Here is a 53650-nt window from a genome sequence, read left to right as displayed (position 1 = left end):
TGATGCCGAAAAGTGTGAGCGGTTTTCGGACGACATCATGCTCTAACTCTTTAATTTAGAACAGGATTCGGCTTTTAGGCCGGCCGGGCCTAAAATCATCCTGTTCCAGGCGTCATCTTTCAACAGCAGTCTCAGGCCCTTTGCAGCTTCCAGGTCCTGATCTCAAACGGCATGATCTCGGCAGGTCCTTTCCGCTCCATCGGCTCTTCGAGAATGTTGAGCGGCTGCGAGGCCGACCATCCGGACGGCAGCGCAAGGGAGAGGCGGCCGCGCCGGCCGGCAGGTTCATAGAGGCGCAGGATCAGGCCATCCCCCTCTTCCGCCGGCTTCAGGCCAGAGAAGGCAACGGGAGTGCCGTCGACAGCGAGCGGCGCGAAAGTGCCGGCTGACAGGTCTTGAGCTTCCGCTGTGACGAGCGGCTGGTTGAGATCGATTGCCTCGTCGAGAACGCCGCCCTCATGCCATGCGCCGTCATGCGGCATCAGCGCATAGGTGAAGCTCTGCTCGCCTTCGTCGGCCAGCGGATCCGGATAGATCGGTCCGCGCACCAGGCTCATGCCGATCACATTGCCGCGGGCGCTATGACCGTATTTGGCGTTGTTGAGCAGCGCCACGCCGAAGCCCGGCTCGCTGATATCGACGAAACGATGGGCAACGGCCTCGAACATTGCCTGTTCCCAGGAGGTGTTGGTGTGTGTCGCCCGCTCGACGATGCCGAAGGCGCATTCGAATGTTGCTTTGCGGGCCTTTACATCGACCGGGTTGAGGGTGCGCAGCAGGGTGCGGCGGTCATGCCAGTCGATCGTCGTTTCAATGTCGAGCCGCTTGGCATTGGCGCTGAGCACATAGGTCTGGGTGACGCTCGAATTGCGGTAGCGGTGAACGACACGGATCGCCGCGCGGTGCGGGCCGCTTTCGACGAGCGAGATGCTTTCGGGCGCTTCGAGACGGACGGCCTTTTCGGCATAATCGGCATCGATATCCCAGGCGTCCCAATTGCGCGGCTTGTCGGCCGGATAGACCCAGAGCTGGTTTGCCGAGCCGTCGACCGCTTCGCGGCCGCTCGCCTTATGAACGAGGCTCGCAACCGCACCGTCCCTGCCGATGACGACCGCGAGATGATCGTTTTCGAGGCGATCGGAACCTGCCTTCAGCCCGCCCGCCGGCTTCAGCACCTGCCGGTCGAAGACCGCAACGGACAGAGGGGCGACGATATCGGCGGCCGAGACGACAGTGCCGTCGGCAAGCGTGGCGCTCAGCGGCCGCGGCGCAAGCGACGGATTGACGACGACAAGCGCATCGCCGACGCTACCTTTCGGCAGATGGGCCGACAGTGCCTGCAAGGCCTTGGCCTGTTCGGCCTTGGCATGGTCGATGACACCGCCGAGCTCCTGCTCGGCATCCTGATAGACCTCGCGGATGCTCGAGCCCGGCAGAATGTCGTGGAACTCGTTCTTCAGCACCACCCGCCAATCCGCTTCAAGGCTTTTGGGCCTGTCGGCGCCCAGCAAATGCGCGAGCGAAGCCAGGGTCTCGGCGGTGATCAGCGCGCGTTCGGCGTGGCGGTGCATGCGCTTGACGCCGCTTTGCGACGTCAGCGTGGCGCGGTGCAATTCGAGATAGATTTCGCCGTCCCAGACGGGAAGATTCTTTTCCCGTGCCGTGCCGTGCGCCTGCTCGTAGAAGCCCTTGACCGTGCCCCAGCGCGCCTGCGGGATGGCGGGGAAATCGCGCAGCTGCACTTCGCGCTCCACCATTTCGGGCGTGACGCCGCCGCCGCCGTCGCCATAGCCGACGGCGAGAAGCGAGGAGTGATGCTGCACCTTGCCGCGGAAATTCTTCCAGGTCGGCACGTAGCAATCGGCCTGCACGAAGCCGTTGTAGCCCTGCATCGGATTGTCGAAGGTGTGGGTCAGCACCTGGCTGCCGTCGAGGCCCTTCCACCAGAAAAGATCGGAGGGAATATGGTTGGTCTCGCTCCAATTGACCTTGATGGTGAAGAAGCTGTCCATGCCGCCCTGCCTCAGGATCTGCGGCAGCGCGCCTGAGAAACCGAAGCAATCCGGCAGCCAGCACACCGTATGACGGAAGCCGAAAGTCTTTTCGAAATAGCGCTGGCCGTAAAGAACCTGGCGGACGAGGCTTTCGCCGGTCGGCATGTTAGTGTCGGGCTCCACCCACATGCCGCCGACGGTTTCCCATTTTCCTTCCGCGACCTTCTGCTTGATGCGCTCGAGAAGTTCCGGATCCTCCTCTTCCATCTGCGCGTAATAATGGGCGGTCGACTGGTTGAAGCGGAAATCGTCGGAGCGCTCCATCAGCGACAGCGCCGTGTTGAACGTGCGCCGCATCTTCCGCCGCGTCTCGCGATAGGGCCAGAGCCAGGCGAGGTCGATATGCGCATGGCCGGTCAGCAGCAATTCGCCATTCGGCGGATAGCGCTTCTGCAATTCCTTCAGCCGCGTCGTCAGGGCCTCGAAGGCGGACGCCGCCGAAGCACTCTGCTCGTCGGTGAGACCCGCCGGGTTCGCCTCAAGCTCCGGCAATTCCCAGATCTTCTGCTGCATCACGGCATCGGCGGTGCGGGAGACGTAAGCGGCGGTATCCGACGGCCAGTCGAGGCTGCGCAAGGCGTGCTCGGCGGCATCGACCAGATGCGGCACGACTTCATGATCACCAAGCACCTCGATCGCCTCAGAAACCTGCTTCAACAGAAGATGCAGGCGATGGGCCGGACCGTCGAGCCAGATGAAGCGGGCCTTGTTCAGTCTCGGCGCGCGGTTCGGTTCGCCGAAGGGAAAACGCGCGACGCTTTCCGTCGCGATCGAAAAGCGGCGGCCCTTGAGCGGAAATTCCTGATGATAGGGATCGAGCCCGAATGTCTCGCTCTGGCCATCCGGATAGCTCAGCGTGATCAGGCTCTCGCCGCCGAGATCGAGCTGCAGGCGGATATCCTCGAGCGGCCAGCCCGCCGGCGCCTCGGCGCTTGCAGCGAAATGCACGACGCCCTGGCGATGCGGCCAATCCTGCTGATGGCCGATCGGCTCGCCCTCGAAGGTCCAGCCGTCGATCGGGCTACTCTGCCGATCCCGCCAATGCGCCAACTCGGCGATGCGGACTTTGAGGCGATCGAGGCGTTGGGCAATGGTCAGAGGCATGGTCTATCCCTGTTGAAAAAATCGGCGGCGAACGATCCGGAGTCATGGCTTTGGGAGATGAAGATGGTGCGACAGAGATCGCGATATGCCGGCCCCTCCTCCCAGCGGGTCCTGCCGGAGCTTAGATTAAGTAACTTTGATTTGCCGTCAAGTGCGAAAGGGATGTCGCCCGCCGGAGAGGCATACGTGACTTTGTCAGACAAGTGCCTCCGTCGCTAAATCCGTGGTGACGTCAGAGGCTCGATGGACATGTCAGTTCCCGCATTAGAATGCGCACGGAGACGGGGTTGGCAGGCTCGGCGAACGACATCTGCAGGTAGGCGCGTGCGCCGGTTGCCCGCACGTCTATGAGAAACCGCCGGCCGCCGTCGCGTGGCCGCAAGCGGGACCCGTCCAGAAAGCGCAGCAGACCCCACGGCCCGGGCGTGCTTTTTTTCTCAACCGCGCTACCGCTATCGAAGGAGATTTCGAAGCCGCGTGATGGCAGATCGCCCGGCCAGCTAAAGGTCACTGCCCCGCCTGATGTGGTAACCGGCGCGTGTGCGCCGCCGATCGAGATGGTAGCCGCACCGCGTTGTGCAAGTGCCTCCAGCGATACAGGGAGATGCGGCGAGGTTCCCTGACGAAAGAGCGCGTCGCCGATCGCGGAAGCTTTCTGAAAGAACGTTGCACTCTCGGGCGCATAACCAGAAAGCCGTGCTCCCGGTTTCCAGCGCCACGGCGTCGTTGATATATCCATCAAAGGCGCCAGTTGCGTCCGGAAATAGGTCTCCACGAGACCCTTGGGCGCGAAAATGCGCGCGACTTCAGCCATATCCGCGTCCGACCCGTCAAAGAACGGATAACGGCCCGCGACAGCAGCCTGGCAAGCCATAGCGATCTCGCCCCAAGCCCCTAGCGGCTTTGCTGTCGGGACAGGATCTTCGGCCTTTTCTACCGCCTTTGGAGATGCCGTCTGCGAGATCACGTCTTCGACCATTTGTACGACGAGGAGCGGCGCTTGCTGCAGGGCGACAACAGAATTGGCACGCTCCTGCGCATCCATCAGCGACTTTTTACCGATTTCGGAATTTCCGTCGAGAAGAGCAAGCGCGACATTCAGCGACACAAAGAGGCGCGAGATTTCCGACATGCGACCCTGCTCCACGAATTGGATGGCAGGTCCGAGTGTCGCGGCAATTCGAAGCTGGTTCGCATGGCTGCGGCTGCGGTCGGTGCCCCCCGCCTGACGCCATGCCTCACGGATCAGGGCCGAGAGCGGTGAGTTGGTGGCGCTTAGCACACCGCTGACAATAACCGCGCTCGGTTGGTCGGTGAATGGCCGAACACGAAGATCGCCGAGGTATTGAGACCACGTCTCCAGCGTGCGCTTCTGAAGGAGGTCCATGACTGCATCAGCGCTTGTCTCGGCTCCGGCGTGTAAGAGGATGGCAGTTTCGGCTTTCGCCTTCCCGATCGCCTCTTCTGCAGCACCAGAGCGCGCGTGGGCCCATCCTGCCTCAGTGTAAAGACCGGGCACGGCCTGCTCGATGGGCAGTCCGGACCTGCGGATCAATATCCTGTCGAGACCAGGTGCTGCCTGCCCGAGAGACCAGGCAGGCAGGCCCGCAGTTTTCTCGGCCCGGGCGAGTTCCAGCATGGCGCGCTCGTTTGCAAAACCCTCTGAAGCAAACTGTCTTGCTTGAGCAATTGCTTCGGGATCCGGCTCTTCAAGATCTGTTGGAGGTCCGGACATGGCAGCGACATGCATTGCCATGCCGGCAAGTCCGGGAAATGTCTGGGCTCGATCTTCGATCCAGCCCGCCAGGAACCGCGGTTGCCAGTCCGATGTGCCCTTCAAGATAGACCAGGCGCGTAAGGAATCGTAAAGTGCGGTCGCCTCCCCTTCCGTGGCGAGAGCAACACCAAGGGCTTCAGCAAGCGGGCCGCTGGCCAGGGCGTCGACGGCTTGGCCATAGCGCCGGCGTGCGGCCTCTGCTGGATCGAAAATCCCTAAACGATGAATGAGACCAAGGGGTGAACGCTGCGCATCCTGCTCAACAAGTCGAACTCCTGCAAGGAATGCATCGAGTTGGGCTGCGCGCGCCGCCGGTGTTGCCATGCGTCCGGCTTCTACGACACGTGCGACATCGGGCAGTTGCGACAAAAGCCGCTCACCAAACCGCCATTCCGCCCATCCTGCCCAAACCGCCAGAATTGCCAGGAAAAGTCCGATCACAAGAGCAGCAAGACCGCGATCCGCGAGGGTTTTATGCCGTGTGCCCGATAGAAGGGCCGCCTGGACAGCGTCGCTACAGTGACCGAGGAAGCGGGCGAGATCCCGGCTCGCCGGCCCTGCCTTCGCTGCCGCCCGCGCGCGTTCGGCGAGGCTGCCGGCCGCCATAACGCCCCCAATTGGAAGAGCAGCGGCCAGCGCGCGCTCCCACTTTCGGATTGACAATGCCGGATTGTTGCGCGCTCGCGCATCAACCAAAGCAACAAGGGCATCGCGCGCATCCAGGAGCCAGTCCTGGGGGACCTTCCTGCGCCGTGCTTCCGTTTCGAACGCGGCGACGAGGGTCCGTGCCATTGCCGCAAGCTCGCGTGGATCCGGGTTCTTTTCGCTTTCGGCCCGTTTTGCAAGATCCAGCAGCGGCTGCGCCAGGGCGGCGAGCACATCTCCCTGCATAGCGGCTGGACCCGGCGGTTCGAAAACGCTCTTCACAGCTTGCCCTCGGCCGCCCATTTTCGCAGCAGCGCCTCGCCTACCTCGAAATGCATAGAATCTTCGCGGCTATAGCCCGCACCCCAATACCAGCCAGCCTCGTTGAAGAACTCCGCGAGCACCACAAGCCCGAATTGCGTGCTGTTATCGCCCATGTTGTCGAGGTTCTTCTTGAGCGTCAGGTCTACGGCCGCCCCCCACGCATGTGAGGACACCGACTTCGCCGACCCACGTACATACCTTGCACAGAGCGCGCCCGCGGTTCCGATTGCGGCATAGATGTCGGGCTCTTCTTTTTTTAGGCGCGCCATGATCTGCTGAAGCGAATCGAGCGCTGGCCTGATCATGGTCAGACGAATACCGCCGACGTCGCGGGTTTCGAGTGCATGCAACAATTTGGGATTGGTGACCGGTGCACAGGTGGTTGAATAGGTGCTTCTCGGTTCGCCCAATATCTGTCGCAACACGGCCGGGGTCGGGCGTATGACATTCTCGTTGAAACGCTTCTTAGCCAGTTGCATCGGTTCAGTCAGATTTCCTTCTTCCTCACGCGGTGCCATACCGCCGAACTGGTCCGTGAAGAGGGGGGAAGGTTCTGTCTGTTGGATGGCTTGCGGATTGATGACAGGGGCTGTCTGAGCAGGCTCGGGAGGTGGAGCTTTTTCCAACTCCATCACCCTGCCGCCGACATCCGCCATCTGTCCTTTGAGGGTGTTCAATTCAGAGCGCAGCCCCCGAATTTCACTGTCCTGCTGGGCAAGTTGCTGTGTGAGCCGATCTATCTTGCCCGCATTCGGATCACGCTCCGTATCTTGCAAGAGGTTTCCGACAAACGCAAAGATGACGGCTGCGAGAATGATGCTCATGCCGATGACGATGGCCGCGATGGCATTCATTGGCCTCAAGATATCGCAGCTCCATCAATCTGGACGACAATCACTGAGACGTTGTCCGGGGCACCGTTACCGAGAGCAGCATCGATCAATCGCTGACAGGTCGCCGCCGGGGTTGAACCGGCATTCGTAAGGGCAGCGATCTCGGCGTCCGCCACACAGTCGGTTAGCCCGTCAGAGCAAAGAATGAGGACATCACCCGGGCAAAACGAAACTTCGGTGGTTTCGACGACAAGATGATCGGACGCTCCAATAGCGCGTGTTACAACATGCGCTTGCGGGTGCTGCCAGGCCGCAGCGGGAGAAAGGCGCCCATCGTCGAGAAGCTCCTGCACGACCGAATGATCACGCGTCAGCTGTTGTAATTCTCGATCCCGCCAGCGGTAGGCCCGGCTATCGCCCGCCCATGCAAGCGAAATAGTGCCGCCGTGCAGAAGCGCAGCCACCACGGTTGCACCCATCTGTGCCACGTCGGCCGAGGTTGCCCATCGCCGAATGGCGGAATTGGCGGCCTCGAGCGCGCCCACCAGATCGGCGCTCGAAATTGGCGCATGGGGAAGCAGGGCTAGATGCTCGATCACCAGGCCTGCCGCGACGTCGCCGTGGCCATAACCGCCCATTCCGTCGGCAACGGCCCAAAGCAAGCCTGTGGGATCTATGAGTATCGCGTCCTCGTTGCGGTTGCGAACATGACCGGTGTGGCTCAGCCCGGCCCCTTTCGGCCTGCCCGGCCAGCTCGGGACCCGCGTCGATGGGCTATCGGGATACTCCGGGGTCATGACCGGAAGAACCTCATCATTCGCTCCGCCGTGAGGACCGCCACGGAAGCGGTTGCACCCACGAACATCCTATAGTAATTTTTTGGCCAGGCGAAACATTTTTGCCGAGAGGAACCTAAAATGAAGCGCCTGCTGACTTTGAAGCTGCTGGTGTCTCTCGCTTTATTCTTCACGTTACAAAGTGAATTGCGTGCACAGGAACTGAACGAGACGGCGCTCAAGGAACGTTTCCAGAGGCAAATGGAATTGTTCAAAGCCGCCAAGCTGGGGCCGTCCCGCGGCCTCGTGCTGACCAATTCCGGGCCTGCGCCGGAGGCAACGCCAGTGCCGATCGCCACGCCCGAGACCACGCCGGCCAAGATCGGCTCCACTCAAGCGAGCAGCAATCCGGACGCTTCGGCAAATCCGGCTAAAGAGGAGACTGTCGAGGCCAGTCCGACTTCCGGACAGGGGCCGGCGGCGACTTCACCAACAACTGCAGCAGCGACGATAACAACACCGCAGACATACTGGAAGCTACCTGACGATGATCAGGTTAACTACCGCGTGCAGTTTGCTTTCGATTCCTCTGCCATCGCACCCGAGCAAAAGCCGATGCTGCAGAAGCTCTGCAGTGTGGTGAAAGAAATGGATATCAAGCTCATTCGCATTGTCGGTCACACCGATGCCTCCGGCGGAGCGAGGTACAATCAGAATCTCTCGACGCTGCGTGCAAGGGAAGTGGCGCGCTTCTTCACAGAGGATTGTCATATTCCTCGTGAACGGCTCGAGGCTGTTGGCGTTGGCGAGCAGTTTCCGCTCGATCCACAAACGCCGAAAGCTGACGAGAACCGACGTGTCGAATTCCAGGCAGTCAGCTAAAGACGCACAGCTGCCGCAAATGCCATCTGAGCGCTATTCAAAGGCGTAGTTGAAGCCTTCCGCAGATGCCCCGACCGTCGCCTTCGTCAAGCGTTTACCATCCAGCGCCCAGTTCAATATGCCGGTGCTGAGGGCCGGCAGAAGCGTGTTGGTCAAGATCGCATCGATCATGCGACCACCCGACTCCACTTCGGTGCAGCGCGCCTTGATCAAGTCGATAACGCCCTCACCTATGACCAGTTCGGCGTTATGGCTCTTCCGCAGTCGCTCTGCGATCTTCGCAAAATTTGCCTGAGTGATTGCTTCGATCATCGAATCCGAGAGGGGATAATAGGGCACGACGATGACGCGCCCGAGGAAGGCGGCCGGGAACACCTGCAGCAACGGTGTCCGCAACGCAGCTTCGAGTTCTTCGGCTGGCGTTCGGGAGAGCCCGTTGCCGGTCAGCTTCATGATGACATCCGAACCGACATTGGAGGTCAGCAATATAAGTGTATTTCTAAAATCAATCCGTCGACCCTCGCTGTCGTCCATCATTCCCTTGTCGAAGACCTGAAAGAAAATCTCGTGGACATCGGGATGCGCTTTTTCGACCTCATCGAGCAGAATGACGGAATAGGGCCTGCGGCGAACGGCCTCGGTCAGAATTCCTCCCTTGCCATAGCCGACATAGCCTGGGGGTGCTCCCTTCAGGGTCGAAACCGTATGGGCTTCCTGAAATTCCGACATGTTGATGGAGATCAGGTTCTGTTCGCCGCCGTACAACGCCTCGGCAAGGGCAAGCGCCGTTTCCGTCTTGCCGACACCGGACGGTCCACAAAGCAGGAAAACGCCGACCGGCTTTTCCGGCGACCCTAGTCCTGCGCGGCTGGTCCTTACGCGGCGTGCGATCGCTTCCATGGCAAGGTCCTGGCCGACAACGCGTTCGCCCAGAATTCCGGCGAGCTTGAGCGCCCTTTCAGTCTGGCCCGCGAGCATTCGCCCGACGGGAATACCTGTCCAGTCCTGAACCACCGAGGCGACCGCGTTGCGGTCTACCGACAGGAGCATCAATGGCGTTTCGCCCTGCATTTCGGCGAGTTCCTGCGTCATCGCCCTTAGGCGCACAAGGTCGGCATTTCCGTCGGGGGCTTCCTTTTCGCCTTCCGGGGTCGCTGAGGAATTTTCGTCGGGGACCGTCGGATTGGGCGCGGTAGCGCCCGGTTGCGACAACGCCGCATCCAGGGGAACTCCCTCGCTGCGCAGCCTGGCCCGCAGGTCGAGAACATCAGACACCAGCAACCGTTCCTTTTCCCAGCGGGCTTGCGCCTCGGCTAGGGCCGTCTCCACCGCGCCAAGGGCGTTGTCGACTCTAGCTTGACGCTCTGCAACCTCAATGCCGATGGACCTTTCGCGGCCGATGATCCCCTGCTCGATCTCGAGAGCCTGTTTGCGTCGCAGAAGATCTTCAACCTCGGCCGGCGTTGCGTGCTGTGATACGGCCACGCGCGCGCAAGCGGTATCAAGCAAACTGACTGCCTTGTCGGGCAACTGACGGGCCGGAATGTAACGATGTGAAAGGCCGACCGCCGTTTCGATCGCCTCGTCGAGGATCTGAACCCGATGGTGTTTCTCGAGGATGCCCGCCACGCCGCGCAGCATGAGAACGGCGCTTTCTTCGCTGGGTTCCTCAATCTTGACCACTTGGAAGCGCCGGGTCAGCGCCGGGTCTTTCTCGATGTGCTGTTTGTACTCCGCCCATGTCGTTGCGGCGATCGTGCGAAGTTCGCCGCGCGCCAATGCCGGCTTCAAAAGATTTGCGGCGTCTCCCGTTCCAGCAGCCCCGCCCGCTCCGATCAGCGTATGTGCTTCGTCGATGAAGAGGATGATCGGCGTCTCCGATGCCTGAACCTCGTCGATGACCGTCTTGAGGCGTTTTTCGAACTCGCCTTTGACGCTCGCTCCGGCCTGCATCAAGCCAACATCCAGCATGTGGAGCGCCACCCCTCTGAGTGGCGGCGGCACGTCCTCTGCCGCAAGGCGAAGCGCAAAGCCTTCAACGACCGCGGTCTTGCCGACCCCGGCCTCGCCCGTCAGGATCGGGTTGTTCTGCCGTCGGCGCATGAGAATATCGACGATCTGGCGAATTTCCGGGTCGCGACCCACAACCGGATCGATCTTGCCTTCTCGAGCCCGCCTGGTCAGATCAGTCGCATATTTGGCCAATGCGGAATCGCCGCCAGCCGGTCGTTCCTTTCGCGGCGCTTGTCCAGCTTCGCGCCTGCCTTTATTTTCAAGCGATTGCGAGAGTACGTCGTCCAGGCGAGCAAGGACGGAATCGGCGTCGATCCGGTCGAACTCACCGCTGATCTTCAACAGCAAGCCATCAAGCACCGGTACCTTTCTACAGGCCAGAAGGACGTAAGCGCCGCGCACCTCTTCTGAGCCGAACTGAAGACTTCCGAGACTCCAGGCCTCCTGGACAGCGTGAAATATGTGGTCTGAAAACTCTTCAATGGACGTCGCGCCATAGGGCAGCTTGTCGATCGACCGCGCCATGTCGGCTGCAAGACGCCCGAGGTCCACGCCAGCGTCGGCAAGGATCAGTTGGAAATCCGCGCGGTCGACGAGCGCCAGCTGCTCGATCCAATGCACGAGTTCGACATAGGGATTGCCCCGAAGCTTGGCGGCGTCGGCTGCCGCCTTGAATGCACGCAGACATATCGGATCGAGCTTGCCGATAAGTTCTTTGCGTTTGAAGCTGTGAGAAGACACGTTCTGCTGCATGCCGGTCGGCTCCTGCCAGGTGCTCTCGAATGAACGAGCCTAGTCTTCAATCTCAATGGCAAACTGCCATATTATAGTGTTCTTGACAAATATTCGAACCGCATGTCTTTGATGAATAGTGACCGCGTGGTTTGGAGTTAGCAGATGATTGACCCATTGCCCGGTGACATCTTTCGCAAGAACCAGGTCCTCAACAATACCTACGAGATCGAGGGTGTGCTCGGCCGCGGCGGAACGGGCGAAGTCTACCGCGCCAGCAACAAGATCACCGGCCGTGTCGTGGCGCTCAAGGCACTCAAGCGGGAGCTGTCCGCCGATGCCGGCTATCTGGAATTGATGAAGCGGGAAGAGGAGATGCGCGGCATCTCGCATGACGCGGTCGTGCGTTATACCGACTGCAGCCAGACAGCCGAGGGTTACGTCTATCTGGTCATGGATTACGTCGCAGGTACGCCACTCAACGACTATCTCGAGCGCGGCGGGATTTCTTCCAGAGACCTGCTGGTCGTGGCCCAAAGAGTGGCGGAGGGCCTGGTTGCGACACACGAACGCAAGATCGTCCATCGCGATCTGTCGCCCGACAACATCATCTTGCGCAGCGGCCGGCCGGAGGAAGCCGTCATCATCGACTTCGGCATTGCCAAGGACAGCAAGACGGGCGCACGCACAATCGTCGGCAAAGAGTTTGCCGGAAAATATGAATATGCAGCGCCCGAACAATTGCACGGGCAGGCCGAGCCGCGATCAGACCTTTACGCCCTCGGCGCATCCTTGCTTGCGACCTTTCGGGGAAAAATTCCCAACGTCGGAACGAGTCCCGGGGAGGTTGTCCGCTACAAGGAGCGCCGGCTGGACACAACGGGCGTTCCGGAGCCGCTCAAGGCGTTGATCGACGATCTCACCCAACCCGACCCATCGCGACGCCCGCCAACGGCTGCGGCCGTCGTCAAGCAGGTGGGGGAGATGTTGCGGACCGATCGCAGCGGCCAGAAGGGCGGTGGGAGCGGCGCCAGTCCAGGCAGGCGGCACTGGCCGGCGATCTTAGCCATTGCTGTCGTCGCGGCTATCGCGGGACTTTGGTTTGCCGGCTTTGGCGACAGCCTGTTTGTGAAAAGCCTCCCGATCCAGGCACCCTATAAACTCAGCGCCGGGCTCGACGGGCAACACCAGGCGACCTTGTCCGGCTTTGCTCCCGATGCCGACCAGCAACAGGCGATATTGGCGGGTTTTACGCGCACAGCCGGGCAGCCAGCACCCACGGATGCGCTTGCACTTGCGAAAGGGGAACCTTCCGAGCGCTGGGCACAGGACATCGACGGTTTTTTCGCCGCCGCCGACGGGCTCGACGAGTGGAAGCTCGATGTCTCGGACCGCACCGTCCGCCTGACCGGCCTTGCACCCGACAAGACAGCACGTGACACTGTCGTCAACCGGTTCAGCGAGGCGAGCAAGGCCGCCGGCTATCAAGCTGTCGTGCGGATTGCCGCAGGACCGAGAAGCCTGACGACCGACCAGCTGAGATCGACCATCGCACCGTTGGAGACCTGCGGTCCGCTTGTCGTTCAGCCACCGGAAGGGGGAAACTTTCCTCTTGGCTCGACGGTCGCCATTCGAGGAAACGTTGCGGAGAGCGGCGATATCGAAGCGCTCCGGCAAGCGCTGGCACCGCGGCTAGGTGATCGCGATCTGCGATTTGATACGACAGTGCTCAACAATCAGTTGTGTGTCGTCCAGTCATTGTTGCCCGAGGTGCCGCAAGGGCCGATAACGATCGTGCTCGGTTATGGTGACAAGTCCGAACCGAACATGTCCGGCATCTACTCGGTCGGCGACAATCCGGTCATCGATGTGCTGGCTCCGGCCACGATCACGGAGGGTTATCTCTGGGTCGCGATCGCCGATGTCACCGGCAATCTGTTCAACGTTCTTCCCAACATCAAGCGGCCGGACAACGCGCTTTCCGGTCTCGGGACGGTGTCCAATGGCATGCGTACCATCCGTGTCGCCTACTCCACCGCAGATGGAGCGACCGATCCCGCAAAGCTTTCCTTCGCGGTCGACAATACATTCGGCAGAAGCCTGATAATCGCGATGCAGACCGACCGCCCTCTATTCTCTCAGCTACGCCCCACGACCGAATCCACGAAGTCCTTTGCCGAGGATTTACATACGGTTATTGCCGGCGGGAAGGTTTCGATCCTATCGACGACGACCCGATTGATCGACACTCGGAATTAATGCCGCTCATCGATAAGTGGCATTAGTACAGAGCGAAAATTTATGCTAAAACAGGATCGCGAGAAGAATATTCGGTAAAGCGGGGGATCTGTTGTTCGACTCTGCGCTCTGGTTGAATCCGATAAACGGTGACAACCCGTCCGGCGAAAGCCTACGGAACGACGGACGATTCCACGAGCTCGAACGCCTCGTACAGCCCCAGATCGAAATCAGCCGCGACGAACGCAACAACCCCGTCGCACGAACGGAAGTGCCGGTCGACTGGTCAACCGTGCTTCGCAAGTCAGAGGAGCTGCGGACGCACGGGCGCGATCTCAGGCTGCTCGTGATTGTAACGCGTGCCCTTGCAAATGAGCGGGGACTGGCCGGCCTCGCCGAGGGGTTGAGGCTGATCGGCCAAACCTTCGACATGCACTGGCAGACAATGCATCCGGAGCTTCGCGACGGCCTGCCTCCACGCGAAGCCGCTCTTCGTCGCATCAACGCACTGATCCAGCTTCAAAATGACAAGGATGGCCTGCTCGGCGATCTGCGCAAAATGACGTTCTTTACGGCTCGTGGCGCTGGCCCGGTGACAGGACGCGATCTGGAGCAGGGGGCGATCGACAGCCGCACCGTCCTGAACGAAGCGGCGCCGGGTTTGAGTGCGGCCGAAAAGGCCTCGCTCGTCAGCGAACATGAGCAATTGGTCAATCGCGTGCGGTTCGGGTGCGCGGCATTTGGCGAACAGGCCGCTGATGACGCCGCGGCGCTGGCCGCCGATGCACGGGCTGCCGTCGCAGCACTGGAGGCGGCCGAACAGTCGCTCAACCTGCAGATCGGCGGCGACTTGCGCGTTACCCTGCCGGATCTGAGCCGGTTTCTGCAGCGCGTGGCGGCGACCCTGGAGCGTACCAAGCTTAATGCGCAACAGGAGAGTCAGAAAGAGGACACTGCCGGCGACGAACCTGCGTCGGCTGCCACCAGCGCTGCGGCAGACCAGGCACCGAACCAACCGGCAACAGTCTTCCCCTCCCGCCTGAGCTCGCGAGACGAAGTCACGCGCTGCATCGACCTCATCATCGCTTTTTACGACCGTACGGAGCCATCAAGCCCCATTCCCCATCTGGCCCGCAGGATCAAGCGAATGGTGCCAATGGATTTTCTCGAGCTCATGGAGGACCTTGCTCCTTCCGGGCTGAAAGAATTCCGGCTTCTGGCCGGCGTTTCGGAAAGCAAGAAACCTGCCCCTGGGACAAAAGGTGACCACCAATGAGCGAAACTAAGGCGAAGGTAATCGAACGCAACAGGGCGCCTCGCGTCCAGATCGCCTATGAAGTGGAAACATATGGCAGCCCGACCACGATCGAACTGCCTTTCGTGATGGGGGTGATGGCAGATCTTGCCGGTGCGTCCCAAACGCCAGAGGCACTCAAATCCGTGCGGGACCGGACCTTTGTCGAAACCGACGCTAACCGGTTCGGGCGCTTCATGGAGGCACTGAGCCCGCGGGTCAAGGCGCGGATCAAGAACACGCTTCCCCAACCGCCCGGCGAAGAGCGTGACGAGGAACTTGCCGTCGACCTGACCTTTACGAGCATGGGTGACTTCGCTCCGGACCGGATCGCCGAACAGGTTCCGCAGCTCGCCGAACTGTTGAAGATGCGCCGCCAGCTTGAGGAATTGCTGGGCTTCATGGATGGCCGCGTCGACGCCGAAAAGCGTATCGCCCAGCTTTTGAACAACGAGCCCCTTTTGGCAAAAATCGCCGACCAGGCGATTGATGATGGCAGCAAGTCGGAGGGCTGAACATGGCCGAGCAGGAAAGAACCGCCGCTGTCGACGTCAAGGAAGCCGAAGGCGTCGATCTTCAGGAATTCAGCGACCTTCTTGAAAAGGACTTCAAGGTCAAGAAGGATGACAGCGACAAGCTGCAAACCCTGGTGCAGAATCTCGCGCTTGCAGCGCGCGCGCGCTCGCAGTCGACGACAATTTCCTCGAATGCGATCAAGTCGATCAAATCCCTGATCTCCGGCATCGACAAGCTTCTGACCGAGCAGGTCAACGAGGTTCTCCATGCGCCCGAAGTGCTGCAGCTCGAGGGAACATGGCGCGGTTTGTGGTATCTGGTCAACAATACCGAGACGGATCAGAAGCTGAAGATCCGCGTCATGAATATTTCAAAAGAAGCCCTGGCCGACACGCTCGAAGACTATGAGGGCCAGATGTGGGACCAAAGTCCCATATTCAAGAAAGTCTATACGGACGAATATTCCATGCTTGGCGGCAGCCCGTACGGCTGCCTGATCGGTGCCTACGAGTTCTCCAACCACCCGAAGGACGTCGCTCTCCTTCGCAACATGTCCGGCATCTGCGCGTCGGCGCACACGCCCTTCATTGCAGCCGCCGCCCCGCGACTCTTTCGCATGGAAAGCTGGCAGGAACTGCCCAACCCCCAGGATCTGCAACAGATTGTCTCGTCGCCCGCCTACGCGTCCTGGCAGTCGCTGCGAGAGAGCGAGGATGCGCGTTACATCGGTCTGACGATGCCCCGGGTCCTTGCGCGCCTGCCCTACGGCGCGGAAACCATTCCGGTAAAGAGCTTCGCCTTCGAGGAGGATGTCCAGGGCGATCATCATCGCTACGTATGGATGAATGCCGCCTTCCCGATGGGGGTCAATATCAATCGAAGCCACAAGCTGTTTGGCTGGGGCACGCAAATTCGCGGCGTCGAGAACGGCGGAGCGGTCATCAATCTTCCAGTCCACAATTTCCCGACTGACGATGGTACCGTCGCGATGAAATGCCCGACGGAGGTCGCCATCGACGATCGCCGCGAGGCAGAGCTTGCCAAGCTTGGGCTCATGCCGATCCTGCATCGCAAGAATACAGACATCGCAGCCTTCATCGGTGCGCACTCGCTACAGGATGACGAGACGCGCGCCGGGCGCCTGGTCGATCCGGATGCACAGGCCAATGAGCGCCTGAGCGCAAATCTGCCGTATCTTTTCCCGGTTTCGCGTTTCGCCCATTACCTGAAGGCAATCGCCCGCGACAAGATCGGTTCGTTCAAGGAGCGGTCCGACATGCAGATCTGGCTGACGGAGTGGATCAATCGCTACGTTCTTGCCAACCCTGCCTTTGCCGACGACAAGGCCCGCGCCAAACGGCCGCTGGCTGCGGCCGAGGTTCAGGTCGACAGCGTCGAAGGCCGCCCGGGATGGTACAATGCCCGGTTTTATCTGCGCCCCCATTATCAGTTGGAAGGCATCAATGCGTCACTGCGTCTCGTATCGGAGCTGCCGTCGACGAAGAGCTGAATTCACAAGGGAGGTTATTCATGAAAATTGACGGTTTTCTCAAGGTGCCGGATATCACGGGACCGAGCGTTCGCGATGGCCACGAAGACGAGATCGAAATCCACGGCGTGGAGTTTGAAATGGTCGCCCCCTACGATCCCAATTCGCTCTCGCGACGGGGCCGTGTCAGTCTGGGCATGATCAATTTCATCAAGCACTATGACAAATCCTCGCCCTATCTGAAGAAGGCGCTGTTCGCCAACACGCTTCTCGGCGAGGTCAAGTTCTCCGCGCGCAGAACGATCGAAGGCGAGACGAGCGATTATCTGGTCGTTACGCTGAAGGAGGCTTCGGTCACCCAGTACAATATGAAGCCAAGTGAGGACGAACCCGATCTCATCGAGGAGCGCGTCGGCTTCGCCTACAAGAACATCACGTTCAACTATGACGACAAGGACGAGGTCGAAATGGATGTCTATGTCGGCAAGTGACGGCTGGCGAAAAGAAGTTGGAAGAGAGTTGAGACCGCTTGGCGGGCACCAGCGCGCAACCCGCGAAACGATCCAGCCATCCTTGTGGGATCGCCTGGTCAATGATTTGCCGGGGCTCGGCTCCGAGATCAAAGATCTCCGGCAGATGTTGCAAAGCGAGATAGACGCAGAGCGGCTGGACGCGATGGTGGCCGGCGGCGTCGGGCAAATAGAGTCGGCGACGGATCTCAGTTTCGAGCAGAAGAAGAACATCCATCGTCTGCTTTCCCTGGAACGTCGTCGTCTGGAACTGGAAAGTCGCGGCGTGGTCGTTTCGAGCGATGTGCTTCGTGAAGCGGTGCGACGCGACATCGAGGCGCTTTTCAATGTGCAACGTTTCGAATCCTCGCCCCTTTTGACCGATGCGGAGGCCGACCTGGTGGGCGAGAACCCTCCCTCGCTTGAAGATTTTCCGCTGGTGCGCCGCAGTGTAGTCAATTACGGCGTGCCGCCATTTTCGGGCCGCTCATCGCGTGATTTCGACCGTGAGGAACTCGCCAAGGAAATCGCACAAGTGCTTGCGGCATTCGAGCCCCGGCTCAAAGAAGGCGCAACAAAGGTGACCGTCAGCCTTGGCGACAAGTCGATTGGCCTGAGGATCGATATTGACGCGCTTCTCCTGACGACGCCCGCGCCAGAACGGCTACGCATCCGCACCATTCTCGATCTCGACAACGGCTCGGCGAGAACCGAGTTGAAGGACACCTGAAATGGATCGGGTCTTCCTTGAATATTATGAGGAGGAACTCAGCCATATTCGCGCGCTTGCCGCCGAGTTTGCCCATATGCACCCCTCGATCGCGCGCAATCTTTCTCTGGATACCATTCCGTGTCCGGACCCCTTTGTCGAACGGCTTCTTGACGGCGTCGCGTTTCTGGCAGCCCGCACCCGCCAGAAGGTGGACGCAGAAAGCACGCGCTATGTCCGCAGCGTGCTTGAAAACTTCTATCCCGACCTCGTCTCGCCGGCACCGGCAACGGCCATGGCCTTGCTGAAGCCCGGCCAGCAAGTTCAAACCATGTTTGCCGGTCACCTTTTGAAGCGGGGAACGCGGCTCGTTTCCAGCGTGAGGCCTGGAATTTCGACAAGATCCATCTTCACCACGGTCCAGGACGTGACGCTCTGGCCGCTTACAATCAGGTCCGTGACCTACATACAGGACCGAAGCGCACTTGCGGCGGCGGGGATCGGCGCCATTGACGGGGTTGCCGGCGCGTCCGGGTTGAGCATCACCATCAATCGAACCGGCAGGGGCAAGCTCGCCGACTTGACGCTCGATCGCCTGGACTTTTATTTCAGTGAGAAGAGCAAGGCGCCATTGCTCTTCGATACGCTATTTGGCGCCTGCGCTGGCGTTGGGGCGCGCCCGGAGGGGCGCGACAACCCCCTGAAGCCACTGCCCGCGCCCGAGATGGTCGGCATATCTGACGACGAGGCGCTCATGCCTCGCACGCGCGAAACCTTTGAGGGCTACCGCCTTTTGCGCGAATATTTTATCGCCCCCGAGCGGTTTCACTATGCGCGTGTGACGGGGATGCGGCCGGTCGTTCGCCAATGCGGCGAGAGGCTGGAACTGGTTTTCCTGCTTCGTCGGCCCGTTCCGGAGCTTGCCGGCCTCACGGCCAAGGATCTGGAGCTTTTCGCAACGCCGATCATCAACCTGTTCGAGCGCTCCTGCAGCGTCATCGAGTTCGATCCGCGGCGGACCCGGCAGGTCCTCCACGCCGATCGAACGCGGCCGCGCGATTTCGAAATCTATCGCGCGGTGCGTGTGGAAGACGCCGATGGCGAAGGCTCCGACGCCGAGATACCAGCTCTTTTCAGTCTCGGTCAAAACCGAACAAACGGTTGGGTCTATTTTACAGAACGTCGCCCACGGCGGCCGAGCGAGGACGAGCTTCGTCAGGGACAAACCCGCACATCCTATGTCGGAGACGACGTCTTCATCTCGCTCTCACGCCCGGCACAGTCGAAAGCGGGGCGACCGCTCAAGCGAATTGAGGTGACGGCCCTTTGCACCAACCGGGACTTGCCGATACTGGACGACACGCCCTCCCTTACGCTCGAAAGCGGCGATCCTGTCGAGACCGTGCAATTGCTTGGCGCGCTACGCCAGCCCTGGCCTGCCATTCCGGCAACGCTTCCGGCCGGCGCCGTCGAAGCCTCAAGAGCCGATGAGCTCGCCTGGCGCTTTATCGCGCAATTGTCGCTGAATTTTCTCAGCCTGGCGGAGGAAGGCCGCGGGGTCGACCCTCTTCACGCCCTGCTCGATCTTTATGCACAGCGGGGAGATCCAAGCCTCTCGCGCCATGTACGCGCCATTGCGCGAGTCGAGGCCCGGCCTCTCATCGAGCGCCTGCCGATCGCTGGGCCGATGTGCTTTGCCCGCGGCAGCGACATCACGCTCCATGTCGACCAGTCGGTGCTTGCCGGGCATAGCAGCTTGTTGCTTACGGCGCTGCTCTCGAGGCTCTTTGCACGCTACGCGGCGATTAACGGATTCGTGCGCACAAGAGCGCGGATCCTGCAGAAACAGGAGGATGTGCTATGGCCGATAACGCCGGGCAACCGCTTCCTGATCTGAAGAATGAAGTCGTCGGATCTGCCGAGCAGTTCGACTTTTTTGAGCTCCTGCGGCGGCTCGAGAATACGGACATGATCTTCGGTCAGGCAGGCCCGCCGCAGCGGGAACCGGCCCGGCTCGGACAGCACATACGGCTTGGTTTTGCCGTGCAGGACATCGCAAGGCTCGAGCCTTCCACCGAAACAGCGCCCGCCCGGGTAACGGTGGCGACGATCGGCTTGCTCGGTCCCGAAGGTCCGATGCCGCTTTATCTGACGCGCTGGGTGCTGGATCGCCTGTCGCAGCGATGGTTTGCCGGTGCCGACATGCGCGAGGTCAGCGACACCACGTTCGTCGACTTCGTCAATGTGCTTCAACATCGCATGATCGCACTCTTCTACCGGGCGTGGGCGGATGCGCACCCGGCCGTCCAGATCGAGCGCGCCGAGGGCGGTCGCATTCGTGCCATGGCGGCGGCCATGGCAGGAATCGGCCTGCGCGGCAGGGCTGAGCGTCAGCCGACCGCGATCGACCTGACGAAGCTTGCTCACGCCGCAGCCCTTGCCCATCAAGTCGACGGGCCTGAGAGGCTCACGCAGTTTCTTGGCGATCATTTCAAGGTTCCTTTCAAGCTTCGCGAATTTGTCGGTGTCTGGATGGACATACCGCTAAGGATCCAGTCCCGCCTTGCCGGCGCCCACGCACAGCTTGCCAGAAGCGCCACGATCGGGCCGAGAACATTCCAGCGACAGCAACGGATCGAACTTTCCGTCGGACCGTTGACGCTTGGAGATTACGCAGCCTTTCTGCCTGGCAGCGAGCGTCGCGCAACCTTGCAAACGGCAATCCGCGATCTGATGGGAAACGGGCTCGATGTGGATGTCAGGCTCGTGCTCAAACGAGACGAGGTTCCCGCAGCCAAGCTGGGACAAGCGCGGCTCGGGCATATCGCTTGGCTCGCTCCGAAACAGGATCGAGGCGACGCAGCCGATTTGTGCATGCGCACCCTCGTTGGTTTTCGTCCTGAGATTGCGGAGGCCACCGCATGGCCTTGATCCTTACCCTCGAACAGTCCCCCAGGCCCCAGGCCGTGCGCCAGATGCGGCTCGTCGAGGGCGAGCTCGTCATCGGTCGTAGCGCAGACGCCGACTGGCGGATCGACGATCCGGACATGTATGTTTCCCGTGCCCATTGCACCATTGCTTGCGTTCACGGTCGATATCAGGTGACGGATACGTCAAGCGGCGGCCTCTTCGTAGACGGGGCGCGCGCACCACTTGGAGCGGGAAATTCCGCCCCGTTGCATGACGGCGCCCGGCTGCAGCTCGGCAATTATGTCGTCCGTGTCGAGCTGCAAAGCATGCAGGCAGAGCGCCCGTCTGAACAAACGACATCGCCGCCGCCGATCGGCTTCGAAGGGGATTCTTTCTTCTCGGAACGCATCGAGCGGGTTGAATCCCCCCGGCGACCCGCCGGATTGCCTGACCCGTTCGAACACCCCGCTGCGGCGCCGTTTGCCGATCCCGACCGACAGGAGCCGAAAAAAAGCGCGCCCCTGTTCGACGATCCGTTCAGCCTCGACCCGCTACCGGCCCAGCGGCAGGACAATCGGGCCTGGGATCTTTTTACGACGGGCACGGCTGCAGAGCCGCCGGCTCCGGAGCTCGCCACACCACAAGTCGGGCCGCAAGCCAATCCGGAACCACAGACGGAGCCGAGGCAGCAGAAGACAGCGCCGATCGAGACCGACCTGCGCGACGCCTTTCTGCGCGGATTGGGCTTCCGTGGCGAGGAGTTTCCGTCTGCCGATCCCGTCGTCCAAATGGAGAATTTTGGCCGGGAGTACCGGATGATGCTGGAAGGGTTGATCCATCTCCTGCGCAAGCGGGCCGAAGAAAAGGGCGAGGCCCGGATCGCACAAACTGTTGTCGGGGCCTCCGAGGTCAACCCTCTCAAATTCATGCCGACCGTCGACGACGTCATCGCGACGTTCCTCACGCAACGCAATGTCGGCTTCCTGCCGCCCGAAGCGGCGATCAACGGCTCCATCCGCGATCTCGCCCACCATCACGTGCGCACCTGGCGCGGCGTCCAGGCCGCGCTGGCAAGGATGGTGGAGCGCTTCGATCCGGCGGCGCTGGAAAGCGAATTGAAGTCTCAATCGGCCTGGGACGCGCTGCTTGCCGGCGGGCGACGGGCAAAGCTCTGGGAACTTTACGAGAAACGCTATCGCGAAATTGCCAGGAGCGCATCAACGCGCTTCCTCGGCGAAATCGGCAGCGATTTCCGGGACGGCTATGAAGAGAGGGAGAAAGAATGATGCTTAACCGACGTGGTTTCTTGATGATGCTCGGTGCGACAGGCTTGATTTCCGGTTGCATGAGCGGTCCGCCAAAATCCTCGACCGTGACCGTAAAGGCGACAGGACAGGCGGGGATGAATCTTGCCGCTGATGGCGGGGATCGCCCGGTGACCGTGCTCGTCCTCAGGCTCAAGGATGTCGGGAAGTTCAATTCTGCCGATATTTTCGCCCTCCAGTCCGACCCTGCTTCCGCACTCGGGGCAGACCTTCTCGGCTCCGACCAATTGACCGTCTCTCCCGGCGGATCGGCCACCAAGACGGTGGCGTTCCCGCCGGAAGCCACGTTCCTCGGAGTGGTCGCGTTTTTCAGGACGCCCGGCGGCCGTGTCTGGCGACAGGCAGTCCCGGTCAAGCCGGAATCGACGGTGACGGCGAATGTAGCATTGAGTAGCGGCGGCATGGCGCTCGCGCTCGCCTGAAAGGAGGGCGTTCCAGCATGACGGATACGAATAAGGTGCTTTGGTCCGAGGGACTCTTCCTTCGGACGCAGCATTTTCAGCAGCAAGACCGGTATACCGAGGCCCTGATACGCGGCGCGCTGCAGGCGGGGAGGTTGCAGACCTTCGGCTTTAGATCCCTTACGCTGGATACCGCACAGCTTGAAGCAGGCCGCGTTGCCGTCTTGTCGGCGCGCGGCATTTTTCCGGACGGCACGCCCTTTTCCATTCCCGAGACGATGGATGCGCCGGTGCCACTGACCATCACCCGCGAAATGGGTGCGGGGGCGGTGCAGCTTGCGCTGCCGCTGGAACCGCCAGGCGGCGCTTGTTTCGATGCCGCTCATAACGAGCCGACCGGAGCCCGTTATAAGGGACAGATCGAACGCGTGCGTGACGCCGTCAATGGTGGCGCCGATCCCGAAGAGATCGAGATCGCCCGCCCTCAAGCCCTGCTCCTGTCGCCGCTGCAGGCGACCGGCGGCTATACCGCGATGCCGGCTGCGAAGGTCGACGGGCTGCTGGCCGACGGCAGCGTCGCGATGGGGGAAAACTTTCTGCCACCAGCCCTGACGACCGGAGGCGTGGCCTTCTACGGCCAGTTGATGCAGGAGGTGATAACCGGGCTCGACCGCATCGCCGAAGCACATGGCAAGATGGTTCTTGGTGGCGCCGGCCGCAGCGTGGAAAATCTGCTGGTCCTCGAACTTGCCAACACGGCGCGTCCGCGGCTGGCCCATATGCTCCCCCAGGAGGTTTTTCACCCGGCTGAACTCTTTCTCGAGCTGAGTGGGCTTGCGGGGCGAATGGCGACCTACGGCTCCGGCTCCCGACGACTGACCGAGCTCCCGACCTATGAGCACATGGCGCCGGGACCTGCCTTTGCGGCACTCGCAGACACATTGCGTTCGCTGCTGCTCAGCCTGCGTTATGTCGAGCCGAAGTCGCGGGCACTTCCCGTACTCAAGCACGCGACCAATGTCTGGAAGGTTCGGGTCGACAATCCCGAATTGCTGACCGCCAGTCGCATTGTCGTGCGGGTCGGATGTGACATGTCCGAGGAGGCGCTGCGCAAAATCTTCGTCGATCAGGTGACGGTGGGTGCTGCCGACGAATTCGAGGCCCTGTGGAAGTCACGACTGCCGGGCATCCGTCTAAAGCCGCTTCATTCGCAGCCTCGCGAGATCCCCTATGACGGTGACCGTCTCTGCCTTGAACTCGATCAGCGCAGCGAACATTGGGAATCCCTGCTGCGTTCGCCCGGCTTCGTAATCGGCGTGTCCGGCGTTTTGCCCAGCGAACCGCAAGTCGACTGCTATTCGGTTAACAGGTAGCGCCATGGCAAGTGAGGATCCATTCGGTCTTTCAGGCGATAAGGGTCGTACACGCATCCGCCCCCCGCCCCCGGCGAGCGCAAGACAGCTTCCTGCTGGCGGAATCCTGGCAAGAAGGGCGCGGTCTCATCCAAACAGACTGATCAGTGCCTTTGCAAAGTTGCTCGAATTTGCACCGGAACTCGAAAGTGCGTTGCCACCGAGCAATCCAGAAGTGCTGCGAACGAGACTGATGGAAGAGCTCGTTTCAGCGCGAGACGCTGCGGTGGCGTCGGGTTCGGCCCTTGCGCGGGCGGACTCGGCTGCCTGGGCTGTCGCCTCGCTTCTCGACGACCTTGCGCTGAACACGCCCTGGGGTGGAGCAAGCGCGTGGCCGCGCCAGCCGCTGGTCGTCATGCTCCGTGGCGATGTCGATGCCGGAGCGCAATTTTTTGCCCGGTTGGAAGAATTGGAACGCCATCCCGGTCGTGATCAGGAATTACTCGAGCTTTATTATTTCTGCCTGGCGCTTGGTTTTCGCGGCAAGTACCGCGTGCCCGGCCGTGCCGGCGACCGCTCGATCAGCGCCGTTCGCGCCGCCGCGGCTCGTTTCCTGCGTGACGCCGATGCTGAAGCTGCCCCGCTCTCGCCCAGATGGGAGGGCGTTGCGGCGGCCGACGAGCCATCCCGTTTTGCCGTGCCGATCTGGGTCCTTGCCGTCGTTGCGGCAGCGCTGTCGACGGCAATTTACATGTTGCTGTCGATGCGGCTCGATACCAAGGCTGAGGAACTCGCAACGCTGGTGCGGGCACTGCCGCCGCCCGAGCGGGCGGAAATATATCGCCCCGAGAAGCGGACACCACCGCCGAACGCACCACCCGTAGAGCCCGTTATCATCCAATTGCTGCCGGAATTTCGCGTCGCAGCGCCGGCTTCCCTGCTGCCGGCCCTGAAGGGAAATGAAAACGCCTCTTCAGTCACGCTTCTTTTGCAGTCAAGCACACCGGAGCTTTTCCAGTCTGCCAGACCCGAATTGACGAAGGGCTTTGAACCCCTCGTTGCTTCCATTGCAACGGTTCTCAAGCAGAATGCGGAGCTGATCGGCGGCATCACCATAACCGGGCACACTGACAATGTCCCGCTGCAAGCGAGCAATCCGCTGTCCAACAACCAGCGCCTCTCCGAAGCCCGCGCTGCGACGATTGCCTCATTGCTGGCCGCCTCCGGCGTGCCGACAGGGCAGCTGAAATCGCAAGGACGCGCGGCGACACAGCCGCTTGCCGCAAACGACAGCCGCGAGGGTCGGGCCGCCAACCGCCGCATCGAAATCCTTATTCAAAAGAGGCTCTGAGATGGCGATCTTCCGGTTCCTCTGGGCTGTTCTCACCTCTCGCTGGCTCTGGACCTTCATCGGGCTCATTTTGCTGTCCCTCATCGTCTGGATATTCGGTCCTATCGTCAGCGTCGGAGACAGTGCGCCGTTTGCTTCCGAGATCGTGCGACTGGTCATCATCGGCCTTTTGTTCCTCGTGTTCATCATCTGGTGGGTTGCGGCGCGGCGGCGTGCGGTGCGCGCCAACCGTCTCTTCGTTTCCGAGATTGCCCCGCAGCCCGAAGCTCCGCCAAGTCCAGCTGAAGAGGGCATTGCCGCCGTCGGAGCGAAATTCCGGGAGGTCATGGCGGATCTCAAACGCCAGAAGGTCGGCGGCCGAAAGTTTCTCCGCGAGATGCCTTGGTATGTCATTATCGGCCCGCCTGCGACGGGCAAGACGACAGCCCTCCGGCAATCCGGATTGAGTTTTCCAATCGATCTCACCGACGACCTTCATGGCGTCGGCGGCACGCGCAACTGCGATTGGTTCTTCACCGAGGAGGCGGTGCTGATCGATACCGCCGGTCGCTACGTTCAGCAGGAGAGCCAGCCGGAGGTCGATGCAGCGGAATGGCTGGGCTTCCTCGATCTCTTGAAAAAGCACAGGGGCCGTCGTGCGTTAAATGGCGTCATCGTGGCGCTCGGCATAGACACGCTCTCGGAAGACGATGCGGCGATCCGGATGCATGGAAGGCAGATCCGCAAACGCTTGACCGAGCTTCAGGAACGCATCGGGATCCGCTTGCCAGTCTATCTCATGCTGACGAAAGCGGACCTGATCAAGGGCTTCGAAAGCTTCTTCGGGGCGCTCCCGACGGCCGATCGTGAACAAGTGTGGGGAGTGACCTTCCCGCCAGGCGCCCGCATCGAGGGCATCGAAGTCACCGAGGAATTCTCGGCCTTGGCCGGCGTGCTCGAACGACGTCTCATTCCGCGTCTCGAAGGCGAGGAGAACCTGACCGCCCGGGCGGAAATATTTCGTTTCCCAGCCCAGGTCGAAAGCCTTTCAGAACCGGTTCGTGTGCTGATCGAGACCGTCTTCGGCGAAAGCAAATATGCGGAAAGCGCCTGGTTGCGAGGTATCTATCTGACCTCCGCCACCCAGGAAGGTACGGCAATCGACCGGCTGACGGCAGCATTGGCCTCATCCTTCGGCCTGCCTGCCCAACCCGTTGCACCAATGTTGCGGGCCGAAAAGCGCAGCTTCTTCCTCAAAGACCTGCTGACGAAGGTCATTTTCAAGGAGGCGGGCCTCGGCACCTTCGATCCGGCTGCAGAGGATCGGCGCATCTGGATATGGCGTGGCGCCGCCGTAGCAGCAACAGCGTTCGTGGTCATTGCCGGTCTGTTGTTCACGATATCCTATCGGAAGAACGATGCCGCCCTCGCGGCGCAGGCCGAACAGCTCGAGGCCCTGCAGCTTCCCCTGACGCCGGTTGCAGCACGCCAGGCGCCGGTGGATCCACTCGACCTTGATTTGGCGCTCGAAGCCGCCACGGAAGTGGCGAATGCACGGACCGACCAGCCAGGCGGAATAGCTGCCGTGATAGGTCCTTCCGCTGAAACCGAAATTCGCCAGGCGCAGTCGGACGCCTATAACCGCACCCTGCGCAATATATTGGAACCTCGCATGGTCGCGCTGCTCGAGGCGACGATGTGGCGGCAGATCCGCGACCCCGAGTTCCAGTTGGGCGCGCTGAAAACCTATCGCATGATGACCGGCCTGTCGCCGATGGACCCGGACTTCGCCAAGCAATGGTGGACGGAGAAATTGCCTGAATCGGCCGCCGTGCCACCTTTCAAGACCGAGATGGCAGCGGATCATCAGCTTGCGGCGATCGACAATATGGCAACGGAACAGGCTTTCGTCGCTCCTGACGAAGCGCTGGTGGGCGAAGCGCTCCGCACGATCTGCTCGATCCCGCTGCCGCTGCGCGCCTATAGCGCACTGCTCTCCGATCCGGAGGTCACGGCGCTGAAGGAATGGATCCCGGCAGATCATGTCGGCCCGAATGGCCTGAAGGTTCTGGCACGGCGCTCCGACAAGACGCTGAGGGTCGGCATCAGCGGTGCCTTCACCTATGACGGATTCCATAACGTGATCCTAACCCGGCTCGAAGACGTCGCAACGCAGGCGGCGCTGGACCGCTCGGTTTTTGCCGGTGGCTGTTCCGAGAGCGCCAGCCCGTCGGTCGCCGTCCTCTCGCAAGATATCCTCAAGCTTTACTATGACGACTATATCGCCAAGTGGGACAGCTTCATGCGTGACGTCAGGCTTGCACCACTGGCCGACCTGCAGACCGCCAGCGAAAACCTCAAGGATCTCTCCAGCGCCGATTCCTCAATGAAGCGTCTGCTGACCGCAATCGTGCGCGAGACGGAACTGACCCGTGCCGATGACGACGGCGGCGGCCAGGCTCCTCCGCCAGGAGCATCCAAGCTTTTGTCCAAGCTTGGCAAGATCGGCAAACTTGCCGCCAAGGGCGTGAAGATGATGCCTGCAGCCGGCTCCAAGGCGGATGTAGATCTTTCGGGCGCGCTGGTCGCCGAGCATTTCAAACCCATCAAGGCTGCCATTGTCGAGGTCGACGGCCAGCCTCCCGCACTCAATGATGCAATCGCGGCCTTGACCGCGCTGTCGAACATGCTTCAGACCGTGTCAGCAAGCCCGGATGCGCAGGACGCAATGAAAAGACAGGGCGGACTGGCGGAACTGACCGGTGCAGTGGCAAAACAAGCCGTGACCCTTCCCGATCCGCTAGACGACTGGCTGGCCGGATTGGCCGGGAATACGAGCGCGCTGGCAACAGGGGCGGTCACTTCAGAGCTCAATGCCATCTGGCGTGCCGACGTGCTTCCCTTCTGCCAGGCAGCGCTTACCAACCGCTATCCGTTCGTCCCCGACAGCGCAATCGATGTCAATGTCGTCGATTTTCAGCGCGTCTTCGGTCCCGGCGGGCTGATCGACAGTTTTATCAATAATAATCTGGTCAACTACATCGACACGACCAGCCACCCCTGGAAATGGCGCTCCGACATCAAGCTCGATCCCCGCCCTCTGGCGGCGCTGGAACAGGCGCGGCTGATCCGCGACAGCCTCTTCCCGGGAGGCGCTGGGCCAATCCTGACCTTCACGCTCGAGCCCAAAGATCTTTCGCCGACAGTCAGCCGCGTGACCTTGAATGTCGACGGTCAGAGTCTCTCCTACTTCAACAACCCGACGCGCCCGCAGCCAATGACCTGGCCCGGCAAGGATGGCACCGGTGTGATCACCCTCGCCTTTCAGCCCCTCGACGGTTCGCCGGAAGTGATGGTCAGCGAGACTGGAAGCTGGGCGTTTCTGCGGATGCTGCGCGCCGGTCGGCTGAGCGGAACCAATCTTGCCGAGCTCTTCAAGCTGCGCCTTGCCGCCCAGGGCTATTACGCCGATTTCGAGCTCCGCGCGGCAAGTGTCGCCAATCCCTTCGACTTGAAGATGTTTGGGAGGTTCTCGTGCCCGACGCAGCTTTGATCCTGCCTGGATTCTTCGGAAAGCTGCCGGCGATGGGCGATTTCGTCACACGCCGCCTGCCGGCCTCCTTCGTCGGGCGGTGGGATCGGTGGATCAGCCAGCATCTGGTTCACCGATTTTCGCAAGGGTCGATGGAAGACGCTCCGGTCCTGCGATTTCTGCTCGGCGGGGAGACATTCGGCCCGATGACCGGCGTGATCCTGGCAAGCGCTGATCGTGCCGGCAGGCGGTTTCCGCTGACCATCGCCGCAGCGCCCCCACTTGCCGCCATTGAGATTGCAAGCGTTGCCGCAGACTGGTTCGGTCAGCTGGAAGCGACAGGGACGTCAGCAAGAGACGATAGAATGGACGGCGACGCGTTGGCCAGCGTCCTTGCGGCACTGCCTTACCCAGCGTCCAAGGCGTGCGATGGCCCGGTTCGCGGCATGGTTTTCTGGACATGGGAGCGTGAGGTAACCGCGATCGACGCTGCCATGCCCGATGCCGCGCTTGGGCAGTTTTTCCCCGAAGACGAGAGCCATGTCTGATGAGGATCTGGAACCAGACCGGTTACCCGACCGAATTCACGATGGGCATGGACAAGCAGGGTCGGGAATACATTGTCGTCGTCGTCAAGGGAACCTTCGACTTTCCCGATGTCGCGGGCGGCGTCGCGCAGAAATCGCCCGAGCAAGTCCCGCTGGTCATGGCCGACACCTACACTGGCGAACCGGGTTATTCGGCAACTCTTTGGGAATCCGACTTCGCGTTCCGCAAAGCGTTCTGCGACGTCATCGCCAATGGATGCGCCTACGCTCCGCAGGGCCGTCCAGCCGACCGCGTCACGGTCGGAATCAAGATTGGAAACTGGTCAAAGGTTTTCGAAGTCCTCGGTCAACGCGAATGGCGTGCTCGAGGCCCGACCTTCGTCGCGACGGATGCTGAACTCTTCCTGCGTCAGCCCTTCTCATACGACACGGCCTGGGGTGGCATCGACCGGCTCGATCCCGGTGAACAAACGCCCGCAAGTTACAAGCAAAACCCCTACGGCACCGGTTGGGCGCGCACGAGCAATCAGCGCTTTATTCCTGGCCTGAGGCTGCCGAACACGCAGGCTGTCAACGAAGAGATCCGCTCGCCGTTCGGCGACTATCGGCCGATGAGTTTCGGCCCCTATGGTCGAGGTTGTCCCGGCAGGATCGAGTTCGCGGGGACCTATGACCAGAATTGGATCGACAACATCTTCCCCTTCCTGCCTCCCGATTTCGATGAGCGCTATTTTCAGATGGCGCCATCGGATCAGCAGATATCTCACCCCAAAGGTGGTGAGCAGGTGATACTCATCAACCTTACTCCCGAGGGAAAGACCTGGTTTTTGCTGCCCGATACGGCACTGCCAATGACGATTTTTCGCGATGACGAGATAGTGCTCGACAAGACCATCCGACCCGACACGCTGCTGTTCGATATCGAGAGCAGGCGCCTATCAATGGTCTGGCGAGCAGAGGTGCGGATACGAAAAGTCATCACCGAATTCGGGGAGGCCTGGGTCGGTCCTCCGACTGCGACGATGAGAAGGGCTCGGGAAGAAGGCAAGCAATATATCCGGGACGTGGCAACGCAGACGGAAATGATCGCTGATGACGAGGTGGGCGCATGACGACCCGCGCGCTTGATGTCCTCGCCTGTGGGATGGTAACCGCCGTTGGTCTCGATGCGCCGTCGGCCTGCGCTGCCATACGCTCGCGCATTGATGGATTTCAGGAAACCCGATTTCAGTCGGGCCCGGATGAGCCGATCATCGGCGCTCCGATCCCGTTGATCCACGAAGTTGTGGGCGAGCAGCGTATGGCCTACCTGGTCGCAGCTGCGATTCGAGAAAGTTTGGATGCCTTGCCCACCGCCCGTGCAATGGCCACCCAGCTGGTACTTTGCATTCCCGAGGAAGGTCGTCCCGGTTCTCCGATCGAAGATAGCTTGCAGCTTGTACGCCGAATTGGCGATCTCCTTGGAAATTCGGCCACCCACTCCACGCGCGTGATCAGCGAAGGAAGGCCGGCAGGACATGCCGCCTTGCGAACAGCAGCGCGATTGCTGGCCGATCCGGACACGGACCACGTCGTCATCGCTGGCGTGGACAGCTATCTCACAGCCGGAACGGTCACCCACTATCTGGCCGAGAACCGGTTGCTGACGCCAGACAACGCCAATGGTTTCATTCCGGGCGAAGCCGCCGGCGCGATCCTTTGCGGCCGGGCGGGACAGGGCAATTTCCGACTCGCCGGGCTGGGGCTCAGTCGAGAACAGGCTTTCATCTACAACGGGCTCGATGAGGACGGGATGCATCTCCCCTTGCGTGGCGATGGAATGACGGCGGCTTACAGGGAGGCCTTGGCTGAATGCGGGATCGAAATGGCGGGTCTTGGCTACAGGATCGCAGATCTCATCGGTGAGCAATATTGGTTCAGACAATCAGCCCTTGCGTCGATCCGGCTGGTTCGCGGGGCCCACGACTTTCAAGATATCCGGTCTCCCGCCGAATCGCTCGGCAATGTGGGAGCCGCCGTCGTGCCGATCATGGTCGGAATGGCGATGACCGCAGCCGCCAAGGGCTATTCGGGCGGCAGCCCCGTTCTCATCGAGGCATCCAGCGACAATGGTGCTTGCGGTGCTGCGATCTTCTTATCCAGGGTGCCGTGATGGGAAATGTCTTTGCGAACGGATTGGAGATTTCGGGCAAGGACACCGATGGAAAGACCATCGCCGCATTCCCCGACACCTGTTTCACTCCGCCTCAGACGCCCGCGACGCCACCGGGTGTCCCCGTTCCCTATCCGAGCTTCGGTACGTCGAGTGACACCGACAAGGGCACGAGCACGGTCAAGATCGGGGGACAGACGGTCAACATCAAGAACAAATCCTATCTGTCGAAGACAGCCGGCACCGAAGCCGGCTGCGCACCAAAGAAAAACCTCATCACGTCCAAAAATATCGGCAAGGAGTATTTCCACTCTTGGTCGAATGACGTGAAATTCGACGGCGAGCCGGTCATTCGCTTCAGCGACATGGCGACCAATGACCACGCATCGCCACAGGCCGGTACGCCACCTTGGGTTCATGTGCTCTCGGCAAATGTCGGAGGAATAACGTGCGGCAAACTCCTGCAGAAGATGAACTTACGTCTGCATCCGCATAACAAGAAGAAATGTCCGCAGGGATATCAATCGGAACACTATGTCGGAAACGAATACTTTCAGCCCGATCGAGCTCACAATACCTCGTACGATCAGTGGAAGGATTACAGTGTGCGCACGGCCCCATGTGTCTGCATCCGTTCGATGAAGCACAAGAAGGGTGGTGGGTTCCAGGAAACCGGCAAAGGAAGCCGCAAGGACACCCCCCATGACACGAAGACGAAGGCGGTCAACGACTACAACGCAAAACTGGAGGCACAGACAGGCAGGTCGCCTAAGCTTCGCGGGGCTGTCGCAAAGGGAACGAAGTCAATCTCCGAACAACACAAGGAGTGCAAGAATTCCAGCCCTGCCACGCAAGAGAAGGTCGCGAAATGCCTGACTATGGTATTTATGGCTTATATTCAGAGCGTCGTCGGTCCTCCGCCTCCCAAGAAGTCAATGGAGGAGCTTAATGAGATGCGAACGATGCGTCACAGGACAGTGGCATGACCGGGCGCAAGACAGTAGATGGCGTCCCCTCACAAGACCTCTACCTGGAGGTGATGCGTGGCTTTCATCTTGGCGGCACGCTTTTTGGTGTTTCGATTGAACTGAGCGATGAATACAGGGAGCGCGGGCGTTCCTATCTGCTGTTGGTGGATTTTACAGGACGTAGCGCCCGGTTTCACGTGCTCTTGCAGCTGGAAAACCAGATGTTGTCGCACATCAGCAGTTCGCAGGATGATCATGTGCTTCTGGAAGTCGGCGGCCTGACCCATTTCCTGCGTGGCAGTTCGCACAGCACCGCACGGGCGCCGGAACCCTTCTTTCACAAGCTGTTTCGCCTGCCCGATGGGGCGCTCTTCACCTACGGCGAGGACGGCTGCGTGTGTCGTTTTGACGGCATTTCGTGGCAGCCGATCCAACCCCTGATATCGTCATTCCTGCGGGCGATGCATGGCCCGTCGGCCGAGCTCCTTCATGTGGCGGGCAATAATGGCACTCTCCTCCATCTGCAAGGGGACCGTTGGCGGCAGGTCCCGCTCGATTTCAACCGCTCAATCGAAGCGATCCATGTCTCGCCCAACGCGACGGTCAGCATCGGCTGCGAAGACGGCTTCTGCTTTGAGTACCGAAACAATGTGTTGAAAGAGATCAAGGCGCCCGATAGCGATTTCATGTCGATATGTGACTTCAAGGGCGCGCGGTTTTGGGGCGACAATGACTTCGGGGTTTTCGTCCAGGACAATCACGTCCTGAAAGAGTTCCGGGCCTTGGGCTTTGCCTATGCGATGCAGCCGTCGCCCGATTTGCTCGTCGTCACCGGGTGGAAGGAGATCTTCCTGTTTGACGGAAATTCCTGGTCGGGCTTCGAGTTTGGCTACGACGGACAGCTGTATATTCAGGTCATCGACATGAACACGCGCTATCTCTGAGCGCTTGCGCCGTTGGCGATCAAATATTCCCTGACTTTGTCCAGGTCCAGCTCTTTTACAGGGATCGATCGTCTGGCGCTCAGCATCCGCACCACAAACAGCTCGCCTGCCTCGGGAAACTCCGCATATCGCTCCTTGGCGATTTCCTGCCCTGTTTCCCCTGCCACTCGTAGCCCATCGAGATGAGCCTCAAGTCGCTCGACCAGGCGAGCGAGCCGCTCCTCATCCATGTCAGGATTTTCGTCCGGATGAAGGAGGTGATAATCGTAGACGGTCCATAAGAACGCAGCCATTTCAGCGTGCTGGCGGACGATTTCGTGAAGAACGGGCGCGGCTGCCATCAGTTGAGGTTCACCGATCCGCCGCGAATGCGATTGGCTGCACTTGCGTGGCTCGTCACATACGTGCCCCGAATGGTAATGTGCCCATCCCTTTCCATGATGATCGTCGCCTTACCGCAACGAAGTTCGATCCGCTCTCCGGCTGTGATCTGCACACGCTCGCCGTCACGAACAACATTCGGCGTCGGCGCCCCGCGCGCCGGATCGACGATGCGCCCTACGATTAGCGGCCGAGACGGGTCCCCACCCTCGAAGAGCAACGCTACCTCAGCCCCGACCATGGCAGACGTGAGCTCTGCCAAGCTTTTCGCACGGAGCGCTGTCTCCTCGGGGTTGCCGGGAAAGACGACCAGTGGCACGCCTGCATCGAAACCCAGCAACAGCCCGATGACCACTCCTTCAATCCGCTCCAGAATGTCGGACATATGACCCGTCCTCAATTATGATTGATCTTGCTGCCCTTCCATGTGACCTCTCCCGAGGCCTTACCGTTGAATTTGCCCGAGGCGTTGATCGAAATGTCCTTGCCTTCGATCGAGATCGTGCCGTCCTTCTTCATCGCGATGCTTGCCGACCCGCACTTGATGACGACCGAGTCTCCCGCTTCGATCAGCAGGTCCTGTCCGATCTTGATCGCTCCATCCTCGCCCACCTCGACGAGACTGCCCTTGGCGACTTTCACCGCCCGGCTGCCGCCGATTTCCGTCGCATCGTCGTCGCCGATCTTGGCGCTACGCGCCTTGCCAACGCTGCTCGTCTGCGCCCCGCCGATCGACACGCCCTGGTCTGATGCGATATTCCAGCTGTCGGAGGCGCCGATGTCGTGGCTCTGGCCGGCACCGACGCTGACGGAACGGGACGCGCCGATCGTGTTCGATTGCGTCGCGCCCACTGATCTGGTCTCTGTCGCGCCGACGGTATCGACGCGTGCGGCACCAACCGTCACCGTCTGGACGATTGCGACGGTCTGGGTATGACTGGCGCCGATCGTCTCCGTCGAGTTTGAGCCGATACTGATCGTCTCGTTAGCGCCGACGGTCAGAGATCGGTTGACCCCGACCGTCTCGGTATCGTTCGATCCGATATTAACGGTGCGGTCGACACCCACCTTGGTCGTCTTGTTGTTGCCGACATCCTCGTCCAGGTTCACGCCGACGGAGTGTTTGGCATTGTTGTCGATGCGGTCCGACTGGTCGTGCTGGACGAGCTTGCTGCGATCGTGCTTGATCAAAAGGTTGTGGTCCTTCTGCGCCTGGAAATAGACCTCCTCCGATCCGGCTTTGTCTTCGAAACGCAATTCGTTCCAGCCACCGCCCCCCGGCGAGGAATTCGTCTTCAATCCGGATTGCGTGGCGTTTCCCGGCAACTCGTAGGGCGGCATTTCCTTGCCGTTATAGACCCTGCCGGTGATGATGGGTCGGTCAGGATCCCCTTCGAGAAAGTCGACGATCACCTCCTGGCCGATCCGGGGAATCTGGATGAAGCCCCAGCCGGCACCGCTCCAGGTCTGCGACACGCGCACGAAACACGAGCTGTTCTGATCCTTTTTGCCGAGGCGGTCCCAGTGGAACTGCACTTTCACGCGTGCATATTTGTCGGTGAAGATCTCCTCGCCCGCTGGGCCGACCACGGTCGCGGTCTGTGGCCCGCGCATGACCGGCCTTGTCGTGGTGCGCGGCGGCCGATAAGTGATGGACGTCGGAGCGACCTGAAAAATTGCTCGGAAGGTTTCCTCCCCTGCATCGGCGGCAGGCCGGTAGCCGGGGTCGAACAGACGGTAGTCGGCGCGAAGCACGACATATTCCGCGTTCTGATCCTTGCGAGGAAAATTCTCGAGCTTGAACGTGGAGCCCGAAGCAAGCCCACGTACCGTGCCGGCGGCAGCGATCCGCTGATGTGCCGCCTGAATTTCCTCCCGCCGGACGACGGCAACCGCATCGCCGCGGCCGACCGTCAGATGCGCGCCCGGATGGCGATAATGCTCACCCTGCGCCTCTGCGTGAGAGAAAGGTTGCGCCGATTGCGCCATGAGGTCGGCGCCCGGCTTGGTGAAGTCATAGTCCGTGTGAGCGAAAATGCCGGGCTGGACGGAACTGGTCGAAACCCAGTCCGTCATATATTCCTCATCCCGACGCACGGGATCGCCCTCGGCCCGGAACTTGACGCTCCCATAGCCTGGCGCCGGCTTCAGCTTGTTCATCGCATCGGCAAGGACGAGGGTGTGTTCGCCCTCGGCATACTCGAAGAAATACATGATGCCTTCGTGCTCAAGCAGCCGCTGCACGAAGTCGAGGTCGCTTTCGTCATATTGCACGCAGTATTCCCTCGCCTCGTAGGAACCCTGCAACCGCTTTTCGAATTTTGCCGCCTTGTATTTCGAAAAGATCTTCTCGACGATTTCGACGACACTCATATTCTGGAAGATACGGCAATCGGTGCTGTTGCCGAGCAGCCAAAGCCAGGGCCGCACCTCCGCCTCGTAGTAGGCAAACCTCTCCTCGATGCGCGTCAGGCGAAAATCCGTGACGAGCCCGCTGAACCAGCGCTTCTTGTCTCCGCTTTCTCCTTCAACCGACAAGGGTTTTCCGAGCAGCTTCAATGCGTCGACATTTTCATCGGGACTGATGAAGCCGACCGTGAAGGCAAAACACCGGCTGACCTCATCGCGGCCGATGAAATGCGTGAAGGTCAGCGCTTCGGATCCGAGCGGCGTCTGGACGGTTGTCTTGCGATCATCAGCCATGCGGAGAATGCCCCTGTCTCGTGACGCCGGCGATCCTGATGGAGAAGCCTAGCACAAAGGGCCGTCGCCTCGGAAGTGACATCAACAGTGCAACCATCCGATGCCTGTCGTGTGGCCGTCCGGTAGATCGCAACGCCTGAAAGGAGGGGATCTGTCTGACCTGCGCAATCGGGCGCGGCGAAAATGTCATACGCGGGCGATCGATCCCCCAAGCGCGCGATCAGTCCTGACAGAGAATGCCAGCTCTTCAATCGCCAGTGCCGCTTCACGCGCTCCATTGGCAAAAACGATGCGAGCTGCGCGCATACGATACTGGGTGAGAAAATCTTCCGACAGGGCGAGTTCGATGGCCTCGTGCGCTCGCTCGACATCCACCGCTCTCAGACAGAGCCCCAAACCGGAGCTTTGCGCATAGGCGGCTCTGATGGCTTGCTCGTCCATCTCGGGCGCCTCATTGGGAACGAAGATTGCCGGGATGCCGCCATAAATAGATTCATGGAAGCTGTTGTAGCCGGCATTCGTTATCATCAGGTCGACGGCGTTGAAATATCTGGCGATCGGATAGATCGCCTTTTGCACGGTGCCTCCAATATGATCCTCGCGCTTCGGGGCGAGGGGATTGACCGCATCGATGATCTGGACGCCATGTTTGAGCAGCCCGTCGATGATCGCCGGCCGCAGCCGGCTGACGTCAAAATTTCGTTCCGAACCGAGCTGCACGACGGCGACGAGACCGGCAGGATCGACACCGAGAGCCGAGGCAGCTTCTGCCCGCGAGAGCCTGCCGTCATTGTCAACGAGGAGGATCGGAGAAACGCCGATCACGCCGGCGCGCAATTGCGCGGTGATGCCGTGATCTTCGTCCGCGGCGAACTCGCCCGGCTCGATCACCATGTCGAACCGATGCTGCATCGACGGATCGAGACCATGACGGGAAGCCCACATCCCGCGGCGGATCCAGACCCAGTTCAGATCGGGACGGGCGGCCAGCACTTTCAGCAGGCCGGGAAAGGGATGGTTGCTGTCGAAGACGACGCTGTTGATGGCAAACGCCTCCACGGCGGCCAGCAATTCCTGTGCGAAGACCTCATTCCAGCTGTCGTCCGTGACACCGATCTTCGGGGCGGACGGTATGTAGTCGACCGGGTGCCCACGTGCTTCGATAATCGAAGATCCGGCCGACATTGTCAGGAAAACGGGCTCCATGTCCGGCGACATGCGCTCGGCGATTGCCATCAATCGCGTGATGTGGCCAAGGCCTATGCCGTTTGTTGCGACAAACAGGACGCGCCGACGTCCCATTAGCGACCGCTGCGGTCTTCCCGGCCCGGAACGGACCGTTGCGCGCCCGCTCGACGCGGAGAACGCGTCAGCGTCAACGGCCTTGCCGACCGTGGCAAGCGCGGGAGGCGAGCTAAGCCCGAGTTCGTCATAGAGCGCACGCATTCTTTCCGGGTATCGGCTTGTCGAAAACTTCTTCTCGACCAATGTGCGCGCGGCTGCCGACTGTGCGTTGAAGGCCTCGGGAGAGGCGAGAAATCTCTCCAGAACGTTGGTTGTTTCTTCAGGTCGGCAATAAACCGCACCATCTTCGAACAGGTCCCGAAACGATGGGTCCAGAATGGTCACAAGCCCGCTCGCCATCGCTTCGGCAATGCCAATGCCAAACGCCTCAACCCATTGCCGGCTGTGAAAGAACACGTAAAAATCAAGCCTGTTCAGAAATTGAGGCACACCGCTGTTCGAATAGGGCGAGATGTTCCAGTTGGCTCCAATCAAAGGCACGATCTGGTCTGGCACACCGCCCATGACCTTAACCTGGACATTGCCAAGGTCGGGATAGGCCGCGCGCAATTCAGCCTCGGTGTCCGGCCATTTCAGGAGATCGCGACGCGAATGTCTGCCGATAACCGCCCGTTCGCGCGGCGGCTGCGCGGTCCTGATCGGCCACTCGTCAAGGTCGACGAGATTGAAGAGATCATGACGCAAGAGCTCAGGTCTGCCGGCGATGATGTCTTCGAACTGATGGCGCACCTTGGGGCCGACCGGTGCGAAGATGACGGGCGCCCCGAACATTCTCTCCAGATTTCGTTTCACTACGTCGATATTGTATTGCGCATTCCCCACTCCGTCGAAGGGCGGATGCTGGACCGAAAGGAGGACGACCTTCGATCTGAGGCGCAGCGGCCGTGCCGGCATGTGCGCGAACGCCAGGGGATTATGCGCGAAGAGAATGTCGCACTCGACTGGCTCCTCGCCCGTCAGCCACGGCACCTCCTGACGCTCAAGAACGTCGAGAAGACGTTCCTCGAACCGCCTGGAACGGATGTCGGAAACGCCGAGAAATGGAAGCAGAGCCGTCGAGAGGCCGAATTGCCGGGCGGATTGGATCTCGACCCGCACCGCGGATGAGGAGCCGCCATAAAATCGAGGATCGGCTGCATGGACAATATCAAAATGCATTCGAAAGCCAGATGGGTGCTACCAGATTCAATTCCCAGTTGACAGGCCAGTTGCTTCAATAAGCGCTGCCGCTACGGCCGAAAGAAGAGTTACGTTCGGGACTTTCCAAATTCCTGACAGCAACGGGCTTTGGCTTGACCGACCGGGTGATCCTTGATGCCGCAACTGGGACATAGGAACTGTTCGGATACCTGCTGATAAAATTGCGATAGGCTTGATCGGTGTTGCTTCGCCGTGCGTTGCGCCAGGCCACTTCTTCAGCGGCGGTCGGCGCACCTCGGTAACCGCTGATCATCGACGCCAGCGTCATATTCGAGCCTTGAGAGGTGCATGAGGCAAGTATCAGCGTTCCGAGGATAGAGATCTTGCGAAGCATATATTGCCCTCCCCGCAGCTTATTTTAGTAAGCATTCACAAACCACGAAAGTCAATGGCCGCAAGTTGAAACTCATTATTTTCTACGACCCGATGCAGCCCCGATGGACCTCCCTGGCTTTTTAAGCAACGAATAGATGCACGTTTCAACCCTGAAGATTAATTGAGGGGTTTATCTAAGCGTGCTCCGCCTTTTCGCTATGACAATTGCTCGGCAAGGAATTCCTCAAAGCTCAACCCCAATGTCACCTCACGCGAGATCGCCCACTTTCGCAACATAAGGTCGTAACGCCTGCGCACATAGTCCTGATATTGGCCGGGCGAAAGCGACGGAAGGTGGTGCACCTGCGGAATGAATTCGGCCGGCGTCTCTGCCCGCGACATGAGTTCCTGATGGAAATCGGAAAGAACAATGATCGGATATTCGTTCTTGGCCGTGCAGATCTTGCGAATGGACTCGATGGCTTCGAGAAAGCCGTCTGGTCTCGGCCCGAACCAGGTGACAAGCGTTCGAGATTTTGCGCGGTCATGCGCGTCGGCAATCGTATAGCGGAGTTCCTCGGGCATTGTCTGCTCTCGCCTCAAAAACGCGAAAGCATCGAAAGGCATTCTCATATTGAACAAGCGGCGCAAAGAGGTGGTCGGTGAAACCATCTGGTGGGTCTCCGTGCAAAGGACTGGCTTGTTCGATATCCTGGCAATCTCGTTCGCCTGCCTAAGATTGCTCTCGACAAAGATCTCAGCGTCGCACCGCCGATAAAAGGCGGCCTTGAATCTTGCATGAGTGCCCCGCCGCCGACGCTCCGCCGCGCTCGGCAGATCGAGCATGATGAGCTTGCCATAGTCGATCGCATTTGTACGAAGCCAGGTTTCGGTCAAGGACCTGTACTTTTCGAGCCGGCTGGTCACGAGATAGGCGATGAATCGCGTCGGTTTGTGAAGCGCCCGCGCATTTCTCAAGAAGGCTTCATAGGCCGGACCATCGTCATTTTCAGTATCGGTCGGGTCGAGGCAGAGCACCCCGTCAATGTCGATGCACGCCTTCGATAACAGGCCGTGATGCATGAAATTCCACTGAAAGAGCCTTGGCTGTTCGACGACCTCGAATATAAAGTCGACATCCTCGACGCTATCGCGCAGGCCGTAGACCGCCGCGAAGACAAACTGAGCGCGTGTTTTGCATGCCATCAATTTGGCTTTGGCTTCCCGCATGGCGCCACCGGTGTTGATGCTGTCGTCGAGGACAAGAACCTTTCGAACATCCGATGCGCTCCTGAACGACGCCGTATTCTTGGTTGCACCGAACGAATAAACGCGGCCTTCGATGAAACTGTCCAGGTCGGTCGTCGGTAGGTTGGCGACAAGGCCGAGCATGTTGGCGGCCAGTAAGCCGCTGCGTGGAATGCCGACGACCAGATCGATCTCGCGAGGAAGCATGTGCAACCCGTTGACGATCGCTTTGTGAAGATCCGATATCGAGCGATACTGCATCCGCATGCCGTTGCCCCCCGTTCAGGTCAGCTCCGGACCGTCATTTGCCGTTCTGTTCCAGAAAGAGATCGACCTGAGCTTCCATCTTTTGCCGTGTTGCCGTGTCAAGTTTCTTGCCGATCGCCGCGCGCGCTTCATCGGCTCGATTGACGCCCAGCTTTTCGGCCAGCACCCCATAATAATAGGCAAGCGGCACATCCGCCTTTCCCGTGAAGCTGCCTTTGTCGTAACCGAAGGCAAGATCGAGGTTGGCCAGTTCAAGGCCGCGATTGGCAGATAACTTGAAAAGGGAAAGCGCTCGATTTCGATCAGCAGGAAGTTTATCGGCGCCTTTCAGGTACAGCCTCGCGGCATAATAGGGGGCGTATTTGTTGCCCATGTCCGTTGCCTTGAGCAGGGTCTCCAAGCCACGTCGAAGGTCCTTTTTGGTGCCCTCTCCGCTGATATAGGCCTGACCCAGATTTGCCATGGCGTCGATCTGGCCAGTGTCGGCCGCCGCGATGTAAAGCGCTACCGCCTGCGAGGCATCCTGCTTTACACCCGTGCCCAGCCTGTAGCAGTCACCCAGCGCCGTGATAGCGTTCGCCCATCCGCTGGAAGCGGCAAGACGATACCAGAGAATGCCTTCTTCTGGCTCCTTCGAGACACCTTGGCCAAGAATATAGGCAGTGCCGACGTTCGTGCGTGCGCGCAGGTTGCCCATTTTTGCGGCCGCCATGTAGTAGGAGAGAGCCTGATCGTAGTCGACCTTCCGGCCGATCCCCATGCGTGCCATATAGCCGAGGTTGACGAGAGCCGCGCTATACTGATGGCCGCCGGCGACTTTGTAGAAATACTCCGCCCAGTTGTATCGACCGGCGATCTCGAGAACGCGCCCAAGCTGATACTGCAGCCGGGGATTGTTCTGGTCTGCTGCAAGCGCAAAGGCGCAGGCCCGCAACGCGTCGCGCACATTGACGAGACCATTACTGACGCCGGGGACTTGTCGCTGCGGATCGTTCGGGTCAGCACCGTAAAGATCGCATTCGGTCACAAGACTGCGCATCCCGCCCGCCGTCTCGGGCAGTAAACTCGGCCACATCCTGAACGTTTCGCTCACCGCTCGCTCGCCCGATTGTTGGAAGACGAACTCCTTGGCCTCGGAGTCGCCTGCGCTCGGCACCTGGCTGGCGATGGATGAGGCGACAAGGCTTTCGCGGATATAGAGCCCGCGTTTCGAAAGGGCAGCAACCTGGACACGGCTCTTTTCTTCCGCCTCGGCCGCGTGCGCGCTTTGGGGAAAGATCTTTGCGAAGCGCTCGAAATCGGCAGGATCTGGACTATCCTTGATGAAGGTCCACAGCACCTCGTCAATATTAACCGGGCTCGAGGTCTCGGTGGGCGGAACGACTGCTTCCGCGTTCAAGATTGCCGCCTGTGGCCGGAACACGAACCGCGTTTCGATCGAGCCGGTGATCCAAGGTATTTGGGCATTGCCGGTCGCTTGCCTGACATCGCCGCGAACCGTTCGAAACGTGTCATAAACATCGAGGTTCGGTCGCTGCAGGGCATTGGCGAGCGCCGACGAATAGGGACTGTTCAGCCCGGTGCCATCATAGGCGACTTCACCGGCGCTCGTTGCATACGCCACCAAGACCTGCCCGCTTCCCGCCTCAGTATCTGCCAGCCCCTGACGAAGGCCTTGGAAATTTGCAGCCGGATTGTTTCGGCATGCATCAAGAATGAAGAGCTTCAGCCCGACAGGATCGTTCTTGACGATATCGATGAGATCATTGAGGACGAGTGCATCGGCGACGACCCGTTGCGCAGAGCTGGTATCGACGTCCACGGGCAATAGGAGATTGCGGCCACTGGCCTGCAAGGCGTGGCCGGCATAGTAGAAGACGGCAATATCGGCACCGACCAGATGCGTCCGAACGGTCTCTTTGAGATCCTTGACCGCCTCTTTCTTCAGGTCGTAAAACAACAGCACATCGAAATTCAATTCGGTCAAGGTATTGGCGATCAGCTTGGCGTCATTCTGGGGATTGCTCAACGGCGCAAAAGGATAGTCACTATTGCCAATGACGATTGCCGCGCGCTTTTCTGCGTGAGCAGGTCCCGCGAAGACTTGACACGCGATCAGCAGGAATAAGCAGACAAAAAAACGTGGGACTCGCCACTGCGCAGATGTGGAAACCATCACTATCGCTCCAATGAGAAGACCATGCCCGAAACCATCGGTGCAAAGCCTGAACCTTGCTTGTCTGCCTGCCACTCCGCGATCGAGAATTTGAAGTGTATTAGCTTCCGGATAATCTCACCAGTCTACCTATTTACACACCAATCGGCAGCCGTTCTGCAATACACAAATCGCAGACCGGCATCGAGCGAACCCCGACGGGCGAAACACAATAGCGGTGGAGGCGAGGACAAAGCTGGCGGACGTTGACGCAACCACAATCCAGCGGTGGCCAAGTCATGCATGAATTTCCTGGGTACGACAGCCAGCGTTGCAGGATTTTCAAGGGCGTTGGTCGGGGCGATCGCGACAAGGGTGATTGATTTCCGGACTGTCGTAATCGGTCCACCGTGGAGAACGCTTATGAGCCGCCGGCTATTTTTAAAGCGATCTCCATCATCTCCCTCCCAACTCATTTTCGCATTTTGACGGACTATGCCTCTCGAACACCCAGCGCGCTCAGGACGAATGCGATCTGGCCTCTCAGTTCCATGTCGACATCATTCTGGTTTTTTAGGCGTAACTCAACGAGAAGAGGATGCAGAAACGGATTCATAGCGTCGACAACAGCTTGTGCGGTTTCCGCTGAACCATCATTGCTCAGTTTAGATGATGCATTCATCTCGCGGAGGATTTTTGCGAGAATCGCAGTCAATCGTTGAAGATAGAGGCGCGTTACTGTCCAGTTGTCCAAATAAGCTGCGACGTAGAGCGCGTGGATATTCGGCGCATGGATAAGATCGTCGCGAACCCGACGATGAAGGACTTGGAGGATTGTAACCAGCCTTGTCGGAGCGGTATCAGGACCACCGGCGATATGCGTGATCGCCGACAGCGTCTCGTCGGTAAGCCTGGCAAAAACGCCATGGTCTATGGCCGCTCTCGTTGGGAAAAAGCGATAGATGTTCGCCCGGCTCATGTCCAGGTTATCTGCTATATCGGCGACGTTGGTTTTCTTGTGGCCAATACGGCGGATATATGCCTCGGCATGATTGAGAATAAGGTTCCTGATTTTAGCGTCTTCGCCTCGGCGTGACCTCGGGCCATCGCTTGGCATCGCCAAGGTGTCAGAGGCCGCCAACATTTCCCCTCTGCCTATCTTCGCTGCTTTTCAGAACCGAAAAGCTGTTTTGCAACGCCTCGGGCTGAAGCTTGTCCCAGAGCGAGGGTGACCCGTTTAGGCGGGCAAGATCCTCATGGCGCCGTATCCACTGCTCGGCCGAGTTCAATCTGTTGGGATGGATGTCATCAAGAAGCAGGTAGTCGCGTTTGATGATGTCATGCCTCCACATGTTCCAGAAGCCGGTGAAGTTGTCCCTGAAACTCATCGTGCTCCTATCGGCGGGATCCGCATTGTAGCCGGCTGGCCGATCTGCCGCGTTCTTGAGAGGTCCGCCGAAATACTGATGAACGTCCGTATCGATGTAACGTGCGGGATGTCCCGTCACACGCTCGAACGCCGCAGCGAGTTCGTCGTAACGCACATGTTCGATGGCAACCTCAAGGTCCATTCCGACAGACCGTTCGGTGTTGTCGAAAAGCCAACGGACGTAGTATGCGCAATCTTCGAGTGAGACATGGACAACGGCTCCACGCCCAAGCGGCACCCTCCAGGTAACAACGCCCTCCTCAATTCTGGGCGTCATCGGCGTAAAGGGCGAGAACGCCATCTCCATGTACGGCCCGGTCGTAAAAATCGCTGCGCCCATCCTGTCGGCATTGGCTTTGTTTTGCGACAGAATCCATTCTGCGACGCGCCCCTTGCCGTCATAGTGGCCGGTTCGGAAACGCGAATCATATCCTGACTTTTTCAGCACATAGTCGAGGTTGCCGAAAACGAAGAACCTGACCCCCTCCTCGATCGCGATTTCATAGGTCCTCATCGCGAGATAGGTTTCTGTTTTCTCGCCCGTGTTGAACCCGTCGATATTGACAAAAGCTCCATTGCAAGCACGGAAGCCTTTGCGGAGAACCTCTTCGTCAGCGAATGAACCCTCTATTAAGGAGACATTGCCCATCTCCTCGAGTTGTCTCGCGCGCTCCGACGTACTGTCTCGGGTAAGTGCCAGAACGTCGTATTTGCCGTCAGCGACCAGACCCTTTACCACCGACATTCCTTGTGCTCCGGTGGCACCAATCACGAAAATTCTGCTGGTTTCATATGACATATGGATCTCCTTCAAGTGCTCGATATGCCCCACGACCATGAGAAGATTTTTGCGTGCGTCGTTCGGGCAGTCATGCGGATCGAATCGCAGGTGCGGACGTTGTCAGCGCCCGCCGAAATGCCGGCCGCCCTTCACCGCGTGCGACGTAATTCTTAAGGTTTGGGTTATTCTCGAGGAATTCGGTGCCGCGCAGCGCTCGCAGCACTGTCACCATCAACAGGTCCGCGGCACTGAATTCTCCTTCCAGCCAATCAGCATTGCCAAGCTTCGAGGAAAGTTCCCTAAGCCGGGCAGGCAGATAGCCGGCGTTGCCTGAAGACATGCAGGGCTCGATCGTGTTCAGCGCCGCAAACATCCACATGACCGCACGCGACCGGGCGTTCGGGTCGAGCGGCAAGAGACCAGGGTACGTATGCGCGATGTGATGGACGATCGCACCGGATTCGAAAAGCACCAGATTCCCGTCCTCATAGGTCGGCATCTGTCCGAAGGGGTGGAGCGCGCGGTATTCAGGACGGCGCATTTCGGAGAAGGCCAGCAATCGTAGCCGATAGGGCTGACCGACTTCTTCCAGCGCCCACCGCACGCGCATATCCCGGTGGAACCCCCGACCGCCATCGGGCGGGTTTTTGAAAATTGATACGATCGGGGTCATGTTGCACCTGTTAGTTCGTGAGCGTGGATCGTTTAGCTGGAGACCGGCGTTGCCGGGCTTGGGGCAGTACTCTGTCCCTTTCGAAGGAGACGGCAGACCTTATGCCCGATAACGTGACGGCCTGCCCTTTGACCCTCCGAAGCGTCAGGGACGCTTCGGAGGGGTCTTTGCATCACTCGGCCGCCAGATGCAGCTTCGGTTCCGGGCGGCTCGCCTCCGGCTGTGCGACGCCATGGTCGGCGTGCATCGTGTTGTCCTCTGTCGGCTTGATCCGGAACCATGCCGCATAGAGAGCAGGAAGGAACAGGAGGATTATCGCGGTGCCGACCGCCGTGCCGCCGATCAGCGTGTAGGCCATCGATCCCCAGAACACCGAATGGGTCAGCGGAATGAAGGCGAGTACCGCTGCAAGCGCCGTTAGGATAACCGGACGGGTTCGTTGCACGGTCGCTTCGATGACAGCGTGATAGTCGTCCAGACCTGCCGCCTGATTCTCCTTGATCTGCTCGGTCAAGATAAGCGTGTTGCGCATCAGGATACCGGCAAGTCCAATCAGACCTAGAATGGCGTTGAAGCCGAAAGGTTGGTTGAAGAGGAGCAAGGCCGGTACTGCGCCGGCAAGGCCAAGCGGCGCCGTCAGTATGACCATGGTCATGGTCGACAGGCTGCGAACCTGAAGAACGATCACGATCAGTGTCGCTGCGATCATCAAGGGGAAGATTTTGGCGAGCGCGACGTTTGCCTTGAGCGATTCCTCGATATTGCCGCCCATTTCAATCCGATAACCGACGGGCAGCGAGGTGATCAATGGCTGCAGGGCCTGCATGACGGCTTGCGACACTTCCGGCGGTTGCGTTGTCTCGCTGATGTCAGACCGGACGGTGATGACCGGCGTGCGGTCACGGCGCTTCATGATCGGCTCTTCGAAGCTGACCTCTGAGTGACCGATCTGATCGAGCGGAATTGCCCTTCCGTCCCTGCTGATCAGCGAGAAGTCTGAGAGCTTTGAGGGATCGAGACGATTGTCGCCGCCGCTGCGCGCAACAACGGGGACGTTGCGGATGTTTTCACGAACCTGGGTTATAGGAACGCCCGTTAGCAGAAGCTGCAACTGTTGGGCGGCTTCGGCGGGCGACAGGCCGATGAGATTGAGCCTTTCCTGGTCAGGAATGAAGCGGACGATAGGCGTGCGGTTGCCCCAATCGCGGTTGGACTGGCGAACGTCCGGGACGGTTTTCATGATCGCGAGCGCTTGTTCCGAGATTTGATAGAGCTTCTCGGGATCGGGCCCCATAATGCGAAACTCGACGGGGAACGGTGTGTAAGGGCCGAACACGAGCTGCGTGACGCGAACGGAGGCTTCCGGCGCAAGGCCATCGGCGATGGCTGCACGCAGGCGATGCTTCAGCGCTTCACGACCCTCGGCATCGGGGGTGAGTGTTACGATCTTGGCGAAGGCCGGATCCGGCAGTTCAGGCGCCATTGCAAAGAAGAATCGTGGGGCGCCCTGACCGATATAGCTGGTTACGATCTTCGACTCGGGCTGCTTCTGCAGCCAGCGCTCGAGCTTTTCTACCGTAGCGCTGGTCGTTTCGATACTCGTGCCTTCGGGCAGCCGAACCTCGACCAGCACCTCGGGGCGATCCGACGTCGGGAAGAATTGCTGCTTTACGCTCCCCATTCCCACGACGGAAACACCCATCACCACGACCACGACAGCGCAGGTCATGAACTTATGCCGAACGGCGAACTTGATGACCGCACGAAGACGTTGGTAATTCGGCGTGCCATAGATGGCGCCGTGGCCTCCGGTGACAGGCTTGATGTCGGGAAGCATCTTGACGCCGAGATAGGGTGTGAACACCACGGCGATGATCCAGGATACGATGAGAGCGAAGCCCACGACCCAAAAAATGTTGCCGGCATATTCACCCGCCGTCGATTTCGCAAAACCGACCGGCATCAGGCCGATAATGGTGACAAGCGTGCCTGACAGCATGGGCGCTGCGGTATGGCTCCAAGCATAGGCGGCCGCCTTGATGCGGTCCATGCCCTCTTCCATCTTTACGACCATGACCTCAATAGCGATGATCGCATCGTCTACCAGAAGTCCGAGCGCCAGGATCAGGGCACCAAGCGTAATGCGATCGAAGAAGCGTCCGGTTTCCAGCATGATCAGGAAGACGACGGCAAGCGTCAGTGGAACGGCAAGTGCCACGACGATACCGACGCGCCAGCCCAGAGCGATCAGACTGACGAACAGCACGACACCAAGCGCCATCGCGAACTTCATCATGAATTCGCCGACAGCTTCCTGGATGTTTACGGCTTGGTCGCTGACCTTCGCCAGGGTCATACCGAGAGGCAGCGACTGGCTGATCGTCGCAGATCTTTCCTCAAGCGCCTTGCCGAGCTCGAGACCATTCCAGCCCGATTGCATCACGGCAGCCAGCATGATCGCCGGCTCGCCTTCGTGTCGAATGATGTAGGTCGCGGGATCTTCGTAGCCGCGACGGATGTCCGCGATGTCGGAAAGTTTCAGAGTCCGGCCACCGGCCACGATCGGTGTATCCGCGATGGCCTGTATGTTGTTGTAGGCGCCGTCAAACCGGATAAAGACCTGCGGACCGCGTGTATCGATGGAGCCGGCGGGCGTGACGGTGTTCTGGTTTTGGAGGGCCGATGCAATGTCCTGCGCCGACACACCAAGTGTCGCGAGCTTGGCGAAAGAGAATTCGACAAAGATCTGCTCGGGCCGTTCGCCGAGAATGTTGATCTTCTTCACGCCCGGCACATGCAGAAGGTCCTGCCGGATCGTTTCCGCCTGGCGAACCAGGTCACGCATCGGCATGCCCTTGGCTTTCAACGCGTAAAGGGCGAAGCTGACGTCGGAATACTCATCATTGACGAAAGGTCCGAAGACACCAGGCGGCAGGCTCCTCGCCTCGTCGCCCAGTTTCTTGCGCGCCTGATAAAACTCGCCCTCGACCGCGCTGGCCGGCGTATCGTCTTTGAGTGTGACCGTCAGGAATGCGTAGCCCGGACGAGTGGTTGTTTCCACCCGATCATACCAAGTCAGTTCCTGAAGACGCTTTTCCAGCGGTTCCGCGACGAGATCCTGCATCTCGCGCGCTGTTGCGCCCGGCCAGACACTCGTGACCGTCATTGTCTTAATTGTGAAAGACGGATCCTCTGCGCGCCCGAGGCTCATGAAGGCGTAGACGCCTGCTGCGGCTAAAAGGATGATGAAAAAGAGGGTGACGGCCCGCTCACGGACGGCCAGCGCGGAAAGATTGAAGCTCATCACTTGGCCGCCCCTGCTTTTTCTACACCGGTCCGAATGGTCGCGCCGTCGGTCAGGAGATGCGCGCCAAGTGCAACGACGACTTCGCCCGGCTTCAAGCCAGAAACGATCGCGTCTTCCTCGCCGAGCCGTTCGACGGTCAGTTCCCGGAAGTGAACGGTAGAGGATTTATCGACGACCCAGATGCCCGAACGGTTGCCGTCGTCTAGAAGCGCGCCGATCGGCACCTCGGCATGGGTTTGCGCATCCTTATTGGGGATCTTAATCGTTACCGTTGCGCCCAAAGGCGCTGTCGCCGCACCTCCTTGCAGGACCCAGCGCGTTTCGTAGGTGCGGGTTCGCGTTTCTGCTGAAGCCGAAATCTGGCGAAGCACCGCGTTGTCTTTGGTATCGCGGCCATAAACGGTGGCTTGTGCGGTCGCGCCGATCTCCGGCCTGAGATTTTCGGGCATCCACACCAGAGCCTCCCGCGCTCCGGCCTGGGCAAGCCGAATGACCGTCTGGCCGGCTGCGACCACCTGTCCGGGTTCGCCCAGTGTTTCGACAATTGTTCCGTCGGCGTCTGCCAGCAGCACCGTATATGTCGCCTCGTTGGCGGCGACATTCGCCTCGGCTTTTGCTGCGGCAAGTTGCGCGGTGGCAGTATCAAGGGCCGCTTTCGCCTTTTCATACTGCTGGGTGGATGCCGCCAGGTTTTTCACCAGTGCGGCGAAACGCTTTTCGTCGGCTTGTGCCTGAACGAATGTTGCCTGTGCCGCCGCAACGGCATTGCGTTTGGCGGTCAGCGCGAGGCGCAGATCTGTTTCATCGATCTTCATCAAGGGCTGTCCGGCTTTCACCTCGTCACCGAGGTTCACCAACCTTTCGACGATCTTGCCGGGGACACGAAAGCCAAGATCGCTCTGGACGCGGGGCGCGATCGTCCCGGTAAAGCTTCTGGCGACGGTATCCGGCGTCGTTGCCTCTACGACACTCACAAATGGGATTGCGGTCCGGGGATCGGCCGCTGCCGAGACTTTCTCGGTCGGCCAAAAGACAAACGCGGCGGTGGCGGCGCCGGCGATCACGACCGCGGAGGAGAGGAGAAACTTCGTTTTCATGTGATGACCCTTCTTGACGGTCGATTCATCGGAATAGATTGCAACTTAAATCTAAAACGTATATAGATGTCAAATGAAATCTAAAAGGAGCACTAAATGCGAGTCACTCGAGCCCAGGCCGAAGCAAATCGAGACGCCGTGATCACTGCGGCAAGCCGGCTCTTTCGCGAACATGGTTTTGACGGGATCGGTCTCAAAGACCTGATGAAGGCAGCCGGCCTTACCCAAGGCGGCTTCTATAAGCAGTTCGAATCCAAAGACGATCTCGCGGCGCTCGCATCCCGTCGGGCGATGGAGAGTGCAACACGCCGGTGGTCGTCCGTCGCAGCCTCAAGCTCGGGTCCGTTGCGCGCGGTCGTCGGTCTCTACTTGTCGGCCGACCATCACGGGGAAACGGGGGACGGATGCCCGCTCGTCGCACTTGGCTCTGACGCAGCTCGCCAAAGGGCGGAAGTCCGGACACCCTTCCAAGACGGGATCGAGGCTCATCTGCAGGTGTTGGAGGAACTGATGCCGGAAAAAGGCGAGCCCGACGCCAATGAAAAGGCGATGGTGGTGCTGTCCCTGATGGTCGGCGCGGTCACGCTATCACGGATCATGACGGACGCGGATATGTCGGACCGTCTGCTTCAAGCGGCGGCCAATGAGGTAAAACGCCTCGCCCCACTCGACGAAGACTAGGACGCCACCGTTCCAGTCCGGCAACACACAATTTCTCGGAGTTATCATGCGTCGTATAGTCGTCACAGGCATGGGTGCGGTGAGCCCGCTCGGTGCCAATGTCTCAAGCTCCTGGACACGGCTCAAAGCCGGAAAATCCGGGATTCGCCGCCTATCGGACGAGGTTGTCGGTGATCTCCCCGCCAAGATCGGTGGTGTGGTCCCATCCATCGCCGAGGACGCAGAAGCAGGGTTCGATCCTGATCTTGTGCTGCCGCCGAAAGATCAGCGAAAGATCGATCGCTTTATTCTTTTCGCGCTCGCGGCGGCTGACGAAGCACTTGCGCAGGCGCGTTGGAAGCCCATTTCGGAAGAGGACCGCCTTCGAACGGCAACGATCATTGCTTCCGGAATCGGCGGTTTTCCCGCCATCACTGACGCTGTGCGGACTGTCGACCATAAGGGGCCACGACGTTTGTCGCCCTTCACCATCCCGTCGTTTCTGGTCAATCTGGCAGCAGGTCAGGTATCGATACGACATGGGTTGAAGGGTCCCCTTGGAGCACCCGTGACAGCCTGCGCGGCGGGCGTTCAGGCGATTGGTGACGCCGCCAGGCTCATTCGTGCGAACGAAGCCGACATCGCGATCTGCGGCGGGACGGAAGCCTGCATGAATATCGTGAGCCTTGGCGGCTTTGCTGCTGCGCGGTCCTTGTCTGCGGGGTTCAACGACACGCCTGAACTGGCATCGCGACCGTTCGATATACTCCGCGACGGGTTCGTCATGGGAGAAGGCGCAGGCGTACTGGTCATCGAATCCCTCAGCCATGCCCTTGCGCGCGGTGCCGAGCCTTTGGCCGAATTGGTCGGCTACGGCACGACAGCCGACGCCCACCACATCACGTCCGGTCCTGAGGATGGATCGGGCGCCGCGAGAGCCATGCAAATTGCGATCCGACAGGCCGGTATTTCTCCTCAGGAAATCCAGCACGTGAATGCTCACGCGACCTCCACGCCGGTTGGAGACCGTGGGGAAATCGAGGCCATCAAGTCTGTGTTCGGAAAGGCATCCGGTCTGGCGGTGAGCGGCACGAAATCAGCGACCGGTCATTTGCTCGGTGCTGCCGGTGGATTGGAAGCCGTCTTTGCAATCATGGCTCTGCGCGATCAGATTGCGCCGCCAACACTCAATCTGAATGCACCGGACCCTGCCAGCGACGGAATTGACATCGTCGCCAAAGTGGCCCGGCCAATGTTTATGGATTACGCGATCACCAATGGCTTCGGGTTCGGCGGCGTGAATGCGAGTGCGCTGTTTAAGCGTTGGCCTGCAAAAGCGGCATAGGCCTCCACAAGCAATTCCGAACGAGGATAGGACGGATTATAATGATGCACCCCCTACAGAAACCGGCAGGTTGGAAGCCGAAGATTGCCGTGATCGGTGTCGGCGGCGGTGGCGGAAACGCAGTCGACAACATGATCACGCAGGAATTATCCGGCGTCGATTTTCTGGTTGCCAACACCGATGCTCAGGCGCTCGTCAAGTCCAAGGCGCCGCAGATCGTGCAACTTGGCCTGAACGTTACCGAGGGTCTGGGCGCCGGCTCGCTCCCGGTAATCGGTCGTGCCGCTGCGGAAGAGTCGATCCGCGAGATCATGGAACATCTCGCCGGTTATCATATGTGCTTTATCGCCGCTGGCATGGGCGGTGGCACAGGGACCGGGGCAGCGCCGGTTATTGCCCGCGCCGCACGGCAGGCCGGCATTCTCACCGTCGCCGTTGTCACGGAGCCCTTCGTGTTCGAAGGCTCGCACCGCATGCGCCAGGCGAAAGAAGGAATCGAACAGCTCCTCGAAGTCGCCGATACCGTCATCGTTGTCCCAAACCAGAGCCTCTTTCGGCTTTCGGACCCGCATACGACGCTTGCGGCGGCCTTTGCTTCGGCCGACGCCGTGCTCTATGCAGGCGTCAGTTCGATCGTCGAACTGATCCTGAAGGAAGGACTGGTCAATCTCGATTTCGCCGATGTGAAAGCGATCATGGGGGACATGGGCATGGCGGTCATGGGAACAGGAGAAGCTGCGGGCCCAGGCAGAGCGACCGCGGCCGCGAAAGCAGCCCTGGAGAATCCGCTGTTTGGTGACGCGATACTCAGGGACGCAAAAGGGGTTCTCGTCTCGATCTCTGCTGGTCGAGATCTCACCCTGTTCGAAGTCGATGATGCAGCCGGCCGTATCCGCGAAGAAGTCGATGGGAATGCCGAGATCATCTTCGGCGCAAGCCTCGACGAAAGCCTCGGCGACCGGATGCGGGTGTCGCTCATCGCAACCGGGATTGGACTGGCAGCCCGCGCGCCGCTGCTTGTCGACCGTGTCGCCTGACGTTCATGTGCAGGGTCGGTCGATTTCTAAAGGCAACGCGCTCCTGAACATCTCAACTCACTGCTCGCAGCGGCGCGCGAGAGCGCCTGGCTCGGGCTGACAACGCGGCGCTACCAGTCAGACGACGTCGATTTTGACGGCTATATCTCGCGACGAAGCGATAATCGTCAGTCGCTGCCAGTCAGAGACCTCCAAGGGACACGTATTTCAGTTCAAGAAAGCCCTCAATCCCGTATTTCGATCCTTCGCGCCCGGTGCCGGACTGCTTGATGCCGCCAAAGGGAGCCATTTCGTTGGCGATCATGCCGGTGTTGACACCCACCATGCCAGCCTCGAGCGCTTCCGCGACACGCCAAATGCGGGCCATGTCCTTTGCGTAAAAATAGGAGG

General features: G+C 59.9%; 41 protein-coding genes (1 of these 41 only partly in view). 23 read left to right on the top strand and 18 right to left on the bottom strand.

Features of this window, described 5'->3' with window-relative positions:
- Positions 1-131: 131 nt before the first annotated feature.
- The 4 genes from CO671_RS20645 to CO671_RS20630 all read right to left on the bottom strand — a co-directional run bounded on the left by CO671_RS20645 (position 132) and on the right by CO671_RS20630 (position 7534).
- The gene (locus CO671_RS20645; RefSeq protein ID WP_097607477.1) at positions 132-3158 is read right to left on the bottom strand and encodes a glycoside hydrolase family 38 C-terminal domain-containing protein; all 3027 of its coding nucleotides are present in this window, start codon (positions 3156-3158) and stop codon (positions 132-134) included.
- Positions 3159-3390: 232 nt separating this feature from the next.
- Entirely contained in the window at positions 3391-5826 is a 2436-nt protein-coding gene (locus CO671_RS20640) for an ImcF-related family protein (RefSeq protein WP_097607476.1), read from the bottom strand.
- Positions 5827-5858: 32 nt separating this feature from the next.
- Positions 5859-6758: a M15 family metallopeptidase gene (locus tag CO671_RS20635; RefSeq protein ID WP_097607475.1), complete on the bottom strand. Its 900-nt coding sequence runs from the start codon at positions 6756-6758 to the stop codon at positions 5859-5861.
- Between the two features lie 5 nt (positions 6759-6763).
- Positions 6764-7534 carry a SpoIIE family protein phosphatase gene (locus CO671_RS20630; protein WP_097607474.1) on the bottom strand — a complete coding sequence of 257 codons (771 nt, stop codon included), beginning with the start codon at positions 7532-7534 and terminating at the stop codon, positions 6764-6766.
- Positions 7535-7654: 120 nt separating this feature from the next.
- Between CO671_RS20630 and CO671_RS20625 the strand changes: the two genes are divergently transcribed.
- On the top strand, positions 7655-8395 hold the full coding sequence (locus tag CO671_RS20625; RefSeq protein WP_097607473.1) for an OmpA family protein: 741 nt from the start codon (positions 7655-7657) through the stop codon (positions 8393-8395).
- Positions 8396-8428: 33 nt separating this feature from the next.
- On the opposite strand, the gene tssH is transcribed toward CO671_RS20625, so the two are convergent.
- Entirely contained in the window at positions 8429-11161 is a 2733-nt protein-coding gene (gene tssH, locus CO671_RS20620; RefSeq protein ID WP_097607472.1) for a type VI secretion system ATPase TssH, read from the bottom strand.
- A 144-nt stretch (positions 11162-11305) separates the two neighbouring features.
- Between tssH and CO671_RS20615 the strand changes: the two genes are divergently transcribed.
- From CO671_RS20615 to CO671_RS20530, 18 genes are all read left to right on the top strand, one after another.
- Positions 11306-13399 (top strand): serine/threonine-protein kinase, encoded by a 2094-nt coding sequence (locus CO671_RS20615; RefSeq protein ID WP_097607471.1) that lies wholly within the window; start codon positions 11306-11308, stop codon positions 13397-13399.
- Positions 13400-13490: 91 nt separating this feature from the next.
- Positions 13491-14654 carry a type VI secretion system protein TssA gene (gene tssA / locus CO671_RS20610; RefSeq protein WP_097607470.1) on the top strand — a complete coding sequence of 388 codons (1164 nt, stop codon included), beginning with the start codon at positions 13491-13493 and terminating at the stop codon, positions 14652-14654.
- Positions 14651-15187 carry a type VI secretion system contractile sheath small subunit gene (tssB, locus tag CO671_RS20605; RefSeq protein WP_097607469.1) on the top strand — a complete coding sequence of 179 codons (537 nt, stop codon included), beginning with the start codon at positions 14651-14653 and terminating at the stop codon, positions 15185-15187. The genes tssA and tssB overlap by 4 nt, the downstream gene beginning before the upstream one ends.
- Positions 15188-15189: 2 nt before the next feature.
- Positions 15190-16698, top strand: coding sequence for a type VI secretion system contractile sheath large subunit (gene tssC / locus CO671_RS20600; RefSeq protein ID WP_170965019.1), 1509 nt, complete (start codon positions 15190-15192; stop codon positions 16696-16698).
- 20 nt (positions 16699-16718) lie between these two features.
- On the top strand, positions 16719-17168 hold the full coding sequence (gene tssD, locus CO671_RS20595; RefSeq protein WP_097581189.1) for a type VI secretion system tube protein TssD: 450 nt from the start codon (positions 16719-16721) through the stop codon (positions 17166-17168).
- Positions 17155-17916, top strand: a complete 762-nt coding sequence (tssE, locus tag CO671_RS20590) for a type VI secretion system baseplate subunit TssE (RefSeq protein WP_097607467.1) — start codon at positions 17155-17157, stop codon at positions 17914-17916. The genes tssD and tssE overlap by 14 nt, the downstream gene beginning before the upstream one ends.
- A gap of 1 nt (position 17917) precedes the next feature.
- Entirely contained in the window at positions 17918-19792 is a 1875-nt protein-coding gene (gene tssF / locus CO671_RS20585) for a type VI secretion system baseplate subunit TssF (protein ID WP_097607466.1), read from the top strand.
- Positions 19756-20826, top strand: a complete 1071-nt coding sequence (tssG, locus tag CO671_RS20580) for a type VI secretion system baseplate subunit TssG (protein WP_097607465.1) — start codon at positions 19756-19758, stop codon at positions 20824-20826. Before tssF ends, tssG begins: the two co-directional genes overlap by 37 nt.
- Positions 20817-22091 carry a type VI secretion system-associated FHA domain protein TagH gene (tagH, locus tag CO671_RS20575; protein WP_097607464.1) on the top strand — a complete coding sequence of 425 codons (1275 nt, stop codon included), beginning with the start codon at positions 20817-20819 and terminating at the stop codon, positions 22089-22091. Before tssG ends, tagH begins: the two co-directional genes overlap by 10 nt.
- Positions 22091-22552, top strand: a complete 462-nt coding sequence (gene tssJ, locus CO671_RS20570) for a type VI secretion system lipoprotein TssJ (RefSeq protein ID WP_097581222.1) — start codon at positions 22091-22093, stop codon at positions 22550-22552. The genes tagH and tssJ overlap by 1 nt, the downstream gene beginning before the upstream one ends.
- Before the next feature lie 17 nt (positions 22553-22569).
- Entirely contained in the window at positions 22570-23904 is a 1335-nt protein-coding gene (gene tssK, locus CO671_RS20565; RefSeq protein ID WP_097607463.1) for a type VI secretion system baseplate subunit TssK, read from the top strand.
- A 4-nt stretch (positions 23905-23908) separates the two neighbouring features.
- Entirely contained in the window at positions 23909-25234 is a 1326-nt protein-coding gene (icmH, locus tag CO671_RS20560) for a type IVB secretion system protein IcmH/DotU (protein ID WP_097607462.1), read from the top strand.
- Position 25235: 1 nt separating this feature from the next.
- Complete coding sequence (gene tssM / locus CO671_RS20555; RefSeq protein WP_097607461.1) at positions 25236-28766, top strand: type VI secretion system membrane subunit TssM; 3531 nt, start codon at positions 25236-25238, stop codon at positions 28764-28766.
- A complete protein-coding gene (gene tagF / locus CO671_RS20550; protein WP_097607460.1) occupies positions 28748-29293 on the top strand; it encodes a type VI secretion system-associated protein TagF in 546 nt (181 codons plus the stop codon). The genes tssM and tagF overlap by 19 nt, the downstream gene beginning before the upstream one ends.
- Positions 29293-30405 carry a DUF2169 domain-containing protein gene (locus CO671_RS20545; RefSeq protein ID WP_097607459.1) on the top strand — a complete coding sequence of 371 codons (1113 nt, stop codon included), beginning with the start codon at positions 29293-29295 and terminating at the stop codon, positions 30403-30405. Before tagF ends, CO671_RS20545 begins: the two co-directional genes overlap by 1 nt.
- Positions 30402-31445 carry a 3-oxoacyl-ACP synthase gene (locus tag CO671_RS20540; protein WP_097607458.1) on the top strand — a complete coding sequence of 348 codons (1044 nt, stop codon included), beginning with the start codon at positions 30402-30404 and terminating at the stop codon, positions 31443-31445. Before CO671_RS20545 ends, CO671_RS20540 begins: the two co-directional genes overlap by 4 nt.
- Positions 31445-32431, top strand: coding sequence for a DUF4150 domain-containing protein (locus CO671_RS20535; RefSeq protein ID WP_097607457.1), 987 nt, complete (start codon positions 31445-31447; stop codon positions 32429-32431). Before CO671_RS20540 ends, CO671_RS20535 begins: the two co-directional genes overlap by 1 nt.
- Positions 32428-33357 (top strand): hypothetical protein, encoded by a 930-nt coding sequence (locus tag CO671_RS20530; protein WP_097607456.1) that lies wholly within the window; start codon positions 32428-32430, stop codon positions 33355-33357. Before CO671_RS20535 ends, CO671_RS20530 begins: the two co-directional genes overlap by 4 nt.
- Here the strand turns inward: CO671_RS20530 and CO671_RS20525 are convergent.
- The 4 genes from CO671_RS20525 to CO671_RS20510 all read right to left on the bottom strand — a co-directional run bounded on the left by CO671_RS20525 (position 33348) and on the right by CO671_RS20510 (position 38295).
- Positions 33348-33698, bottom strand: coding sequence for a hypothetical protein (locus tag CO671_RS20525; RefSeq protein ID WP_097607455.1), 351 nt, complete (start codon positions 33696-33698; stop codon positions 33348-33350). The genes CO671_RS20530 and CO671_RS20525 overlap by 10 nt on opposite strands.
- Entirely contained in the window at positions 33698-34123 is a 426-nt protein-coding gene (locus tag CO671_RS20520; protein ID WP_010030317.1) for a DUF6484 domain-containing protein, read from the bottom strand. Before CO671_RS20520 ends, CO671_RS20525 begins: the two co-directional genes overlap by 1 nt.
- An 11-nt stretch (positions 34124-34134) precedes the next feature.
- Positions 34135-36441, bottom strand: a complete 2307-nt coding sequence (gene tssI / locus CO671_RS20515) for a type VI secretion system tip protein VgrG (protein ID WP_097607454.1) — start codon at positions 36439-36441, stop codon at positions 34135-34137.
- A 186-nt stretch (positions 36442-36627) separates the two neighbouring features.
- Positions 36628-38295: a glycosyltransferase gene (locus tag CO671_RS20510; protein ID WP_245425009.1), complete on the bottom strand. Its 1668-nt coding sequence runs from the start codon at positions 38293-38295 to the stop codon at positions 36628-36630.
- Between the two features lie 42 nt (positions 38296-38337).
- On the opposite strand from CO671_RS20510, the gene CO671_RS34265 reads away from it, so the two are divergent.
- A complete protein-coding gene (locus tag CO671_RS34265) occupies positions 38338-38853 on the top strand; it encodes a hypothetical protein (RefSeq protein ID WP_245423773.1) in 516 nt (171 codons plus the stop codon).
- A 106-nt stretch (positions 38854-38959) separates the two neighbouring features.
- On the opposite strand, the gene CO671_RS20505 is transcribed toward CO671_RS34265, so the two are convergent.
- The 8 genes from CO671_RS20505 to CO671_RS20470 form a co-directional block, all read right to left on the bottom strand.
- Positions 38960-39280: a hypothetical protein gene (locus CO671_RS20505; protein WP_010029888.1), complete on the bottom strand. Its 321-nt coding sequence runs from the start codon at positions 39278-39280 to the stop codon at positions 38960-38962.
- A 197-nt stretch (positions 39281-39477) separates the two neighbouring features.
- The gene (locus tag CO671_RS20500; RefSeq protein WP_280953345.1) at positions 39478-40716 is read right to left on the bottom strand and encodes a phosphoribosyltransferase family protein; all 1239 of its coding nucleotides are present in this window, start codon (positions 40714-40716) and stop codon (positions 39478-39480) included.
- A gap of 94 nt (positions 40717-40810) precedes the next feature.
- A complete protein-coding gene (locus CO671_RS20495; RefSeq protein ID WP_097607451.1) occupies positions 40811-42952 on the bottom strand; it encodes a caspase family protein in 2142 nt (713 codons plus the stop codon).
- 472 nt (positions 42953-43424) lie between these two features.
- Complete coding sequence (locus CO671_RS20490; RefSeq protein WP_097607450.1) at positions 43425-44075, bottom strand: TetR family transcriptional regulator; 651 nt, start codon at positions 44073-44075, stop codon at positions 43425-43427.
- The gene (locus tag CO671_RS20485; protein ID WP_097607495.1) at positions 44059-45159 is read right to left on the bottom strand and encodes an NmrA family NAD(P)-binding protein; all 1101 of its coding nucleotides are present in this window, start codon (positions 45157-45159) and stop codon (positions 44059-44061) included. Before CO671_RS20485 ends, CO671_RS20490 begins: the two co-directional genes overlap by 17 nt.
- Before the next feature lie 70 nt (positions 45160-45229).
- Positions 45230-45814, bottom strand: coding sequence for a glutathione S-transferase family protein (locus CO671_RS20480; RefSeq protein ID WP_097607449.1), 585 nt, complete (start codon positions 45812-45814; stop codon positions 45230-45232).
- 172 nt (positions 45815-45986) lie between these two features.
- The gene (locus CO671_RS20475) at positions 45987-49118 is read right to left on the bottom strand and encodes an efflux RND transporter permease subunit (RefSeq protein ID WP_097607448.1); all 3132 of its coding nucleotides are present in this window, start codon (positions 49116-49118) and stop codon (positions 45987-45989) included.
- Entirely contained in the window at positions 49118-50218 is a 1101-nt protein-coding gene (locus CO671_RS20470) for an efflux RND transporter periplasmic adaptor subunit (protein WP_097607447.1), read from the bottom strand. The genes CO671_RS20475 and CO671_RS20470 overlap by 1 nt, the downstream gene beginning before the upstream one ends.
- A 96-nt stretch (positions 50219-50314) precedes the next feature.
- Between CO671_RS20470 and CO671_RS20465 the strand changes: the two genes are divergently transcribed.
- Genes CO671_RS20465 through ftsZ form a run of 3 tightly spaced genes read left to right on the top strand, consistent with a single transcriptional unit; the run spans position 50315 to position 53260 of the window.
- Complete coding sequence (locus CO671_RS20465) at positions 50315-50899, top strand: TetR/AcrR family transcriptional regulator (RefSeq protein WP_097607446.1); 585 nt, start codon at positions 50315-50317, stop codon at positions 50897-50899.
- Between the two features lie 46 nt (positions 50900-50945).
- The gene (gene fabF / locus CO671_RS20460; protein ID WP_097607445.1) at positions 50946-52223 is read left to right on the top strand and encodes a beta-ketoacyl-ACP synthase II; all 1278 of its coding nucleotides are present in this window, start codon (positions 50946-50948) and stop codon (positions 52221-52223) included.
- Positions 52224-52267: 44 nt separating this feature from the next.
- A complete protein-coding gene (ftsZ, locus tag CO671_RS20455; RefSeq protein WP_170965020.1) occupies positions 52268-53260 on the top strand; it encodes a cell division protein FtsZ in 993 nt (330 codons plus the stop codon).
- A gap of 181 nt (positions 53261-53441) precedes the next feature.
- On the opposite strand, the gene CO671_RS20450 is transcribed toward ftsZ, so the two are convergent.
- Positions 53442-53650 carry the end of an NAD-dependent succinate-semialdehyde dehydrogenase gene (locus tag CO671_RS20450; RefSeq protein ID WP_010031088.1) on the bottom strand. It continues 1261 nt past the right edge of the window, so only the last 209 of its 1470 coding nucleotides appear in the window; its start codon lies off the right edge, out of view — the gene reads right to left on this strand; the stop codon is at positions 53442-53444.

Source organism: Rhizobium sp. M10 (assembly GCF_002531955.1).
GTDB classification, from domain to species: Bacteria; Pseudomonadota; Alphaproteobacteria; order Rhizobiales; family Rhizobiaceae; genus Rhizobium; species Rhizobium etli_C.
The sequence above is the reverse complement of the archived record's forward strand: the minus strand, read 5'-3'. Positions and strand labels throughout refer to the sequence as shown.

Excerpts from the sequence above, each read along its gene's own strand:
- CO671_RS20630 (WP_097607474.1), bottom strand. The coding sequence starts at position 7,534 with ATGACCCCGGAGTATCCCGATAGCCCATCGACGCGGGTCCCGAGCTGG.
- CO671_RS20525 (WP_097607455.1), bottom strand. The coding sequence starts at position 33,698 with ATGGCAGCCGCGCCCGTTCTTCACGAAATCGTCCGCCAGCACGCTGAA.
- tssB (WP_097607469.1), top strand. The coding sequence starts at position 14,651 with ATGAGCGAAACTAAGGCGAAGGTAATCGAACGCAACAGGGCGCCTCGC.
- tssE (WP_097607467.1), top strand. The coding sequence starts at position 17,155 with ATGTCGGCAAGTGACGGCTGGCGAAAAGAAGTTGGAAGAGAGTTGAGA.
- CO671_RS20640 (WP_097607476.1), bottom strand. The coding sequence starts at position 5,826 with ATGCAGGGAGATGTGCTCGCCGCCCTGGCGCAGCCGCTGCTGGATCTT.
- CO671_RS20470 (WP_097607447.1), bottom strand. The coding sequence starts at position 50,218 with ATGAAAACGAAGTTTCTCCTCTCCTCCGCGGTCGTGATCGCCGGCGCC.
- CO671_RS20520 (WP_010030317.1), bottom strand. The coding sequence starts at position 34,123 with ATGTCCGACATTCTGGAGCGGATTGAAGGAGTGGTCATCGGGCTGTTG.
- CO671_RS34265 (WP_245423773.1), top strand. The coding sequence starts at position 38,338 with ATGTCTGCCGATAACCGCCCGTTCGCGCGGCGGCTGCGCGGTCCTGAT.
- CO671_RS20465 (WP_097607446.1), top strand. The coding sequence starts at position 50,315 with ATGCGAGTCACTCGAGCCCAGGCCGAAGCAAATCGAGACGCCGTGATC.
- CO671_RS20485 (WP_097607495.1), bottom strand. The coding sequence starts at position 45,159 with ATGTCATATGAAACCAGCAGAATTTTCGTGATTGGTGCCACCGGAGCA.
- tssD (WP_097581189.1), top strand. The coding sequence starts at position 16,719 with ATGAAAATTGACGGTTTTCTCAAGGTGCCGGATATCACGGGACCGAGC.
- CO671_RS20615 (WP_097607471.1), top strand. The coding sequence starts at position 11,306 with ATGATTGACCCATTGCCCGGTGACATCTTTCGCAAGAACCAGGTCCTC.
- CO671_RS20530 (WP_097607456.1), top strand. The coding sequence starts at position 32,428 with ATGACCGGGCGCAAGACAGTAGATGGCGTCCCCTCACAAGACCTCTAC.
- CO671_RS20535 (WP_097607457.1), top strand. The coding sequence starts at position 31,445 with ATGGGAAATGTCTTTGCGAACGGATTGGAGATTTCGGGCAAGGACACC.
- icmH (WP_097607462.1), top strand. The coding sequence starts at position 23,909 with ATGGCAAGTGAGGATCCATTCGGTCTTTCAGGCGATAAGGGTCGTACA.
- tagH (WP_097607464.1), top strand. The coding sequence starts at position 20,817 with ATGGCCTTGATCCTTACCCTCGAACAGTCCCCCAGGCCCCAGGCCGTG.
- fabF (WP_097607445.1), top strand. The coding sequence starts at position 50,946 with ATGCGTCGTATAGTCGTCACAGGCATGGGTGCGGTGAGCCCGCTCGGT.
- CO671_RS20490 (WP_097607450.1), bottom strand. The coding sequence starts at position 44,075 with ATGTTGGCGGCCTCTGACACCTTGGCGATGCCAAGCGATGGCCCGAGG.
- CO671_RS20505 (WP_010029888.1), bottom strand. The coding sequence starts at position 39,280 with ATGCTTCGCAAGATCTCTATCCTCGGAACGCTGATACTTGCCTCATGC.
- CO671_RS20480 (WP_097607449.1), bottom strand. The coding sequence starts at position 45,814 with ATGACCCCGATCGTATCAATTTTCAAAAACCCGCCCGATGGCGGTCGG.
- CO671_RS20545 (WP_097607459.1), top strand. The coding sequence starts at position 29,293 with ATGAGGATCTGGAACCAGACCGGTTACCCGACCGAATTCACGATGGGC.
- tssF (WP_097607466.1), top strand. The coding sequence starts at position 17,918 with ATGGATCGGGTCTTCCTTGAATATTATGAGGAGGAACTCAGCCATATT.
- CO671_RS20475 (WP_097607448.1), bottom strand. The coding sequence starts at position 49,118 with ATGAGCTTCAATCTTTCCGCGCTGGCCGTCCGTGAGCGGGCCGTCACC.
- tssH (WP_097607472.1), bottom strand. The coding sequence starts at position 11,161 with ATGCAGCAGAACGTGTCTTCTCACAGCTTCAAACGCAAAGAACTTATC.
- ftsZ (WP_170965020.1), top strand. The coding sequence starts at position 52,268 with ATGCACCCCCTACAGAAACCGGCAGGTTGGAAGCCGAAGATTGCCGTG.
- CO671_RS20540 (WP_097607458.1), top strand. The coding sequence starts at position 30,402 with ATGACGACCCGCGCGCTTGATGTCCTCGCCTGTGGGATGGTAACCGCC.
- tssG (WP_097607465.1), top strand. The coding sequence starts at position 19,756 with ATGGCCGATAACGCCGGGCAACCGCTTCCTGATCTGAAGAATGAAGTC.
- tssI (WP_097607454.1), bottom strand. The coding sequence starts at position 36,441 with ATGGCTGATGATCGCAAGACAACCGTCCAGACGCCGCTCGGATCCGAA.
- tssJ (WP_097581222.1), top strand. The coding sequence starts at position 22,091 with ATGCTTAACCGACGTGGTTTCTTGATGATGCTCGGTGCGACAGGCTTG.
- CO671_RS20625 (WP_097607473.1), top strand. The coding sequence starts at position 7,655 with ATGAAGCGCCTGCTGACTTTGAAGCTGCTGGTGTCTCTCGCTTTATTC.
- CO671_RS20645 (WP_097607477.1), bottom strand. The coding sequence starts at position 3,158 with ATGCCTCTGACCATTGCCCAACGCCTCGATCGCCTCAAAGTCCGCATC.
- tssM (WP_097607461.1), top strand. The coding sequence starts at position 25,236 with ATGGCGATCTTCCGGTTCCTCTGGGCTGTTCTCACCTCTCGCTGGCTC.
- CO671_RS20500 (WP_280953345.1), bottom strand. The coding sequence starts at position 40,716 with ATGCTTCCTCGCGAGATCGATCTGGTCGTCGGCATTCCACGCAGCGGC.
- tssC (WP_170965019.1), top strand. The coding sequence starts at position 15,190 with ATGGCCGAGCAGGAAAGAACCGCCGCTGTCGACGTCAAGGAAGCCGAA.
- tssK (WP_097607463.1), top strand. The coding sequence starts at position 22,570 with ATGACGGATACGAATAAGGTGCTTTGGTCCGAGGGACTCTTCCTTCGG.
- CO671_RS20635 (WP_097607475.1), bottom strand. The coding sequence starts at position 6,758 with ATGAATGCCATCGCGGCCATCGTCATCGGCATGAGCATCATTCTCGCA.
- CO671_RS20495 (WP_097607451.1), bottom strand. The coding sequence starts at position 42,952 with ATGGTTTCCACATCTGCGCAGTGGCGAGTCCCACGTTTTTTTGTCTGC.